This is a genomic window from Klebsiella sp. BIGb0407, from assembly GCF_024807845.1.
GTDB lineage: Bacteria > Pseudomonadota > Gammaproteobacteria > Enterobacterales > Enterobacteriaceae > JGM124.
Genome location: NZ_JANUEQ010000014.1, coordinates 1 through 47,446 on the forward strand (window position 1 = coordinate 1; position 47,446 = coordinate 47,446).

General features: G+C 47.3%; 39 protein-coding genes, 7 tRNA genes and 1 pseudogene. 11 read left to right on the top strand and 36 right to left on the bottom strand.

All coding sequences use genetic code 11. The features are described from left to right. Positions 1-228: 228 nt before the first annotated feature. A complete protein-coding gene (gene lptM, locus M2387_RS24745) occupies positions 229-435 on the bottom strand; it encodes an LPS translocon maturation chaperone LptM (protein WP_259053366.1) in 207 nt (68 codons plus the stop codon). 260 nt (positions 436-695) lie between these two features. Between lptM and cyaY the strand changes: the two genes are divergently transcribed. After that, positions 696-1,016, top strand: coding sequence for an iron donor protein CyaY (cyaY, locus tag M2387_RS24750; RefSeq protein ID WP_259053369.1), 321 nt, complete (start codon positions 696-698; stop codon positions 1,014-1,016). Here the strand turns inward: cyaY and cyaA are convergent, their stop codons facing one another. Then, on the bottom strand, positions 1,017-3,578 hold the full coding sequence (gene cyaA, locus M2387_RS24755) for a class I adenylate cyclase (protein WP_259053372.1): 2,562 nt from the start codon (positions 3,576-3,578) through the stop codon (positions 1,017-1,019). Between the two features lie 286 nt (positions 3,579-3,864). On the opposite strand from cyaA, the gene hemC reads away from it, so the two are divergent. Genes hemC through hemY form a run of 4 tightly spaced genes read left to right on the top strand, consistent with a single transcriptional unit; the run spans position 3,865 to position 8,028 of the window. Then, on the top strand, positions 3,865-4,806 hold the full coding sequence (hemC, locus tag M2387_RS24760) for a hydroxymethylbilane synthase (protein WP_259053374.1): 942 nt from the start codon (positions 3,865-3,867) through the stop codon (positions 4,804-4,806). Continuing rightward, a complete protein-coding gene (gene hemD / locus M2387_RS24765) occupies positions 4,803-5,549 on the top strand; it encodes a uroporphyrinogen-III synthase (RefSeq protein ID WP_259053377.1) in 747 nt (248 codons plus the stop codon). Before hemC ends, hemD begins: the two co-directional genes overlap by 4 nt. A 17-nt stretch (positions 5,550-5,566) precedes the next feature. Beyond that, positions 5,567-6,826 carry a uroporphyrinogen-III C-methyltransferase gene (gene hemX, locus M2387_RS24770; RefSeq protein ID WP_259053379.1) on the top strand — a complete coding sequence of 420 codons (1,260 nt, stop codon included), beginning with the start codon at positions 5,567-5,569 and terminating at the stop codon, positions 6,824-6,826. A gap of 2 nt (positions 6,827-6,828) precedes the next feature. Beyond that, complete coding sequence (gene hemY, locus M2387_RS24775; protein WP_259053382.1) at positions 6,829-8,028, top strand: protoheme IX biogenesis protein HemY; 1,200 nt, start codon at positions 6,829-6,831, stop codon at positions 8,026-8,028. Positions 8,029-8,887: 859 nt separating this feature from the next. Here the strand turns inward: hemY and M2387_RS24780 are convergent. The 18 genes from M2387_RS24780 to trxA form a co-directional block, all read right to left on the bottom strand. Then, positions 8,888-8,964, bottom strand: a tRNA-Pro gene (locus tag M2387_RS24780). 68 nt (positions 8,965-9,032) lie between these two features. Then, positions 9,033-9,109: transfer RNA gene (locus M2387_RS24785), tRNA-Pro, on the bottom strand. Between the two features lie 34 nt (positions 9,110-9,143). Then, a tRNA-Leu gene (locus tag M2387_RS24790) sits at positions 9,144-9,230 on the bottom strand. A gap of 21 nt (positions 9,231-9,251) precedes the next feature. Next, a tRNA-His gene (locus M2387_RS24795) sits at positions 9,252-9,327 on the bottom strand. 56 nt (positions 9,328-9,383) lie between these two features. Further along, positions 9,384-9,460: transfer RNA gene (locus tag M2387_RS24800), tRNA-Arg, on the bottom strand. Between the two features lie 103 nt (positions 9,461-9,563). Further along, the gene (thrP, locus tag M2387_RS24805; protein ID WP_259053385.1) at positions 9,564-10,949 is read right to left on the bottom strand and encodes a bifunctional threonine/serine APC transporter ThrP; all 1,386 of its coding nucleotides are present in this window, start codon (positions 10,947-10,949) and stop codon (positions 9,564-9,566) included. 240 nt (positions 10,950-11,189) lie between these two features. Next, positions 11,190-11,930 carry a lipopolysaccharide N-acetylmannosaminouronosyltransferase gene (gene wecG, locus M2387_RS24810; protein ID WP_259053388.1) on the bottom strand — a complete coding sequence of 247 codons (741 nt, stop codon included), beginning with the start codon at positions 11,928-11,930 and terminating at the stop codon, positions 11,190-11,192. Positions 11,931-11,941: 11 nt separating this feature from the next. After that, positions 11,942-13,297 carry an ECA oligosaccharide polymerase gene (gene wzyE / locus M2387_RS24815; RefSeq protein ID WP_259053390.1) on the bottom strand — a complete coding sequence of 452 codons (1,356 nt, stop codon included), beginning with the start codon at positions 13,295-13,297 and terminating at the stop codon, positions 11,942-11,944. Next, positions 13,294-14,373: a TDP-N-acetylfucosamine:lipid II N-acetylfucosaminyltransferase gene (wecF, locus tag M2387_RS24820; protein WP_259053392.1), complete on the bottom strand. Its 1,080-nt coding sequence runs from the start codon at positions 14,371-14,373 to the stop codon at positions 13,294-13,296. The genes wzyE and wecF overlap by 4 nt, the downstream gene beginning before the upstream one ends. Next, a complete protein-coding gene (gene wzxE / locus M2387_RS24825) occupies positions 14,370-15,620 on the bottom strand; it encodes a lipid III flippase WzxE (protein ID WP_259053394.1) in 1,251 nt (416 codons plus the stop codon). Before wzxE ends, wecF begins: the two co-directional genes overlap by 4 nt. 1 nt (position 15,621) lies before the next feature. Continuing rightward, entirely contained in the window at positions 15,622-16,752 is a 1,131-nt protein-coding gene (gene rffA / locus M2387_RS24830) for a dTDP-4-amino-4,6-dideoxygalactose transaminase (protein ID WP_259053396.1), read from the bottom strand. A gap of 4 nt (positions 16,753-16,756) precedes the next feature. Then, entirely contained in the window at positions 16,757-17,434 is a 678-nt protein-coding gene (rffC, locus tag M2387_RS24835) for a dTDP-4-amino-4,6-dideoxy-D-galactose acyltransferase (protein ID WP_259053398.1), read from the bottom strand. Further along, positions 17,434-18,696: a UDP-N-acetyl-D-mannosamine dehydrogenase gene (wecC, locus tag M2387_RS24840; RefSeq protein WP_259053399.1), complete on the bottom strand. Its 1,263-nt coding sequence runs from the start codon at positions 18,694-18,696 to the stop codon at positions 17,434-17,436. Before wecC ends, rffC begins: the two co-directional genes overlap by 1 nt. After that, complete coding sequence (gene wecB, locus M2387_RS24845) at positions 18,693-19,823, bottom strand: non-hydrolyzing UDP-N-acetylglucosamine 2-epimerase (RefSeq protein ID WP_259053401.1); 1,131 nt, start codon at positions 19,821-19,823, stop codon at positions 18,693-18,695. Before wecB ends, wecC begins: the two co-directional genes overlap by 4 nt. A 184-nt stretch (positions 19,824-20,007) precedes the next feature. Continuing rightward, entirely contained in the window at positions 20,008-21,054 is a 1,047-nt protein-coding gene (gene wzzE, locus M2387_RS24850; protein ID WP_259053402.1) for an ECA polysaccharide chain length modulation protein, read from the bottom strand. A 19-nt stretch (positions 21,055-21,073) separates the two neighbouring features. Beyond that, positions 21,074-22,171 (bottom strand): UDP-N-acetylglucosamine--undecaprenyl-phosphate N-acetylglucosaminephosphotransferase, encoded by a 1,098-nt coding sequence (gene wecA / locus M2387_RS24855; protein ID WP_259053404.1) that lies wholly within the window; start codon positions 22,169-22,171, stop codon positions 21,074-21,076. 355 nt (positions 22,172-22,526) lie between these two features. Beyond that, positions 22,527-23,786 carry a transcription termination factor Rho gene (rho, locus tag M2387_RS24860; RefSeq protein WP_259053407.1) on the bottom strand — a complete coding sequence of 420 codons (1,260 nt, stop codon included), beginning with the start codon at positions 23,784-23,786 and terminating at the stop codon, positions 22,527-22,529. A gap of 360 nt (positions 23,787-24,146) precedes the next feature. Further along, complete coding sequence (trxA, locus tag M2387_RS24865; protein ID WP_259053409.1) at positions 24,147-24,476, bottom strand: thioredoxin TrxA; 330 nt, start codon at positions 24,474-24,476, stop codon at positions 24,147-24,149. 131 nt (positions 24,477-24,607) lie between these two features. On the opposite strand from trxA, the gene rhlB reads away from it, so the two are divergent. Together rhlB and gppA are read left to right on the top strand one after the other, a co-directional pair. Beyond that, complete coding sequence (gene rhlB, locus M2387_RS24870; RefSeq protein WP_259053411.1) at positions 24,608-25,879, top strand: ATP-dependent RNA helicase RhlB; 1,272 nt, start codon at positions 24,608-24,610, stop codon at positions 25,877-25,879. A gap of 6 nt (positions 25,880-25,885) precedes the next feature. Then, a complete protein-coding gene (gppA, locus tag M2387_RS24875; RefSeq protein ID WP_259053413.1) occupies positions 25,886-27,370 on the top strand; it encodes a guanosine-5'-triphosphate,3'-diphosphate diphosphatase in 1,485 nt (494 codons plus the stop codon). A 1-nt stretch (position 27,371) separates the two neighbouring features. Here the strand turns inward: gppA and rep are convergent, their stop codons facing one another. Next, positions 27,372-29,393, bottom strand: coding sequence for a DNA helicase Rep (gene rep, locus M2387_RS24880; protein ID WP_259053415.1), 2,022 nt, complete (start codon positions 29,391-29,393; stop codon positions 27,372-27,374). A gap of 83 nt (positions 29,394-29,476) precedes the next feature. Between rep and ppiC the strand changes: the two genes are divergently transcribed. Continuing rightward, positions 29,477-29,758 (top strand): peptidylprolyl isomerase PpiC, encoded by a 282-nt coding sequence (ppiC, locus tag M2387_RS24885; RefSeq protein ID WP_064541590.1) that lies wholly within the window; start codon positions 29,477-29,479, stop codon positions 29,756-29,758. A gap of 161 nt (positions 29,759-29,919) precedes the next feature. Here ppiC and M2387_RS24890 read toward each other — a convergent pair whose 3' ends face one another. The 6 genes and pseudogenes from M2387_RS24890 to ilvC form a co-directional block, all read right to left on the bottom strand. Further along, positions 29,920-30,375: a GNAT family N-acetyltransferase gene (locus M2387_RS24890; protein ID WP_259053420.1), complete on the bottom strand. Its 456-nt coding sequence runs from the start codon at positions 30,373-30,375 to the stop codon at positions 29,920-29,922. A 1-nt stretch (position 30,376) separates the two neighbouring features. Continuing rightward, positions 30,377-31,627, bottom strand: coding sequence for an aminotransferase class I/II-fold pyridoxal phosphate-dependent enzyme (locus M2387_RS24895; protein ID WP_259053422.1), 1,251 nt, complete (start codon positions 31,625-31,627; stop codon positions 30,377-30,379). 43 nt (positions 31,628-31,670) lie between these two features. Further along, on the bottom strand, positions 31,671-33,266 hold the full coding sequence (locus M2387_RS24900) for an amino acid adenylation domain-containing protein (protein ID WP_259053425.1): 1,596 nt from the start codon (positions 33,264-33,266) through the stop codon (positions 31,671-31,673). Positions 33,267-33,287: 21 nt separating this feature from the next. Beyond that, a complete protein-coding gene (locus tag M2387_RS24905; RefSeq protein ID WP_259053428.1) occupies positions 33,288-33,866 on the bottom strand; it encodes a class I SAM-dependent methyltransferase in 579 nt (192 codons plus the stop codon). 464 nt (positions 33,867-34,330) lie between these two features. Beyond that, positions 34,331-34,822 (bottom strand): annotated as a pseudogene (locus M2387_RS24910) (transposase family protein); the annotation flags it as partial. Between the two features lie 76 nt (positions 34,823-34,898). Next, complete coding sequence (gene ilvC / locus M2387_RS24915) at positions 34,899-36,374, bottom strand: ketol-acid reductoisomerase (RefSeq protein WP_259053430.1); 1,476 nt, start codon at positions 36,372-36,374, stop codon at positions 34,899-34,901. A gap of 162 nt (positions 36,375-36,536) precedes the next feature. Here ilvC and ilvY point away from each other — a divergent pair, with 162 nt between their 5' ends. Beyond that, positions 36,537-37,430 (top strand): HTH-type transcriptional activator IlvY, encoded by an 894-nt coding sequence (gene ilvY / locus M2387_RS24920; RefSeq protein WP_259053433.1) that lies wholly within the window; start codon positions 36,537-36,539, stop codon positions 37,428-37,430. Here ilvY and ilvA read toward each other — a convergent pair. The 6 genes from ilvA to ilvL all read right to left on the bottom strand — a co-directional run bounded on the left by ilvA (position 37,427) and on the right by ilvL (position 43,975). Beyond that, positions 37,427-38,971 carry a threonine ammonia-lyase, biosynthetic gene (ilvA, locus tag M2387_RS24925; protein WP_259053436.1) on the bottom strand — a complete coding sequence of 515 codons (1,545 nt, stop codon included), beginning with the start codon at positions 38,969-38,971 and terminating at the stop codon, positions 37,427-37,429. The two genes, ilvY and ilvA, sit on opposite strands and share 4 nt — an antisense overlap. Before the next feature lie 2 nt (positions 38,972-38,973). Next, positions 38,974-40,824, bottom strand: a complete 1,851-nt coding sequence (gene ilvD, locus M2387_RS24930; protein WP_259053439.1) for a dihydroxy-acid dehydratase — start codon at positions 40,822-40,824, stop codon at positions 38,974-38,976. Between the two features lie 60 nt (positions 40,825-40,884). Further along, on the bottom strand, positions 40,885-41,817 hold the full coding sequence (ilvE, locus tag M2387_RS24935; RefSeq protein WP_259053442.1) for a branched-chain-amino-acid transaminase: 933 nt from the start codon (positions 41,815-41,817) through the stop codon (positions 40,885-40,887). 20 nt (positions 41,818-41,837) lie between these two features. Further along, entirely contained in the window at positions 41,838-42,095 is a 258-nt protein-coding gene (ilvM, locus tag M2387_RS24940) for an acetolactate synthase 2 small subunit (RefSeq protein WP_259053445.1), read from the bottom strand. Continuing rightward, a complete protein-coding gene (ilvG, locus tag M2387_RS24945; RefSeq protein ID WP_259053447.1) occupies positions 42,092-43,738 on the bottom strand; it encodes an acetolactate synthase 2 catalytic subunit in 1,647 nt (548 codons plus the stop codon). Before ilvG ends, ilvM begins: the two co-directional genes overlap by 4 nt. A gap of 138 nt (positions 43,739-43,876) precedes the next feature. Then, positions 43,877-43,975, bottom strand: coding sequence for an ilv operon leader peptide (gene ilvL, locus M2387_RS24950; RefSeq protein WP_211993704.1), 99 nt, complete (start codon positions 43,973-43,975; stop codon positions 43,877-43,879). Between the two features lie 352 nt (positions 43,976-44,327). Between ilvL and M2387_RS24955 the strand changes: the two genes are divergently transcribed. Continuing rightward, entirely contained in the window at positions 44,328-45,848 is a 1,521-nt protein-coding gene (locus tag M2387_RS24955; protein ID WP_259053450.1) for a YifB family Mg chelatase-like AAA ATPase, read from the top strand. Between the two features lie 55 nt (positions 45,849-45,903). Here M2387_RS24955 and M2387_RS24960 read toward each other — a convergent pair whose 3' ends face one another. Beyond that, positions 45,904-46,242, bottom strand: coding sequence for a MaoP family protein (locus tag M2387_RS24960; RefSeq protein ID WP_259053452.1), 339 nt, complete (start codon positions 46,240-46,242; stop codon positions 45,904-45,906). Positions 46,243-46,360: 118 nt separating this feature from the next. Here M2387_RS24960 and hdfR point away from each other — a divergent pair, with 118 nt between their 5' ends. Next, a complete protein-coding gene (hdfR, locus tag M2387_RS24965) occupies positions 46,361-47,185 on the top strand; it encodes an HTH-type transcriptional regulator HdfR (RefSeq protein ID WP_259053454.1) in 825 nt (274 codons plus the stop codon). An 85-nt stretch (positions 47,186-47,270) separates the two neighbouring features. On the opposite strand, the gene M2387_RS24970 is transcribed toward hdfR, so the two are convergent. Together M2387_RS24970 and M2387_RS24975 are read right to left on the bottom strand one after the other, a co-directional pair. Beyond that, positions 47,271-47,346: transfer RNA gene (locus M2387_RS24970), tRNA-Trp, on the bottom strand. Positions 47,347-47,353: 7 nt separating this feature from the next. After that, positions 47,354-47,430 (bottom strand) — tRNA-Asp (locus M2387_RS24975). Positions 47,431-47,446: the final 16 nt, after the last annotated feature.

Sequence of the window (47,446 nt, forward strand, 5' to 3'; positions counted from 1 at the left end):
GGAAGGCGGCAAGAGAACGAATCCCGATGAGCTTACACAAGTAAGTGATTCGGGTGAGTGAGCGCAGCCAACGCACCTGTAGCTTGAAGTATGACAAGTTATATACCCAAAATAATTCAAGTTACAGGAAGGCGGCAAGAGAACGAATCCCGATGAGCTTACACAAGTAAGTGATTCGGGTGAGTGAGCGCAGCCAACGCACCTGTAGCTTGAAGTATGACGGGTATATTAGTAAACAACCTGCGTTGGGCCATCCCCCGTCCCACGATCGTTACGTGAAGGCGCCGATTGAACTGCATCCTCTTTTGTTACGCTCTTAGTCGTTGGTGTTTGTTCTTTATCCGCGGGTGGAAAATACAGAGGCCCTTTCAGGCCACAACCCGTAAGGCCAGCCAGCGTCGTTACGACAACCAGCGTGCAGAAAATCTTCTTCATTATAGTGTTGCCTGTGATTCAAGGATCTTGTGTCTATCATCGCAGGTGAAGTCTGAAAAGCAATACTCTTCGTTGTCCGTTACTGCCAAAAAATCGCCCCTTTTATCTGAATAATGAAAATTATCTCTCTTAAAATAAGCGGGAATTAGCGGATACTGTACGCTCTGAGGGCAAAATAATTCGTCCTCACAGCAGTAACAATCAAGCAACAAGAAGTATGACGAGTATATACTGCCTTAAAAACTAAACAGGAAGCAGATATGAACGACAGTGAATTTCATCAACTGGCTGATGGTCTTTGGCTGACCATAGAAGAACGCCTTGATAACTGGGACGGCGATAGTGATATTGACTGTGAAATAAACGGCGGTGTATTGACGCTCAGTTTTGAAAATGGCAGCAAAATCATCATTAATCGCCAGGAGCCCTTCCATCAGGTATGGCTGGCGACGAAAACCGGCGGCTATCATTTTGATTTGAAAGACGGGACATGGATTTGCGATCGTAGCGGCGCAGAGTTCTGGCAGCTGCTGGAACAAGCCAGCTCAGAACAAGCGGGTGAGGCCGTCAGCTTTCGCTAATTACGACTCATACTGCTGTTGAAGCTGAGGCTGCGCTGTATTGCCATTTTGAGCATTCAGCGCAGCAGATGTGAAAGTGATGGCCTGCGGACGAAAGGGAACTACCTGAACACGCCCGTCAACTTTCACAATCTGATAGAACTGCGGTAAATTGAAGTTGATAAAACTCGAACCGTAGGTAAAACGATCGTGGGAAGAAGAGTAGAAGCGGCTCACATCGCGAATGAGTTCCTCTTTGCTCCCCTCACAATGGTGATAAACCTCAGCCCGGTTACTTTCATCAAGGATGTAGATATTAAAGCCCTGTTCTTCGTGGGTATCTTCAAAGAAAAACTGAATAATCCCCTCACTGGCGTAACCATCAACCACTGGCGGCAATGTCACCTGGTTAGTTTCTACTTGCACCGATAAACCATGCAGTTTGTTATGCGAAATAGCGCCATAAAAATCAACCGCATTCTCGAGTTTCTGTACTGATACGTTCACACGCTCAAAGAACAGTCCCCAAGTCTGCCCGGCGACACGCAGAGCTTTAAAACGGCCCGGTTCCAGCCTGGTGCTGGAAAGACGGAATTCGATACACTCTGAGACCAGTTGCTGAACCCGGGTACGAATCAGTCCGCGCAAATGCTGGCTGTAGCAGAACACCTCAACGCTGTCTGGCGGAGAAGCATCCTGATGCATTTTTCCAAGAATAGTCTTGAGGGCTTCGATCATCGCCTGCTCACCGTTAAAATGCAGGGTTCTGACTTCATTCCATGAATTACGGTACAGCAAATCAATACTGCCAATCAGGCACTGTTGTTCTTCGCCAAAACTGAAAACGTCCAGCTTACGGAAATCGATATGTACTACCTGATCGCGGAATGCTGCCGTCGGGTCATATTCCAGGTTAACAATGATAGCCAGATGGCGAATTTCACATGGGCTGTAGAGTGCTTTTGGCGTCGGAGCGGGTAGTCTTAGCGGGAAGCTATTGGATACGTCAGAAACCATTTCTTGTAGCTTCGGTAAGTCTGCGACTTTATTTCCCTTAATAAACAACTGGGTGCGTGAAGTCAGCAGGCCATTAAAATAGGCCCAGGCAATCAGTTTATTAAGATAACGGTTATATTCCAGCGGCTGATGGCTCACGATGGAGTCCATATTCGGCGCCCGGTTGTAAAGATACCAGCCGGAGCGGTTGGTGCGGCCAGGTGGAACATAGATAAACGTCAGATTCGGTTCACTCAAGTCAGGTGAAATTTGTGGATTCACCAGAGTGACTTTACCCGGTAGTGCTTCAAAGGCAGCATAGAGTTTACGCGTCAGAACCCCGATATCCTGCGGACTGGCAGAGACACTCAGATTATTACGACGCGCAAAACGAATCAGATTGCGGTAACTTTGCATCATCGCATCAAGCAGTTCATTGTGTGCTTCACGTACTTGATCGATTTTCCAGTTAGCCCGGTTGTCCAGCATCACCAGACGCTCGTTATCCCAGCCCCAGCCTTTTACCAGCTGGCCGAGAATTTCACGACGCCAGCCGACACAAGCCCGCTCACGCGATAATTTCTCGCATACTTTCAGATAAAAACAGCGACGAACTAAGTCAAGACGCGTCATATCGTTAAGCTGGATAAGATATTCCGTGACCCGATCCAGCATCATGCAATAAGGATCGAGACCAAAAGAGACGATTTCGCCATCATGCAGGCGCTGCTTAATGTCTTTGGCTAACAGCCTGGTATTCGGATATTCCCAGGAATAGGCTTCCAGCAGCAGAGTTTTCATCACTGCTTTATAAGGGGAATCGATACTTTTGTAGAGCTGCCACAAACTCGCACCAAAGTACTCCTCGGCCGACAGCGAGCTAAGGCCGCCTAAGTCCAGCCATTCGTTTGGCGTCAGTACACCCTGCGCATAGAGCGTCATGACATACTCGTCGTAATGCTCTTCTTCATTGCAAGGCACCATATTCCAAAGAATACGTTTCCCTGCCATGCGTACTGCGGTGCGGTAGAACTCATCCAGCAGCAAAATATGCTGGGTCGAACCACAGTCTTCGCCACCCAGACTACCGCTGGCATTATGACGAAAACGGTTTTCATCAATCAGGAAGAAACTGACCTCAACCCCAAGCGATGCAGCCCAGGTCTCGAGTAATCGGCATTTTCTTTGTAGCAACTGGCGCTCTTCATTGTCCAGCCATGACTGGTGACAGACCCAGATATCGAGATCTGAAGAACAGCTCTGACCGACAGAAGAAGTACTGCCCATGGAGTACAGCCCGGTCAGTGGCAGTTCGCCTGATGGCGTATCCGGCAGCTGAAGACCGTACTGTAGTTCAAGGCCGCTGAGGTAGTGGCGCTGGGTTTCATCAGGCGTGTACAGGCAAACGCCGCGGGGAACATTACCTTCGAGGTAACCCGGCATCAGTGGGTGGTTATAATGTAACAATATTGGCAGTAAACTGTATACCTGCTGGAAAGCAGGGCCCATAGCAGCAAGAGCACGATCTACGCGCAATTGGTTTATGGCATCCAGTCTCTGCTTTAGAGTTTCAATATAGAGGTACAAGACGCATCGCCTGATAGTTTCAGTATCACGAAAAAATCCGATTTCCGGTAATTTTTTTCTGGGCTATAAGTTGCCTGAAAAAAATTGCTGGAAACGTGATCAATTTAACACCTTGCCCGTTGACCGTAAAGCCAGATGCGCGATTAGTGGGGTTATATTCCCATACATCCGCTTTTGTTTTCCTGATTCCAGGTATAAACCTTCCCTGGTTACCAAACCACCAACACTGACAGCCTTCCGTTAACAGTGGTAGGATGGTCAGTAGATGATAAATACGGTAACAAGCATGCTAGACAATATACTAAGAATCGCGACTCGCCAAAGCCCTCTTGCACTCTGGCAAGCACATTTTGTTAAGAAACAGCTGGAATTCTTTCATCCACAGCTCACTGTGGAGTTAGTCCCGATGGTCACTCGCGGTGATATTCTGCTGGATACCCCACTGGCTAAAGTCGGTGGAAAAGGCTTATTCGTCAAAGAGCTGGAACTTGCACTCCTTGATGGTCGTGCCGATATCGCAGTGCATTCCCTGAAAGATGTTCCGGTTGCTTTTCCTGAAGGTCTGGGCCTGGTCACTATTTGTGAACGTGATGATCCCAGAGATGCTTTTGTCTCTAATAATTATGAAAATCTGGAGGCGCTGCCCGTTGGGAGTATTGTCGGCACCTCCAGTTTACGTCGGCAATGTCAGCTCGCTGAGCTGCGTCCGGACCTGATTATCCGTTCACTTCGGGGTAATTTAGGTACGCGGCTGGGTAAACTGGATAACGGTGAATATGATGCCATTATTCTTGCCGTTGCAGGACTGAATCGCCTTGAGATGCAGGCACGCATTCGTTATGCGCTACCGCCAGAGGTATCATTGCCTGCTGTCGGCCAGGGTGCAGTGGGTATCGAATGTCGACTGGATGATGCTCATACTCAAGCCTTACTTGCGCCACTGAACCACCATGAAACCGCTATTCGGGTTAGCGCTGAACGTGCGATGAATATTCGCCTTGAAGGAGGATGTCAGGTTCCGATTGGCAGCTATGCTGAATTCAATGGCGATGAGCTTTGGTTACGGGCGTTGGTCGGTGCACCTGACGGTCAAGTGATGATCCGCGGCGAACGACGCGGCAAATCCGAAGATGCAATAGCCATGGGAATCTCTCTGGCGGAAGAGTTACTGGCGAACGGAGCCAGAGATATCCTCGCCGAAGTATATAATGGAGAAGCACCTGCGTGACCATTCTTGTCACTCGCCCTTCCCCTGCTGGAGAAGAGTTAGTCGGCCGTCTGCTTACACTTGGGAAAATGGCGTATAGTTTTCCCTTAATAGAGTTTTCACCAGGCCGACAATTAGCGCAGTTGCCCAGTCAGTTAGCGGCATTACCGGCAGAGTCTCTGGTTTTTGTCCTGTCGCAAAACGTTATACATTTTGCCGGTCCACTGTTACGTCAGAGCGGTATTGACTGGCCAAAGGAACATACCTGGTTTGCTATCGGACGCACAACAGCACTGACTTTACATGCTGCCAGTCATTTAACGATTCACTACCCTCAAGACAGGGAAACCAGTGAGGTCTTGCTACAATTACCAGAGTTACAGCATATTCAGGGTAAACAAGCACTGATTTTGCGTGGTAATGGTGGTCGAGAGTTATTAGGCGAAACACTGCAAGAACGCGGTGCAAAAGTCACTTTTTGTGAATGTTATCAACGTAATGAAGTAAATTACAATTCACTGGAAGAGGCCTGGCGGTGGTATGAACGCCAGATATCAATCATTGTTGTCACCAGCGGAGAGATGCTGCAACAACTCTATACACTGATCCCAGTCTGGTATCGTGAAAACTGGCTACTTCAATGCCAGCTACTGGTGGTAAGTGAGCGACTGGCAAGCCTTGCCAGACATCTGGGCTGGCATAATATTCTGGTCGCTGATAATGCGGATAATGACGCGCTATTGCGTGCGTTACAATTAACCTAAAAATACGGGACGCCACAATGACGGAACAACAGAACAACTCCGACACTGCTGCCGAAGAAATCAAGTCAGCGGTAGAGACCACACCATCGTCTGAATCCTTGGTTAAGAACAACCGGGCAGCCAGGGTTGGAATTGCTCTCGGGGCTATCGCTATTGCCATTGCCTTAGCAGTGGCTGGCGGGGTTTATCACTACAGCGGCTCTCAGTTTTCTTCACAAACTGCAGCTAATACAGCGCTGGCTAATCAACTACAGGCCCTGCAACAACAGCAAACTGCACAGCAGCATGAATTTAGTGCACAGTTAGCGCAACAAACCACGGCCTTGCAGGACTCATTGAAGCAACAAGCCATTCTGACTCAGCAACTCGAGACGGTTCAGGAGAAAGTCGCCAGTTTTTCGGGTAGCGATGCCAAAGCCTGGCTGCTTGCTCAAGCCGATTTTCTGGTAAAACTTGCGGGGCGTAAGCTCTGGAGCGATCAGGATGTCACTACTGCGGCTGCATTACTGAAAACCGCAGATGCCAGCCTGAGCGATATGAACGATCCGAGTATCATCCCGGTTCGCCGCGCGCTGACTGATGATATTACTCGGCTTGCAAAAATCTCTCAGGTCGATTACGACGGAATTATTCTCAAGCTGAATCAGCTGTCTAATAATATCGATAACCTGCGACTGTCGGATAACTATAGTGATGGTTCTCCGATGGATTCAGACGGTACTGAACTCTCTGGCACTCTGACAGAGTGGCGTCAGAATCTGGCTAAGAGCTGGAACAGCTTTATGGACAGCTTTATCACCATCCGTCGTCGTGATGAAACGGCGATTCCGCTGCTGGCACCTAATCAGGATATCTATTTGCGGGAAAATATCCGCTCTCAGCTTCTGGTTGCTGCCCAGGCGGTGCCTCGTCACCAACAAGAGATCTATAAGCAGGCGCTGGAAACGGTTTCAACCTGGGTTCGTGCTTATTACGATACCGATGATGCTTCTACCAAGACATTCCTGGATGAGCTGGATACGTTAATCGACCAGAATATCAATATGGATGTTCCTGAAGCGCTGCAAAGCCAGGCATTGTTAGAAAAGCTGGTTCAAACCCGGGTACGTAGCTTATTTGCGCAATCCACCACAACAACAGATGACATGCCTCAGTCTGATGTCGCAGCGACAGTATCAGAGCCTGATGTTAAACCAGCCGCAGAGTCTGAGGCTAAACCTGAAACAGCAGCAGAGGCGAAACCAGAATCTGCGCCAGCAACAAGTAAGGGAGAATAATAATGATTAAAGTCTTGTTATTGTTCCTGGTACTGATTGCCGGTGTTGTTCTTGGCCCTATGCTTGCTGGTCATCAAGGCTATGTTCTGATCCGGACAGATAACTATGATATCAACACCAGTGTTACCGGACTGGTAATTATCTATATTCTGTCGGTTATCGTGCTATTTGTGATTGCGTCGATACTACGACGTATCTTCCGTACCGGGGCGCATACCCGCGGTTGGTTTCTGGGACGTAAGCGTCGCCGGGCCAGTCAGCAGACCAAAGCAGCACTGCTTAAACTGGCCGAAGGCGATCACGGTCAGGTTGAAAAATTGATGAGCCGTCATGCTGATCACGCTGAACAACCGATGGTCAATTACCTGATAGCAGCCGAAGCCGCACAACAGCGCGGTGATGAAATACGCGCTAATCAGCATCTGGAACGTGCCGCAGAGCTCGCGGAAAGCGACGATCAGCTACCCGTTGAAATCACTCGCGTTCGTTTGCAGCTGGCACGTAACGAAAATCATGCTGCGCGTCATGGTATCGACAAACTGCTTGAAATCGCACCACGCCATCCTGAAGTATTGCGTCTGGCAGAACAGGCCTACCTGCGCACCAGTGCCTGGAGCTCTTTGCTGGAAATTCTGCCAGCGATGGAGAAAACCAGAATCGCAGATGAAGCCCATATCACTGCACTCCAGCAGCAGGCCTGGATTGGATTGATGGGCCAGGCGATGGCAGACCAGGGTAACGATGGTTTGAAAGCCTGGTGGCGTAGCCAGAGCCGTAAAACTCGCCAGCAAAGGGTACTGCAAGTGGCCATGGCTGAACATCTGATTGAATGTGATGATAATGATGCTGCGCAGGATATCGTTCTGGAAGGGCTTAAGCGCCAGTATGACGATAGTCTGGTGATGCTGATGCCACGCCTTAAATCAGGCGAGCCAGAAAAACTGGAGAAAACATTACGCCAGTTGCTGAAAGCAAACGGCAATAAAGCGCTTATTCATAGTACCCTGGGTCAGTTACTGATGCAGCGCGGTGAATGGCAGCAGGCAGCTGATGCATTCCGTGAGGCTCTGAAGCTACGTCCTGACGCCTTTGATTATGCCTGGCTTGCTGACTCGCTGGACAGATTACATCAGCCTGAAGAAGCAGCGCTGATGCGCCGTGAAGGATTATTGCTTACGCTAAAAAATAATCCCGGAGCCTGATTCAGGTACTCTCTAAAAGGCGACAATTTGTCGCCTTTTTTCTACCTGCTCACTGGATTTAACGGCTTCAGTATTAAAGCCTGTCGCAACACCACTCTTTTTTTGGCAATACGTTTCTGACTTTCGGGGTTCTGTTTTGCCAGTAATTCTTGATAAGTAGACACTCCCTCACAACCCTGACCACAATTCTTTTCCGACATCTGTTGGTTCTATTTTCTATAGTCGAAAGACTGGAATTTGCTCGGCACAAAAAAAAACACCTGCCCAAAAGGGCAGGTGCTAAAACAGGTCGATTTGACAACTGATTGATGCTTCACTCAACGTTGTGCCCATGGTGTTGGATGAGACCCTTGGGAGGCGACATCTACGGGTGGACAATAAGCATCATAATTTTGGCTCTGCATCATTCCTGGATTTATGAGGCCGAAGCGAACATAAGGAGTGGAATGAGCATCTACACCCATATTATTGCACAATACGTGCCAGGATTTCATCTTGCTGGTTATTCATCGATAACTAAGTATTGATCAATACGTTAAATGAGATCTGAGCCTCAAATTTTTCCCTCTCACCTTCTGAACAACCAACGCCTGTCTCCTTATAGAGACACCAATTCGACAAAAACATAAAATAATATAATTATCATATAGTTATAAGTCTCCATCTGGCGACAAGCTACCCTGTCGTTTGTCTCATTCTGGCAACAGGGACGACAACAAATAGGGGTAACTCTTTCTATATCAGCGGGATAAGTCAGACCGACTATAAAATAGTCGTAAAATACAGGCAGAGTATTGATAAGAGGATTTTTCAGAAAGATAAAATGCAAAAACCCCGCCGAAGCGGGGTTTTCTAAATGTGGTCGGCGAGAGAGGATTCGAACCTCCGACCCACTGGTCCCAAACCAGTTGCGCTACCAAGCTGCGCTACTCGCCGATGTACTGCTTTACTGCAAATGCTTTACTTCAAAAGCGAAGTCTCGCCTGAGCGAGAATTTCTGAATGTGGTCGGCGAGAGAGGATTCGAACCTCCGACCCACTGGTCCCAAACCAGTTGCGCTACCAAGCTGCGCTACTCGCCGAAATACTGCTTTCCCAACTATCTTAATTTAGGAGTGGTGCGAAGGGAGGGACTTGAACCCTCACGTCCGTAAGAACACTAACACCTGAAGCTAGCGCGTCTACCAATTCCGCCACCATCGCAATGCTACACTTCTAAATTAATGGGGTGGCTAATGGGACTCGAACCCACGACAACTGGAATCACAATCCAGGGCTCTACCAACTGAGCTATAGCCACCACTGTAAAACTTTCACGCGGTATAAATACCACCGCAGCTCTAGCACCCATATTAATGGTGCGCCCGACAGGATTCGAACCTGAGACCTCTGCCTCCGGAGGGCAGCGCTCTATCCAGCTGAGCTACGGGCGCATAGCGCCGTTGCGGGGTCGGATATTACGGCCTTCGCGCCCAGCTGTCTAGTGATAATTTAAAAGAAAATGCTCATTTGGTTATGCTTTGCGCATCCAACAGCTTATCCGTCTATTTTTTCAGCGAGATGACGTGTTCTGCCAGTAATTAATCGATAGATAACACTCACTACAACTAAAAACACCGCTCCCACCACCAGTGATAAACGCGTAGCTTCATTCAACCCCATACCGACCAGGACGCATACCAGAAACGCCATCGTCAGGTAGTTAACCCAGGGGAACAAGATCGAACGGAAAGGATGGGTCTTCAGAGCTTCGCTGTGTTCACGTCGAAAACGGAGCTGGCTTATCAAAATAACAAACCACGGCACCATACCTGGTAACACGCTCGCGCTATAGACATAAACAAAGACCCGCTGCGGATTAGGAATCAAGTAATTCAGGCATGAACCGACTAACAGAACCACAATCGATATCAGAATGCCGGTAACAGGAACGCCGTTACGTGACACTTTCGCCATTGCCAAAGGTAGCTGACGATTTCTTGCCAGGGCATATAACATACGACCACAGCTATACATCCCGCTGTTACAGCCCGATAGCGCCGCGGTTAATACCACAAAGTTGATAATCCCGGCCGCTGCAGTAATACCAATTTTCGCAAAAGTGAGCACAAAGGGGCTACCACTGCTGTCCATTTGGTTCCAGGGGAAAATAGTGACGATAACAAAAATGGCTCCGACATAAAAAATCAGGATACGCCACAATACTTTGCCTACCGCGCTGCGAAGCGTCACCTGAGGATTTTTGGCTTCGCCCGCCGTCATGCCTATCAGCTCAACGCCTTGATAGGACGCCACGACAATACAGAGCGCCATCAAGAAACCTTTCCAGCCCCCGGCAAAAAATCCGCCATGCTCTGTCAGATTACCAAAACCTGTCGGTTGACCATGATGACCAAATCCGAAGAAGATAATGCCCAGCCCTATGACTATCATGACAATAATCGTCGTCACTTTAATCATTGCAAACCAGAACTCTATCTCACCATACAGACGTACCGCAGCGAGGTTAGCCAGAGCCACCAGCCCGACGGCTATCAGGGCAGGTATCCATTGTGGCAGCTCCGGGAACCAGAACTGCACATACACACCAATGGCGGTTATCTCTGAAATACCGACAGCCATCCACATAAACCAGTATGACCAGGCCGTGAGATAACCAAAGAAGGGATTCATGTAACGATGCGCATAGACGGCAAATGAACCGGTTACTGGCTCAAGAAACAGCATCTCCCCCATCGATCGCATAATGAAAAAGACAAACAGGCCGGCGATAATATAAGCCAGTAATACCGAAGGGCCTGCCCACTGCAATGTACTGGCTGACCCCATAAACAGCCCGACTCCGATAGTGCCACCTAATGCAATCAGCTCGATATGTCTGGCTTCGAGCCCTCTTTGCAATTCGGCTTTTTTTTCTGCCATAAATTTTCTGTCCTGGTGTTGTATCCCGGTTGCTACCGAGTGTTGTTATATTTTAAAACGTTGACCCGATAGCCGAAAAAATCACCACCAGGCTCAAAATTAGGGGGCAATAGTTTCGTATTTTTATGTAAATTACAAATAATGGCTGTACCAGTAGTGAAAAATGAAAATTAGCGTTCAGCTGGAGCCCATACGCAAAAACGCGCCAAAAGGCGCGTTTTATAGTCATCCAGGGGGATATCAGAGCTTACCGCTGTAATGCCATCCCAAATAGCGTAATAGCTTAAGCTGACGTTTAATCCTGCTTGGCTGAGACAACAGACGATACAGCCACTCCAGCCCGAGATTCTGCCAGACCTTAGGTGCACGTTTAACATGTCCGGTGAATACGTCATAGGTACCGCCAACCCCCATATACAGAGCATCAGGTTGTACTTCCCGACAATCACGCATAAACACTTCCTGACGTGGTGAACCCATGGCAACCGTTACTATCACCGCCCCACTGTCACGAATGCGTTCAAACAGCGCTGGGCGTTGCTCTTCACTGAAGTAACCGTCCTGGCTACCGACAATATTCACCTGCCAGAGCCGACGCAGCTTCTCTTCGGTTTGGGCGAGAATTTCTGCTTTGCCTCCTATCAGGAATACCGGAGTCCCTTCAGCGCCAGCCCGTTGCATCAACGCTTCCCAGAGATCGGCGCCCGCGACGCGGCTGACTTCAGCTCCGGGATATTTTTTGCGAATAGAGCGAACGACGCTTATCCCGTCCGCATATTTATATTCAGCAGCAGCAATCAGCGCCCCCATCTCAGGCGTACTCTCTGCGGTGAGAATTTTTTCCGCATTGATCGCCACAAGCGTGCCAGACCTCAGCTGGTTATCAGCATAGAGATAGTCCAGAGCATGTTGCATATTGCGCCAGCCTAACAAGTTAAGCCCACGGATACTGTATTTTGGCGCATCAGTCAGGTTGTTCATATTTATCCTTATCACGCGTTTTGATTATCACGAACCGTACCCGCCGTCCGACGATGATAAATAAGCCCTGCCACACTGAATAGCCAGTAAAGTAGTTTTGCCATCAGCAAGCAAAGACCAAATATCACACTGAAAAACACCACACGCGAAACAAATGAATCCAGCCCCTCACGAGCCAGTACTATCATATTAAAAATAGCACCAAAGCAAAATGCATAGGTCACCGCCGCTTGATAGCGATTGGTATCCTGATTTGCTCTCTCATACAGCCAGTCAAACCACTTGATAATCAAACCAACCACAATCGCGCCTAACGGAATAAACGCAATTCCGCCCATCACAACCAGGGAGCCTATCAGGGTCGGTGAAATCGCAAGGCCGGAATGGTTATTCAAAACTTCCCAGGTAAAATAGTTGGCCGAATTTAATACCGCATTCGGTCGGTCAGGCCACATCCAGCCGGGAATAAAGACATAGAAGTCACGTATAATCGGGGCCAGACCCTGGAAGGATATTTTGTCGTAGTTTTGCAGCAGCAATGCTAAGTTTTCCCACGGAGAGAAGGTATCACGCGTCAGGTATAAGAAAGTATAGAACGCCTCATCACCACTGACATTCAGACCGTAGCGTTTCAACGCCAGCCAGAACATACCAACTATGGCAAACACCCCCGCCGCGACCAGCATCCACAGCGAAATCCAGCCGCGAATAATGCCGATAAATAAGAAAATAGCGAAAGCGATAATAATATTGGCGCGCGTGCCACCGACAATCATATAGGTCAGTAAGCCAAAGGCTACAGTACTGACCAAGAAGAATAGCCAGGCACGTCCATCCTGCTTGAGGAAATAAACCACCAGCATGGCGGGAATAAAGAAGTAGAAGAAACGCTTAAGGGCAACGCCTGAGACCTGACTTGAGAATATCTGGCTGTATGAGTTGAGCTTAAACAACAGGAAACCATTATTCATAAAAAAGATTGAAACACTGGCCAAAGCTACTGCTGCCAGCAAGATCCACAGTAAATGGGTTTCAACCCGGCTCATGGTAAATAGCGGTCGCTGGGTTGAGGTCGTCTGTTTACGGGCCAGCCTGGTTTTATAGGCTACATAGTAGATACCATAGAAACAGCTCGCTGCTAATTGCGCCTGTAATAGTACCTCAGCCGGTACCACCTCGACGCCAAAACGAAAAGCCAGTACACAGGTAAATGGGAAACCGAAGAAAAAAGTCAGCAGATAAAGAAACGAGAAAAAGACGTTGAAGTTGAACCGCACCCGGCGGAACTCCTGGTAGGTCAGCAGACCAATAAATACCACGCTTATCAACCAGACGATAAACAAACCACCGAACTGCAGTAAACTCATACACCCTCTCCTGCTGCAAGAGCGAGCGCTTTACGCCAGCCATCCACATAACCTGGATTGAAAAAAGCGATATGCTGCTTGTCTACTGCGCTTAATGCCTGCCGGGCAGCACGTATTATCGGCTCATTCAGAGGGTCATCGGTAAATAAGAACGGAATCATCTGTTCCTGCAAATCCTGCCAGAACGGGTTTTTACGGCTCAGAACGCAAGGAATACCCGCCTGAATCAACAGGCAAAGCGTACCTATCCCCTGCTGGCGTTCAAAAATAAAATAGCCCAAATCACATTGCTGCAATAGCGCCAGATAAGCAGAGAACTCCATATTCTCCGTTAACAGCTGGATATGCTCCGGGCTGAACAACTGCTCTGCAGTTTTGCGAACCTCAGCAATATAAGCGTCATTATTATTCGGATAGCCCATCGGAATAACGACCCGCACGGTATCGCCAAATTTGGTCGCAATGGCGCGTAAAGCGGCAATATGCTGATTACTTCGGTCACCGGAGTTACCCACCAATATCGTCAGCTTGTCATCGGGTGTATGGTCCGCTGCCAGGCTATTGAGCGTAGGATCCATTCGGGTCGGAAAATAGAGCAACTCACCAGGTACTTTGGGGTTATGTTTATGAAAGTAACTCAAGTCTCCCCGGGTTGCGAACACCTGCCCGACCTTCTTCTGTGCTCTTCTGCGCAGTAAATAAAACAGCCGAAACTTCCATGCCCGTGAGGCCTCATATAAATCTGCACCCCAGATATGCCAGCTAACCTGTTTGCGCTTCAGCCCTCCGGTAAGCAACGCCAGCCATAACCGCGCATTAAACTGACCATGGAAGAAAAAGTGCTGGGCCCGCCGGGCTCGTGCTTTCGCCAGCACCGCAGCTGTCATTGCCTGTTTTGTAGGATACAGCGTGATAGTGAGCTCAGGAAAAGCAGAGGGTAATGCAGGGTCCTGAGAGACCACCCAAAATTCACGGGTGTGCGGGCTGATAGTGACGAGAACGTCATTAAAAAAACGCAGTACCGTCTGATTATGATGCGGGAGATCGGCTCCCAAAACGTGAATCAGTGTTGTCATTCTCGCCTACGATAAACAAAGAAAACGCTACAACAGAGCGTAAAATAGACAATATAGGTTGCCATATATGCCTGAGCAGCGCCGGCGGCGCCATGAGCTGGGATCAACCAATGAGAAAAACCGGTTAACAAAATAAACTGGCTGACTTCCGCCAGAATATAAAAACGCAGTGCCGCTTTAGCAATAATCAAATAGCCAAAAACATAGGAGCCAACTTTCAGGACATCGCCCACCAGTTGCCAGGCAAATAAGTCGCGCATCGCAATAAATTGGCTGGAGAATAGCAACCAGATAGCAAAATCACGTAGCAGCCATACCAGCAGGCTGGCACATGCCACCGCAGGCAGAACAAACTTCAGAGCCTTTGTCACTTCACTGATGAGCTGTTGTTTTTCATTCAGACGCGCCAGAGTCGGTAAGAGCCAGACACTGAATGAAGCGGTGATAAACTGGAGATAAGCATCAGAAATACTGCTGACACCCTGCCAGAGTCCGACTTCGTCCCAGCTGTAATATTTTGCCAGCAGGTTTCGCATCATCACATAAGCAACGGGTAAGGTAACGGATGTTATCAAAGCCATTAAGGTAAACTTACCTAAATGGCTGGCCAGTACGCTATCCCAGCTGGGTCGCAGATAATGCAGGGGGAAATAACCCCGTTTAATCAGTACCACTACTGCTGGTATCATTATCAGTGCGGGTACTAGCGCAAGTCCGAATAAGGCCCCTGAATAGCCCCCCAGGCGATAGCACAGATAATAAGCTACGACCCCAATCGCGCTACCCGCAATCAGTGCCAGCGCATTTCCAGCCGCATCGCGGAAGCCTTTGAGAATAGCCAGCGAGAGATTTGCCCAGGCAATGCCCATTTGGACCAGCGCAACTAAACGCACCAGCCCCTGGTAATCGGCGCTGTCAAATAACACTTCACTGACAGGCCGGGCTGCCACCACAAAAATAATCGCCAGTAACGATGAAAAGCCAAGCACCATTGCAGATGAGGTACCCACGACACGTTCAAGCTGTTTTGGGTCATCGTGATGCTGAGCAATGTACTTGGTGACACCGTTAAAAATACCGGCTCCCGCCAGTACGCCGAGAACCGTAACCAGTTGACGAAAGTTTCCTGCAAGCCCGACACCCGCGGGGCCGAAAGAAACCGCCAGCATCTTAATAATAATCAACCCCGCACCAATCTTTACCAGTGTCGAGGCAGCGGTCCATACTGACGCTTTAGCCAGAGACATATCAGGCGAAGTAACTAAGTAAGGTATTGATAACAGTGCGCTGATTTACCAGCGATAGGTTATAAAACAGCGGTAACCGAAGCAGGCGTTCACTTTCTCTGGTGGTGAAGCGGTCTTCACCATGGAAAGTGGTAAATTTCTCGCCTGCCGGTGAACTATGCAGTGGAATATAATGGAAAACAGCCATAATTTCGGCTTCGCGCAGCCAGGCAATCAACGCACTACGATCGTCAATATCGCGTAGTTTGAGATAGAACATATGCGCATTCTGTACGCAGCCTTCAGGAATAACAGGCAGCTCAATACGCCCCGTTTTTGCCAGCGGAGCCAGTGCCTGGTAGTAGTTATTCCACAAAGCCAGACGCTGTTCATTAATCGTGGTTGCAGCTTCCAGTTGTGCCCAAAGGAAAGCGGCCTGAAGGTCTGCCATCAGATAGCTTGAACCAATATCCCGCCAGGTGTATTTATCCACCAGACCACGGAAAAACTGACTACGGTTGGTACCCTTCTCGCGGATAACCTCTGCTCTTTCCACCAGTGCGGGGTCATTAATCAGCGTCGCGCCACCTTCACCACCCGCGGTGTAATTCTTGGTTTCATGGAAGCTAAAGCAGCCAATATGGCCGATCGTCCCCAGAGCCTGACCTTTATAGGTCGACATCACGCCCTGGGCGGCATCCTCGACAACAAACAGGTTATGCTGCTTAGCTATCGCCATGATTGTGTCCATTTCACAGGCCACACCGGCGTAATGCACAGGGACAATCGCACGGGTTTTATCGGTAATCGCTGCGGCGATTTTAGTTTCATCGATATTCATGGTGTCCGGGCGAATATCGACAAAAACAATATGTGCACCACGTAATACAAAGGCATTGGCAGTGGACACAAAGGTGTAGCTTGGCATGATAACTTCATCGCCAGGCTGGATATCCAGCAAAATAGCGGCCATTTCCAGCGAGGCAGTACAAGAGGGCGTCAGCAGTACTTTTTTACTATGAAACCGCTGCTCCATCCATTGCTGACAGCGACGCGTAAATCCGCCGTCACCGCAGAGTTTGCCGCTGCTCATCGCCGACTGCATATATTCGCTTTCAGTACCAACAACCGGAGGAGCATTAAATGGGATCATGTTTTCACCTGTATAGCCAAAAAGAAGTACTGTCTATCGTGGCACCACGTTGAATGTAGAGCCGCAAAGCCGCCCGATTACTGACCTGTGTAGCAATACGTAAGGTATTCAAGCCACGCTGCTGGCACCAGCTCTGAGCGGCTGACATAAGCGCACTTCCCATACCCCGCCCGGCGAGTAAACCGACTCGCGCTTCTTGCGCGTTAAGCTGTCGGAGTGTCACAAACCCTTGAATAACATCCTGTTGAGTGAGTAATAAACATTGGTTATCAAAGGTACCATGGACCGCATTTTCCACCCACTGAGCATAGAAGCGTCCACTGTCACCAGGCTGATACCAGGGAGTGCGAAACCGGCTTTGCTGAAAAGCGAGAGCGGCTTGTTCTCTGAGAACATCAATATGCTCAGCCCGGGCAACCTCAAAATTAGCAGCCGTCGGGTGCTGCTCCACAGGCAGACAGAGATCGACCTCCCCTTCCACGAACTGGAAACCTAATATCTGCAAGCTATCCAGCAAATCCGTGCGATGCGCAGGAATTTTAGCCTGTACGCGTGACCAGCTATCCAGCTGACCTTGCGTTAAGGGTTTGGCATCATCACTGATACGCACCAGGCTGCTGTTAACGCCAAAAAACTGATTTTCCCAGTTGAGTGGCTCAAGCGTTGCGTGAATAGCCTGCATTATCGCCAGACGCCTTTAGTATCAACAATCCAGGATTGTGTGACCTGCTCGCCCTTGATGGCTTTAAATTCGTTATGGTCAACCAGCAACACTAAGACGTCCGCTTGCTGTAATGCTTGCTCCAGCGATACCAGCTCACTGGTAGCGGCAAGCTTTTCAGGGAGTGTATGAATATTCGGTTCGACGATCAGTGTTTTGCCGCTATGCCAGGTAGCCAGAGTGGCAGCAATATTCATTGCCGGACTTTCACGTAAATCATCAATATTCGGTTTAAATGACAAACCAAAGCAGGCCAGAGTGACTTCACTGGCACGACGCCCGGTCTCAGACAGGCAATCAGCTATCGCCGCTTTTGCACGATCGATAACCCACAGCGGTTTACTGTCATTAACTTCACGAGCCGTACGAATCAGACGCGCATGTTCCGGACTTTGCGCCACGATAAACCACGGATCGACCGCAATACAGTGCCCGCCAACGCCTGGACCTGGCTGTAAAATATTAACCCGTGGATGACGATTAGCGAGGCTAATCAGTTCCCAGACATTAATACCGTTGTTCGCACAGATAAGCGAAAGCTCATTGGCGAAGGCAATGTTCACATCACGGAAGCTATTTTCCGTCAGCTTACACATTTCTGCAGTGCGTGAATGGGTGACGACACACTCACCTTCAAGGAAAATATTGTATAGGTCACAGGCTCTGGCAGAGCAGGCTGCCGTCATACCGCCAATAACACGATCGTTTTTAATCAGCTCAACCATCACCTGGCCGGGGAGCACGCGCTCCGGGCAGTAGGCAATATTGATATCAGCCTGTTCCCCAGCGTGCTGTGGGAAGCTGAGGTCCGGGCGCAATGCCGCCAGCCAGTCAGCCATCTGCTCGGTGGTACCGACCGGCGAGGTTGACTCCAGAACCACCAGAGCGCCTTTTTTTAACACCGGCGCAATAGACTCGGCAGCCGCTTTAACGTAGACCAGGTCTGGCTCATGGGAGCCTTTAAAGGGTGTCGGAACGGCAATCAGATAGGCATCAGCAGCGAGCGGACTTGTGACCGCACGTAAAAAACCGTTCTCAACGGCTGTTTTCACGACGATATCTAAATCAGGTTCGACAATATGTATTTCACCACGATTAATGGTGTCTACAGCATGCTGATTAACATCAACCCCGATAACCTGACACTGACGAGAAGCAAAGGCTGCCGCGGTAGGTAAACCGATATAGCCCAGGCCAACAACGGATATAGTTGTAAAACTCATGATGCTACCTGACTCTGTTTCAATGCATTCAAAATGCGGTGACAGGCCTGACCGTCACCATAAGGGTTGTACGCCCGACTCATAGTTTGATAACTCTGGTCATCGCGTAGCAGTTCATTCACAGCGGTAATAATAGCCTCTTCATTAGTACCGACTAAGCGTACCGTTCCTGCCTCAACGGCTTCTGGCCGTTCAGTGGTTTCTCGCATCACCAGTACTGGCTTACCTAAAGATGGCGCTTCTTCCTGAATACCCCCTGAGTCCGTCAGAATCAGCCAGGCTTTATCCATCAGATAAACAAAGGGGAGATACTCTTGTGGCTCAATCAGAATCACGTTATCAACATGACCCAGAATTCGCCCTACGGGCTCTCTGACATTAGGGTTCAGATGAACCGGATAGACTATCTGCACATCACTATTTTGTGTGGCAATCGTCGCGAGAGCATGACAGATATGTTCAAACCCACTGCCAAAACTTTCCCTGCGGTGTCCGGTAACCAGAATCATTTTTTTGCTGCTATCAAGAAACCCTAGCTGCTGTTCAAGACTCTGACGTAAAGGACCTGCTGATAACATGCTGTCACGCACAGTCATCAGGGCATCAATCACCGTATTTCCGGTAACATGAATTTGCGTATCAGCCACATTTTCTCGTAACAGATTTTGCCGTGAATTTTCTGTCGGCGCAAAGTGCCAGGTCGCGAGATGTCCTGCAAGGATGCGATTAGCCTCTTCAGGCCAGGGGGAGTAAATATCGCCCGTACGCAGCCCGGCCTCAACATGTCCGACATGAATACGCTGATAAAATGCGGCAAGACTGGCAGCAAAGGTCGTGGTGGTATCACCGTGAACCAGGACAATATCAGGCTTAAATGACTCAAGGATAGGCTTCAGCCCCTCAAGGATCCGACAGGTTATCTCGGTCAGCCCTTGCCCTGGTTTCATGATATCTAAATCGTAATCTGGTTTAATGGAGAACAGGTTTAACACCTGATCCAGCATTTCCCGATGCTGTGCAGTCACACAGACTCTCGCATCAAAAAATGCGTCACGCGCCAATGCATCAACCAAAGGCGCCATTTTTATGGCCTCAGGTCGTGTGCCAAAAACAGTTAACACTTTCACAGCGATTCTCTTCTATTAAAAGATGGGAGTCATCCGTCATTTCCCACCTGGGAAGGCATCTATACCCGTAATAGATCAAGTGACCTGGACGCTACTTTAGTTTAGACAGCCGAATCATATAGTACCCTATACTCATCGGCTTTCTTTACGTGAAGCCACCAGCACAACTCACATTATTTTGGGTCTACAGCGCTTTTTTACGGCGGGCTAATGCTACGCCGGCGCCAATAAGTGCCCCTACTGCCCCCCACATAATCATCAAGAATGCACGACGAGGACTATCACGTTTAACCGGTTCTTCTGGCGTGCGTAAATAGCGGTAAGTTTGAAACTTATTATCGATGGCAGGACCAGCATTTAATGTACTTAACAGTGCGATATTCTGGTCATAATCAAGGCTGGAGGCAGGTCCCATTGCCTGGAGGCTTTCCAGGCGGGCCTGTAACATAGGACGTCCCAGCATGAACATCTCTGAGTCAGGTATTTCATCAGCAGGAATGCCCGTCATACTGCGAGTGATATTCTGCTGTTGTGCAATTTTCAAAGCCTCTTCAACGCTTTTCAGTTTGCGATCATAGATAGCTTTAGCGACGGCTTCTTCTCGCTTAACCTGGGCATTCAGCTGTGTGGTTTTTGCCGCCCAGCGACCTGAAAGTTCACCATTAAGATGTCCTGCGGCACGCTGGCTTGCGAAAGCAACATACTGACGCAATAGATTATTAGCTTCAGGTGCCGTTTCCGCCACTAATCTGACACTGTCGTTGATGCTCTTGAGAGAATCACCGGGAGTAAACTGAATATCATTAATCAGCTCGTCCAGCAATGCAGCATCAGGGCGGCTATCGCCAACCTGACGTTGCTTGTAATAATCGCTCTGCAGCCAAAATTCACGCCGGGTATCATAGGCAGCAAGTTGTCGGACAAACTCTTTATACGCACCTTCCAGCACCGATGGCTGATCAACCGGAATTAAACTCGGCTGCATATCCTGATTACGCAGAAACTGCTGTTGAGTATAGTAGGGTCCCAGCATCGTTACCGTAGGATTGTCGGTAATGGCAGTTGCACTCCACTCTTGCCGGGCAAAAAAGGTATACAGCAGCGCTATTAATGAAAAAGTAATAGCGATACCTGCTATCCAGAGTTTTCCTTGCCACAGTGAGCGAAACAGACCTCGAATATCCAGTTCGTTGTCTATTATCGCCTGCCTGCCTGGTCTGTGCTCTTGCATTACGTCCCCTGTTGTCAGGTTAAACTTTTACGCCATTAGGTCCACTTTTACGAACTCGACGTTTATGTCTTCTAATAAACCGTGCCACTTTCCAGGCATGTTTAATGCAGTAGTCGTACAGTACAAATGCAAGCAAGAATAATGCCAACATTACCCACTCAGGAATAAATTTCAGCTGTTCGCCGATCACGCCAATAGCCGCCAGTACTATCGCCGCAAGAGTAATCAATACAAAGGCCTGACGAGAAGTAAAACCGGAACGCATAATTAAATGGTGGATATGCTGACGGTCTGGAGAAAAAGGACTCATCCCTTTTCTTAGACGACGATACATAATCGCCACCATATCCATCAGCGGGATAGCAATAATCCACAGGGCGGTAACAGGACTGATCGCGTGCGTATCACCCTGGGTGGCTTCGAGTAAAATCCAGATAACGGTAAAGCCAATCAAGGTGCTTCCTGCATCCCCCATAAAGACTTTAAAACGTCGCCCCAGAACACCTAAATTTAATAGAATATAAGGAAGAATTGCAGCAATCATCGCAAAACATAACATTGCCAGACTATGTTGCCCTGACATTAATAAGATTATTCCCATTGCAGCGAAGGATACTGAGGATAATCCCCCCAGCAAACCGTCAATACCATCGACCATATTAAAGGCATTGATTGCTGCCCATACGGCAAATAACGTCAGGAAATAACCAAACGGCCCAAGCGCCATATCAAAGTTGCCAAAAATATAACCGAGGCTCGCAAGATGTAAATCTGCAAAGACCATCATAATAATGCCGACAACAGCCTGAATAGACGCGCGAATTTTCACACTAATATCAAAGCGATCGTCCAGAGCACCGATAAATACGAGCACACCAGCACAAAGGATATAAAGGGAGGAGTGCGGAATATAATACTGTGCAATGAGGAGTGCAAAGCATATTCCAGCGTAAACAGAAATACCTCCGACCAATGGAATCAATCCCTGATGCCGTTTACGGAAATTAGGTTTATCAACCAGACCGATTCTTTTAGCCACTCTTCTTGCGAAGAATATAAATACGCTAGTGAATAAAAAAATCAGGGTTAAATCAGTTGCGGCATTAATTAGATTCACAATGCAGACTCTCTGAAAAATACGTTGTCATGGGTTAACACAGTCGAAAATCATTCTTCCCTAAGGGAGTATAAGCTTACTCTCGTTGGGCAAGATATTTGATTACTCTCAATCAAATGATGTAATTTGTGTTTACAGTAGCTTCATCCGTTGAACAGAGCCATCTGCTTATCGTATCGGGGAAGCAACAAAAACGCCACGACTAAGCGTGGCGTTTTTTGCATATTTATACATAACCTAAATTATTTTGTTACAAAAGGGTAAAAATCCACCAATCCTGGAGAGCGTGTAGCAACCAGCAACCAGGATCAGTGAATAAAACACACATTCCGCAACTCAAAATATGACAGGTGTATTACGAACGCTTCATCATATCGAAGAAATCATCGTTCGTTTTGGTCATTGCCAGCTTGTTGATCAGGAACTCCATCGCATCAATCTCACCCATTGGATGAATAATTCTGCGTAGAATCCACATTTTCTGTAGCTCTTCTTGTGAAGTCAGCAACTCTTCTTTACGGGTACCGGAGCGGTTGTAGTCAATCGCCGGGAAGACGCGTTTTTCAGCAATCTTACGTGAGAGATGCAGTTCCATGTTGCCGGTACCTTTAAACTCTTCATAGATAACTTCATCCATTTTAGAGCCAGTATCAACAAGCGCGGTAGCAATGATAGTCAGACTACCACCCTCTTCGACATTACGTGCAGCACCAAAGAAACGCTTAGGGCGATGCAGGGCGTTAGCATCAACACCACCGGTCAGGACTTTACCTGAAGCAGGTACTACGGTGTTATAGGCACGTGCCAGACGGGTAATAGAATCAAGCAGGATGATAACGTCTTTTTTATGCTCAACTAGACGTTTCGCTTTCTCGATAACCATTTCAGCAACCTGAACGTGGCGAGAGGCCGGCTCATCAAAGGTGGAAGCAATAACTTCACCTTTTACCAGACGTTGCATCTCGGTAACTTCTTCCGGACGCTCATCGATAAGCAGAACCATCAGCACACAGTCTGGATGGTTGTAAGCGATGCTCTGGGCAATATTCTGCAGCAGCATGGTTTTACCGGCTTTCGGCGGTGCAACAATCAAACCACGCTGACCACGACCAATCGGTGATGCCAAGTCAAGAACACGCGCGGTTAAATCTTCTGTTGAACCGTTACCACGCTCCATACGCAAACGTGAATTTGCATGCAGTGGGGTTAAGTTTTCAAACAGGATTTTATTACGGGCGTTTTCAGGTTTATCGTAGTTAACTTCATTGACCTTCAACAGCGCGAAATAACGCTCACCTTCTTTTGGTGGACGAATCTTACCAGAAATGGTGTCTCCGGTGCGGAGGTTGAAACGACGGATTTGACTGGGAGAAACGTAGATATCATCGGGGCCGGCAAGGTAGGAACTGTCTCCAGAGCGGAGGAATCCAAATCCATCCTGCAATATTTCCAGCACACCATCACCAAAGATGTCTTCACCACTCTTAGCATGTTGCTTCAGGATGGCAAAAATAATGTCCTGCTTACGCATACGGGCCAGGTTTTCCAGCCCCATATTTTCGCCGAGAGTAATCAGCTCAGAAACCGGCGTATTCTTTAATTCGGTAAGATTCATAATGGTGGGTTCTTAAACTCGGGGGAAATCTCAAACTTAGTTTCGTGTAAGGAATGGTTGAATTATCCATGCCTGTTAAGTGGTCACCACGCATGTCTGATCTCCGCCTGGTCGTATGAAAAACACAGAACTGAAACGACGGAATGAGTGATAAACCCGGAATCGGTTATGCATCCTTTATTATTTGCTGACAAAGAAAATATATTAAACAGCATATAGATAGGAGGCATTGGGTATTGCTAAAGATTTAAACTACAAGACAAGTTCAAAACGCAGTAAAGATAACTTAGCATGACTAAAGCCGGGCGTCCAGCGGCTGACAAAAAAAGTCAACCCTGTACGCGCCGGAACAAAATTTCATTACGCCAGGTTAGCGTCCAGAAACTCTTTTAACTGACCTTTAGATAACGCACCTACTTTAGTCGCAGCCACTTCGCCGTTTTTAAACAACAGCAACGTAGGGATACCACGAATACCGTATTTAGGCGCAGTACCTGGATTCTGGTCGATATTCAGCTTAGCCACGGTCAACTGCCCCTGATACTCATCTGCTATTTCATCAAGGATTGGGGCAATCATTTTGCAAGGACCACACCACTCAGCCCAGAAGTCAACCAGGGTTACACCATCAGCTTTTAGAACGTCTGTCTCGAAACTGTCATCTGTCAGGTGAATAATTTTATCGCTCATGTTCTACTCCACAGGATTATGTCTACCTTGTTGGTGTAGTATTAACCAACACAGGGGCACTTTATTTCACCCCGTTTATTTCAACGGATGTGCTTTCGTAAAGCAATAGTAAACTGATATTCTACCACACTATGAGCAAAACACATTTGACCGACAAGAAGTTTTCCGACTTCGCCCTGCACCCTAAAGTAGTTGAAGCCCTTGAATCTAAAGGATTTCATAACTGCACTCCTATCCAGGCATTAGCGCTTCCGCTAACGCTTGAGAATCGTGATGTGGCAGGGCAGGCGCAAACCGGTACAGGCAAAACGATGGCGTTTCTGACGTCAACGTTCCATTATTTACTTTCTCACCCGGTTCCTGAGAACCGTCAGGTGAATCAACCTCGCGCATTAATCATGGCCCCGACCCGTGAATTAGCGGTGCAGATTCACTCAGATGCAGAGCCTCTGGCTGAGGCTACGGGTCTAAAATTAGGGCTCGCTTACGGCGGTGATGGCTACGATAAGCAGCTTAAAGTGCTGGAAAGCGGTGTCGATATTCTGATTGGCACTACCGGTCGTTTAATCGACTATGCCAAACAAAACCATATTAATCTGGGTGCAATCCAGGTCGTGGTTCTCGATGAAGCAGATCGTATGTACGATCTTGGCTTTATTAAAGACATTCGCTGGTTATTCCGCCGTATGCCAGCAGCTAATCAACGTCTGAATATGCTGTTCTCTGCCACTCTCTCTTATCGCGTACGTGAGCTGGCGTTTGAACAAATGAATAACGCGGAATATGTCGAAGTTGAACCGGAACAAAAAACGGGACACCGCATAAAAGAAGAGTTGTTCTACCCATCCAACGAAGAAAAAATGCGTTTATTACAAACGCTAATTGAAGAAGAGTGGCCAGATCGCGCCATTATTTTTGCTAATACTAAACATCGTTGTGAAAGTATCTGGGGTCATCTGGCTGCGGATGGTCATCGTGTAGGTCTCCTGACCGGTGACGTGGCGCAGAAAAAACGCCTGCGAATTCTTGAAGCATTCACCCGTGGCGATATAGACATTTTAGTCGCAACCGATGTAGCAGCACGCGGCCTACATATTCCAGCCGTAACTCACGTGTTTAACTATGATCTTCCGGATGATTGTGAAGACTATGTGCACCGTATTGGCCGTACTGGTCGTGCCGGAGCCAGTGGTCACTCAATAAGTTTAGCATGTGAAGAATATGCGCTGAATGTTCCTGCGATTGAAACCTATATTGGTCACTCAATCCCCGTCAGCAAATATAATCCCGATGCGTTGTTAAATGAACTGCCAGCACCAAAACGTCTGTCTCGTAGCCGTCCAGGCAACACACAGCGTCGTGGTAGCTCTGCACCCCGTAGTCATCGTCGACGCGCAGGTTAAATAGTTATGACAGGTTCGGCCTCACTGTATGCAGCAATCGATTTAGGTTCTAACAGCTTTCATATGCTTGTAGTACGTGAGGTTGCGGGAAGCATACAAACCCTCTCCCGCATAAAAAGGAAAGTACGTCTTGCCGCGGGTTTGAATCGTGATAACGTCCTTTCTCCCGAGGCGATGGAACGTGGCTGGCAATGTTTGCGGTTATTCGCAGAACGATTGCAGGATATACCTCAGGGCCAGATTCGGGTTGTGGCAACGGCAACATTACGCCTTGCCGTTAATGCCAATGAGTTTCTGGCCAAAGCAGAAGAGATCCTCTCCTGCCCGGTACAGGTTATTCGTGGCGAAGAAGAAGCACGTTTAATTTATCAGGGTGTGGCACATACCACTGGCGGAGCCGACCAACGGCTGGTTGTCGATATTGGTGGAGCCAGTACTGAGCTGGTAGCTGGAACCGGAGCCCAGGCAACTTCACTGTTTAGTTTATCGATGGGTTGTGTCACCTGGCTTGATCGTTTCTTTAATGACCGCAATCTGACACAAGAAAACTTTACTGCCGCTGAGGCGGCTGCCAGTAATATCCTGGAACCTGTTCTTGCAGAGCTAAAACACAACAGCTGGAAAGTTTGCGTGGGTGCATCAGGCACTGTACAGGCACTGCAAGAAATTATGATGGCTCAAGGTATGGATGAGCGGATCACGCTGCCAAAACTACAGCAGCTCAAGCAACGCGCTATTCAGTGCGGTCGTCTTGAAGAGCTGGAAATTGAAGGTCTGACGCTGGAACGCGCCCTGGTTTTCCCCAGCGGTCTCGCCATTCTGATTGCAATATTCAAACGTCTGGATATCGAGTGTATGACGCTCGCAGGCGGGGCTTTGCGTGAAGGCCTGGTTTATGGCATGTTACATCTGGCCGTTAACCAGGATATCTGCCAGAGAACCGTACAGACCATCCAGCGCCGTTTTATGGTGGATATCCATCAGGCAAAACGAGTTGCCCAGTTGGCAGAGCATTTTGCAGCCCAGGTCGAAGCATCATGGAAACTGGACGCATTAAGCCAGCAGTTACTTACCAGCAGTGCGTTATTACATGAAATCGGTCTGAGTGTCGATTTCAAACGAGCCCCGCAACATGCCGCTTATCTGGTCAGTAATCTCGATTTACCTGGCTTTACGCCTTCACAGAAAAAACTGTTGTCTACTCTGTTACTGAACCAGACCAATGCCATCGATCTTTCCTCCTTGCATCAGCAAAATGCGGTACCACCCCGTATCGCAGAGCGTCTTTGCCGTTTGCTGCGACTGGCTATTATTTTTGCCAGCCGCCGCCGGGATGACACTCTGCCGAGTATCACGTTAGAAGCAGAGGGTGAAGTATTGCAACTTTCGTTACCGGATGGCTGGCTAACGAGGCACCCTCTGGGAACAGAATTGCTGGAACAGGAAACCTTGTGGCAGAGCTATGTTCACTGGCCACTGATGGTAAACTGAGTTATTTTTTCTTCGCTTTTGCCAGCATTTCCCGAATGCTGGCAACATTATTCTGCCCTTTTTGCATCCGTTCCTCTGGGGAAACCACTTTACGCTCGGTTTCCCACAACAGGTCATCCTGAGGTAGTTCCAGTAAAAAACGGCTGGGCTCAGGACGGATCAGTTCTCCATACTGGCGTCGTTCTTTGCATAATGTAAAAGTGAGTTCTTTCTGGGCACGGGTAATACCGACATAGGCTAACCGACGTTCTTCATCAACATTATCTTCATCGATACTGCTTTGATGTGGCAGCAGACCTTCTTCCATTCCGACCAGGTAAACATAGGGAAACTCCAGACCTTTGGAAGCATGTAAGGTCATCAGCTGGACTTGATCAACCTCTTCATCGCTCTCACCCCGCTCCATCATATCCCGTAAGGTAAACCGCGTTACTACCTGGGTTAATGTCATCGGCTCATCAAGATCGGTGCCCTCAAGCATCTCTGTCATCCAGCCAAACAGCTGATTGACGTTTTTCATGCGCATTTCTGCCGCTTTCTGCCCGGGCGATGTTTCATAGAGCCAGCTTTCATAGTCAATGCCATGAATTAAGTCCCGCACAGCGGCTATCGGTTCACGTTCAGAGAGGCGGGTAATTTCCGCAATCCAGTGGGTAAAACGCTGCAATGACTCTAATCCACGCCCCGTCAGAGTCTGACCCAGTCCCAGATCGAAACTGGCATTGAATAAACTTTTATTACGTCCCGTCGCCCAGTCACCCAGTTTTTGTAAAGTTGCCGGGCCAATTTCACGCCGGGGGGTATTCACTATGCGCAAAAAGGCGCTGTCATCATCAGGATTAGTCAGTACACGCAGATAGGCAAGCAGGTCTTTAATTTCAGGGCGAGAGAAGAAAGATGTTCCGCCCGAAATACGGTAGGGGATGCGGTTTTGCATCAGCATCTTTTCAAAGACCCGTGACTGGTGGTTACCACGATATAAAATGGCATAATCACCGTAGCTAGTCTTATTGATAAAATGATGGGCAATCAGCTCGCCAACCACTCTTTCCGCTTCATGTTCTTCATGATTCGCACTGACGACCTTCAGTTCACAGCCATAACCTAATTCTGAGAACAGGCGTTTTTCAAACACATGGGGATTATTGGCAATCAGGATATTTGCCGCTTTTAAAATACGTCCGGAAGAACGGTAATTTTGTTCAAGTTTAATCACTTTGAGTGCAGGAAAGTCCTGGTTCAGCAGCACCAGGTTTTGCGGTCGAGCCCCACGCCAGGAATAGATAGACTGATCGTCATCCCCAACCACGGTAAAACGCGCCCGGGTGCCTGCCAGCAGCTTCACCAGCTCATACTGACTGGTATTGGTATCCTGATACTCATCCACCAGCAAATAGCGAATACGATTTTGCCAGCGTTCCCTGACCTCTTCATTGCGTTGTAACAGAAGTGTTGGCAGCAAGATTAAGTCATCAAAATCCAGCACATTGCAGGATTTGAGATGGCTATCGTATAACCCATAGCAATGAGCGAAGATACGGTCTCGTTCACCCTGTGCCCGGGCAGCCGCCCCGGCAGGTGTCAGTAAATCATTCTTCCAGTTCGAGATCGTTGAAATAAGCTGTTTTAATACGACTTTATCGTCTTCAATTAACCCTTCCGTCAGTTCTTTAAGCAATGCGGTCTGGTCGGTGTCATCAAACAGTGAGAAGTTGGCTTTAATGCCAAGCGCCGCATGTTCTCGTTTGATGATTTCTAACCCCAGGGTATGAAAGGTGGCAATCATCAGCCCGCGCGCTTCTTTACGCCCCAGGGTTTTCGACACACGCTCTTTCATTTCACGCGCGGCTTTATTAGTAAAGGTCACCGCTGCAATATGACGAGCCTGATAGCCACACTCATGGATCAGATGCGCTATTTTATTGGTGATCACGCGCGTTTTACCTGAGCCAGCACCGGCTAAAACCAGGCATGGCCCGGTGACAAATTCGACCGCTTGTTGTTGTCCGGGGTTTAGACGCATAAAATCACTCAATGAAAGTCAGGAGGGAAGAAAGTCAGCATGGTAGTATAGCGAGCGTAATCCACATGACTCAAGGTAACATCATGGCAAAAACTGCTGCAGCACTACATATCCTTGTTAAAGAAGAGAAACTTGCTCAAGAGATCCTCGCCCAGCTACAAAATGGCGGCGATTTTGAAAAGCTGGCGAAAAAACACTCTACCTGTCCTTCAGGGAAAAAAGGCGGCCATTTAGGTGAGTTCCGTCAGGGGCAGATGGTACCGGCATTTGATAAAGTGGTCTTCTCTTGCCCGTTGCTTGAACCTTATGGTCCACTGCACACGCAATTTGGTTACCATATTATTAAAGTGTTATACCGTAATTAATAGAACTACTGAAATAGCTCGATTAATTTGACGGGCATAGTATTTTAAAATCTACTGTTGATACAATAAATCCATTAGATAAATACTATGCCTGAACATATGCTATATTTATAGCATCAGTCTATTATACTTACTTCAGATAAAAAAACTTCATACAATATTTACTTACTGAGCCAGGAATTTATTTCCATCGACTGCAGTATTTCATAAGGTAAAATCATACCCGCACCTAACTGAGATGTCGGTCGTTTAATAAAACCCAAATTAGTATAAAAACCTTCACGATTCTTTGCAGACATACAATAAATATCTGCCTTTTCATTAGCATTATTTTTAATATAGTTAAGTAATCTATACATTATTTTCTTACCGATACCGAAACGCCCCTGATACTCAGGCAATACCATAACATCCTGAATATAAAAAGCTAATGCAGCATCACCAATAACTCGTCCACTACCAATCGCAGAACCATGACAATAAGCAGAGCAAATATATAATGAGTTATCAATGGCCTTATGAGAGGATATCTCATCAGGTACCGACCAGCCAACTGACTGTCTTAGGTCATTGTATTCTCTGGGAGATAAATTATTATCATAGTATTCAATTTTCATACTATGATTTCTCTTCACAAAGTAACACATCTCGGTAATCTAAAAATGCCTGGATGACTTTATTAATATGTGATGATTCATGTATTGCAGTCACCGTCATTCGGATACATTCATGCCCTCTTGGCATTGTGGGATAGGGACAAGACGTCACATACAGACCATACTTTTTATATAATATCTTTGAGAAATCAACTAACATTTCTGTATTGGGAATGCGAACAGAGACAATAGGAAATCCATTATTATTATACGTTTCAAATCCTACGTTCTCCAGTCCAGTAATAAGCTCATTCGTCAGTTTGTGAACATGATTTTTGATAATATCACCTTCTTTTTCCAGTATATCCAAACCCGCATTTAAGACACCAAATGCAAATGGGATAGGCTGCTGAGAATAGTCAAGTGGCCTGGAGAAAGCGAGAAGCGTCCGCTTCATTTCACGCGAAACACCGGCAAAAGCCATGGCGGCACCCATATTTTTTGCTGTGCCAGCAATATAAAAAATGTTCTCATATGAGAGATCAAGATGTTTAACAATCCCCGCACCATTACCGTATGGGTTATGACTTGATGAACCAACCATGCCGAAACCATGTGCATCATCAATAAAAAGAATCGCATTATATTTAACGGCTAAAGACTGGAGTTCCGCAAGACAGAGATAATGCCCGGTAATACTATAAACACCATCGAGACAAATCAACTTATGTCGTGCATTTTGATATTTCTTTAGGATATCTTCGAGTTGATTTAAATCATTCTGTTCATAGCTCTGTAGAATGGCTCCTTTATCGCGAGCTAATTGTGCACCATGAAACATAATGGCATGTGCAGATTTATCCATAATAACAAGATCATTGTGTTCAATCAAAGCAGGAATTATTCCAATACATCCAAGAAATGTATTAGTTGTAATCAGTGCATCCTCGGCACCAATAACATCAGCCAGTCGTTCTTCGAGTTCACGACAAATTTGATAATGTCCCGTCAACCTTGCTCTACCGGTATGTAAGCCATAATCCATAGTGGCTTTAATAGCCTGCGGCAAAAGATCTTCCTGGCGTTTATCAAAACCAAGATAGTTTCCTGATGCAAAGTCAATAATTTCATTACCATTAATATCTAAAAAAACTCTATTTTTTGATTTCGAAATACTGACATCATACTGATCGCTTTCATTAAGCAATCGATATAAGTCCTTACGAATGCCAGACTGAATATTACTGCCCATTTGATTAAGAACTGAATACATATTTAATGACCTCAATTTTGTGAATCATGATATATAAAAAAATCTATTTAATTTTCTGTAGAAATGTACGATCGATTTTACCTGAAGATGTTTTTGGTAGTTCTGTATGGAAAATAAATTGATGGGGTATTTTAAATGACTGGAGATGAGTATTAAGTATTTCTTTAGCTTCCGTTAAGTCAAAATGGGCACCGTCATTTAAAGAGTAGTGACATATAATGATGTTGTGCTCTTGCTCTTTTTTTACCACAATACAGGACTCATGGAGAAAAGGGATTTTCGCTGTTACCTCTTCGATTTCACCAAGCTCAATACGATAGCCATTAACTTTATAGATATGATCACGTCTGCCTTTATAGTGAAGCACTCCCTGCGCATCGCGAAAAGCGAAATCACCTGTGCGCCAAAAAAGGGCCGGATAAGGATGAAATGGACTTTTAACAAGACACCTGGCTGTCAATTCAGGTTGATTCAAATATCCTAATGTTACTGTTCCTCCGCGACACCAAATCTCACCTGTCTGATCGGGTTTACAAATCTCTTGCCCGTTATCCGCAACAACAATAATCTCCGTATCATCGACGACGTTACCTAAGGGAATACTATTACTCGCTAAATCATTCTGATTTACCCAGTGATAAGTAATAATATTTGTCTCTGTTGGTCCATATATATTGGCAATTTTTATTGTAGGAGCCAAAGTGGTAAGTTTTTTTAATTTTTCTACTGGAAATGGCTCACCTGCATACATAATTGTACGAAGACTATTTTCATTAATAAATAAATTACCTTTTGCCATTAATGTCATCAAAGTTGATGGTGTAGTATATATAACAGTCGCTCGTTCACTCTCAAGTAACTTGACATAATCCTTATGCTTATCATTTTTTAATCTACCCAGGTCCCAGTCAAAACATATCAGTGTGGCACCAGCGCTAAGAGTATTAAATATATCAAAAACCGATAAATCAAATTTGAATGGAGCTCTTGAAATAACACGGTCTTGCGTTGTAATTTGAAATTCTTTTTGCATCCAGCGAACAAATGTCAGCGCATTTCTGTGACTGAGCATAATACCTTTTGGTCTGCCTGTAGAGCCAGAAGTATGCAGGACATAGGCCAGACTGTCAGATGGCTGATTAATTATTTCCAGACTGTCAGGATCATATGGAATGTCCTCCTGGCTACATATAAGATCGCCTCGATCTAATGAATATATTATTGGGGTATTATCATCGCCAAGAGTAATAATATTCTTCAGCTGACTGCCGGTTAATACATCGAAATAATTTTCCAGTATAAACTTGTCGGTAATCAATACAGTTATATCTGTCTCTTTCAGCATATTCTCTAACTGAAGTTCTGAGTAAAGTGTATCAATTGGTACGTAAGCCTTACCCGCTTTAAGAATACCAAATAAAGCAGCAATACTGTCAGGATTAACATTCGCTAAAATACCAATTAATGTTTGCTCATTTTCATTGCCGGATGTGACTTTTTTAATCGCACCGCAAAATGCATTTGCTTTATTATTAAGTTCTCTATAGGTAATAATTCCTCGCCCCTCAAAAATAATGGCTGGTGCTGAGGGTTGCTTTAAAACATTTTGATGAAAATTATGGTGCAATAAGTATTCCATTGTATACATTGGCCTTTTATATCAAACATATGCTACTTCAAATAGGTTTGGCGAGTGATAGAAATTATTCATTGATTTAAAAGATATACCTATATCATTTAATGAGTGTGATGCTTTAGCAGTCTCTAATACAGTTTGATACTGAATTGATTTATCATCAAAGGTTGAATAATATTTATTTCTGGCATCAATATCTGATTTTTCTTTACCCCATAAAGAGTTAATTATTATGTCACCATCAATAAAACAATGCGTTATTGATTCAATATTAATATGGCTTAATACATTAAACCAGAAGATAAAAATACTCTTATCTTTATTGATTGCATGTCGTTGTTTGGCATATGACTCAAATGACATCATGAGGATGTTTGGCATGCTCTTATTATTAACATAAGGATCAATCCCTATATAATTAAAACAGTGTTTTTTGATACTTTCATAATACATACCATCATAGCACCCTACTACTATGACATTCATAGCCTCTTTAATCTCAGAGAGAGTGCTCTCTATAAATCTCAGTTCATTTTTCAGAAATAAAGATGCAGCCTTCTTGCTTTTATCTTTAAGCATATTCATATAAATGCTTTTTGTCATATTTTAAAACCCATCTGGAATAGTTATAAAGTTATGTTTCCAAAACCTCTAAATGCCACTCCTGAATAATGAACGATACATAGAAATATTTCCTGCAAAAAACAATTCAAATAAAAAATTAATATTTTCAGAATAATATTAATATCACGATTATTCAGGCCCTCATCAGAGCTCTATATCAATGAGTTTTTGAATAAATGAAAAGTGACTGAGCCACGAAATGGGGCTGCTGTAGCCGGAGGAAATGAGCCAAGTTCACTGAATTCTCCTCGGTATGAGGATTAAATGTATCAATATGTAGTGGGCAACTAAAACTGGCCACCGTTTTAGAGTTTTTTCAGTATAGGTTTTCCGATTCGTTTGGTGATAAACAATCGTTATATTCCTGTAGTCCGGGCGTACTGTAATATCCGACGATATAAGTCTTTTATTGCCAGGATAGCATCACTGAAGCTTGTTTAACCACGTTTACCTGTCCAGATATATATCACGCCGCCGCACCACACCTGATTAGGCTCTGTCATAGCAAGCTGCGATCAAGATTATTTGGTGTAGTGATGTGTTCATGGGTACCACGCTAGTATCGATGTGTGGGCTGCTAACAACTGACCGGCAAGGTTTTTCCAGTATTTGTAACTGCTACGATGAACCCTGAACACGTGGCAGAGTGTGGCCACAGGATAATACGCTCTGGGCTTCCAGATTATCGAGAGCTGTTCAAGGAGTCTGACATTAAAATCGTGGTGGGTTTTTAATATTTATCTATTATTTCAATAAGTTGAAATTTATTCTCAAACTCACGCATTTAAATTTGCTCTGGAGAAATGAGAGAGACTTTAGGTGTTTTCCCTGCCGTTGCCGTTCATCACGCAACTGTTTCACCCATCGTGTCATGGTGGAAAGGATGACATCATCGTACTGGCTGCTTCTGCCGCAGTGTCGTTCCGGGAAAACAAGAAGGGGAAACAATGAATGTTTCCCCTTCTTCAATAAATTAAAGAGACGATTTTCTCTTTAAATGACAGCAATAGATTACTCTGCTACTGCAATACGTTTCATATCGGTCATGTAGCCACGCAGTTTTTTACCGACTTTTTCGATTTCATGGCTGCGAATCGCTTCGTTCACATCACGCAGTTGCGCGTTATCAACGGCAGTTTCAGTACCCGCTTTACCTAAGTCACCCGCTTGCAGCGTGGTCATGAACTCTTTCAGCAGTGGTACCGCTGCGTAAGAGAACAGGTAGTTACCGTATTCAGCAGTATCAGAGATAACTACGTTCATTTCATACAGACGCTTACGCGCGATGGTGTTAGCAATCAGTGGCAGCTCGTGCAGTGATTCATAGTAAGCAGATTCTTCGATGATACCTGCATCAACCATGGTTTCGAATGCCAGCTCAACGCCTGCTTTAACCATGGCAATCATCACAACGCCCTGATCAAAGTAAGCTTGCTCAGCGATTTTACCTTCGAACTGTGGTGCAGTTTCGAACGCGGTTTTACCGGTCTCTTCACGCCAGGTCAGCAGGTTCTTATCGTCATTTGCCCAGTCAGCCATCATTCCTGAAGAGAATTCACCGGAGATAATGTCATCCATGTGTTTCTGGAACAGTGGAGCCATGATGGTTTTCAGTTGCTCAGACAGCGCATAAGCACGGATTTTCGCTGGATTAGACAGACGATCCATCATCAGCGTGATACCGCCTTGTTTCAGTGCTTCGGTAATGGTTTCCCAGCCGAACTGAATCAGTTTTTCTGCATAAGCTGCGTCAGTACCTTCAGAAACTAACTTGTCGAAGCACAGCAGAGAACCCGCCTGCAGCATACCGCACAGGATAGTTTGCTCACCCATCAGGTCAGACTTAACTTCGGCAACGAAAGAAGATTCCAGAACACCAGCGCGGTGACCACCGGTTGCAGCAGCCCAGGCTTTAGCAATCGCCATACCTTCGCCTTTCGGGTCATTTTCCGGGTGAACAGCAATCAGCGTTGGAACACCGAAACCACGTTTGTATTCTTCACGAACTTCAGTACCCGGACATTTAGGCGCAACCATCACTACAGTGATGTCTTTACGAATCTGCTCACCCACTTCAATCACGTTAAAGCCATGAGAGTAGCCCAGGGTAGCGCCCTCTTTCATCAGCGGCTGTACAGCCTGAACAACAACTGAGTGCTGTTTGTCTGGAGTCAGGTTAACAACCAAGTCCGCCTGCGGGATCAGTTCTTCATAAGTACCAACGGTGAAACCGTTTTCGGTCGCTTTACGCCATGATGCACGTTTCTCAGCAATCGCTTCAGCACGCAGGGTGTAAGAAACATCCAGGCCAGAGTCGCGCATATTCAGACCCTGGTTAAGGCCCTGTGCTCCACAGCCGACAATAACTACTTTTTTGCCTTTGAGGTAGTTGGCTTCATCAGCGAATTCGTCACGCCCCATAAAGCGACATTTACCCAACTGCGCTAACTGCTGACGCAGGTTCAAAGTGTTGAAATAATTAGCCATTGTCGAACTCCGTGATTATCGTTTAGTACTGTTTGTCTCGGTAAGCAGCGTATTTGCGCTGCCTGAATAAGCTTACTATATGACAGGAAAAGCGTTGCTTAAATTGATATATTAACAACGCCACATTGCAATTTATGCAATGCCAGATAATGAGGTATGACCGTGGACTTACGTGATCTGAAAATGTTTCTGCATTTAGCCGACAGTCGTCATTTTGGGCGTAGTGCGCGAGCCATGCATGTCAGCCCCTCAACGCTTTCCCGTCAGATACAACGGCTGGAAGAACACCTGAACCAGCCGCTGTTTGTACGCGATAATCGTACCGTAACCTTAACCGAAGCGGGTGAGCAGTTACGTCAGTTTGCCCAGCAAACCATGCTGCAATATCAGCAAATGCGCCACACCCTCGGCCAGCAAGGGCCTTCTCTGAGTGGCGAGCTGCATCTCTTTTGTTCAGTGACGGCGGCTTACAGCCATTTACCGCCGATTCTCGATCGCTTCCGGGCAGAACATCCTTCGGTCGAAATCAAACTGACCACCGGGGATGCCTCAGATGCAGTCGAAAAAGTAGACTCCAATGAGGCCGATATCGCTATCGCCGGTAAGCCCGAAACCCTACCACCCGGCGTCGCTTTCTCTATCCTGGAAGATTTAGCCGTTGTCTTAATCGCTCCCGCCTTACCTTGCCCGGTTCGCACTCAAGTACAGCAACCGGTACCTGACTGGACTAAAGTTCCCTTTATCTTGCCGGAACAAGGGCCTGTGCGACGACGTATCGAGCTGTGGTTTCGCAGTAAAAAAATCACGAATCCGTTTATCTATGCAACCGTTGCCGGGCATGAAGCGATGGTCTCGATGGTCGCTCTGGGCTGTGGTATCGCCCTGATCCCCGAAATCGTTCTGGAAAATAGCCCGGAGCCGGTTCGTAATCGTGTGCTGATTATGGATCGTAATGATGAAAATACCCCGTTCGAGCTCGGTGTTTGTGCACAAAAAAAGCGACTCAATGAGCCGCTTATCAGTGCGTTCTGGAAGCTATTACCGGGTAACCATTAACCGGCAAGGAAGAATCGGAATGCCGGGTTCTGGGTTTCTTCATGACATTCGTAACCCAGTTCATTAAGACGGATTTCAAAGTCAGGCTCGTTCTCACCCAGTTCAAAGGCTGCCAGCACACGACCATAATCAGTGCCATGGCTACGATAATGGAACAGTGAAATATTCCAGTGGGTTCCTAGGGTTGTTAAGAACTTAAGTAACGCCCCCGGTGACTCTGGAAATTCAAAGCTGTATAACCGCTCATGCAGCGGTTTGGACGGACGTCCTCCCACCATATAGCGGACGTGTAGCTTTGCCATTTCATCGTCAGACAGATCGACAACGCCATAACCACCGGCATTGAGTAGCTCAATTATCTCATGACGCTCTTCAAGACCGCGGGTCAGACGCACCCCGACAAAAATGCAGGCATTGTCAGAACTGGCATAGCGATAGTTAAACTCAGTGACCGAGCGCCCACCCAGCAGATGACAAAATTGCAGAAAACTGCCTTTTTTCTCCGGGATAGTGACGGCAAGTAAAGCTTCGCGCTGCTCGCCCAGCTCACAACGCTCTGAGACATAACGCAGACCGTGGAAATTAACATTCGCACCTGACAGAACGTGGGCCAAACGCTCACCGCGGATCTGATGCTGCTGAATGTATTTTTTCATCCCGGCCAGCGCTAACGCCCCGGAAGGTTCTGCCACCGCACGAACATCTTCAAACAAGTCTTTCATTGCCGCGCAGATAGCATCGCTGTCGACGGTAATGATGTCATCGAGATATTCCTGACACAGACGGAAAGTTTCATCCCCGATACGCTTAACCGCAACGCCTTCGGCAAATAAGCCTACTCGTGCCAGCTCGACCGGTTTACCGGCATCCAGTGCCGCTTTCAGGCAAGCAGAGTCTTCCGCCTCAACCGCTATCACTTTGATTTGTGGCATCAGTTGCTTGATCAGCACAGCCACACCCGCAGCCAGTCCGCCGCCACCGACCGGGACAAAAATCCGGTCGATATGCGCATCCTGCTGCAATAATTCCAGTGCCAGCGTGGCTTGCCCGGCAATCACTAATGGGTGATCAAACGGCGGTACATAGGTAAAGCCCTGGTCCTGTGACAGCTCAATGGCTTTAACTTTTGCCTCGTCAAAATTGGCACCGTGCAGTAAAACTTCACCGCCAAACGCACGCACCGCATCCACTTTAATATCTGCGGTTGCCACAGGCATCACGATCAGCGATTTAATGCCAAGACGTGATGCCGACAGTGCCACGCCCTGGGCATGATTACCGGCTGATGCCGTAATCACACCGCAGGCCTTCTGTTCATGCGTCAGCCCAGCCATCATGTTATAAGCGCCGCGCAGCTTAAAACTGTGTACTGGATGGCGGTCTTCCCGCTTCACCAGAATCACGTTTTCCAGCCGTGACGAGAGCTTATCCATCTTTTGCAGTGGCGTTATCTGGGTGACTTCATATACCGGCGCGCGCAAGGCTGCACGCAGATATTCTGCCCCACTTGGGGTATCGGATAGCGGTTGTGCCTCAGCCATGATTAACCCCCAAGTTTACTTTTATCTCTTACTGCACCTTTATCTGCGCTGGTTGCCAACATAGCGTACGCACGCAGAGCAAAGGAAACTTCGCGCTCACGTGCACGCGGGGTCCAGGCTTCAGAGCCACGAGCTTCTTGTGCGGCACGGCGCTCAGCCAGTAACGCATCCGAGGCTTCAAGTTGAATGCTACGTGAAGGGATATCAATGGCAATCATATCGCCATCTTCAATCAGACCGATATTACCGCCACTGCCCGCTTCTGGTGAGACGTGACCAATCGACAGACCTGAAGTTCCGCCAGAGAAGCGACCATCGGTTATCAGGGCGCAGGCTTTACCCAAACCCATTGATTTCAGATAGGTTGTTGGGTAGAGCATTTCCTGCATGCCCGGCCCGCCTTTTGGCCCTTCATAACGAATAACCACGACATCACCAGCAACCACTTTACCGCCGAGGATGGCAGAAACCGCGTCATCCTGGCTTTCGTACACTTTCGCCGGGCCGCGGAAAATTAAACTGCCATCGTCAACACCCGCGGTTTTTACGATACAGCCATTTTCTGCGAAGTTACCGTACAGCACCGCAAGGCCGCCGTCCTGGCTATAAGCGTGCTCTTTAGAGCGAATACAGCCTTCTTTACGGTCAACATCCAGAGTGTCCCAGCGGCAGGATTGTGAGAATGCTTTGGTAGTACGAATACCGGCAGGACCGGCAGAGAACATGCTTTTCACCGAGTCATCGGAGGTGACCATCACGTCATACTGAGCAAGGGTTTCTGGCAGTGTCAGACCCAGAACGTTACTGACATTACGGTTAAGCAGGCCGGCACGGTCTAATTCCCCGAGAATACCGAGAACGCCACCCGCACGGTGAACATCTTCCATATGGTATTTTGGCGTACTCGGTGCCACTTTACATAGCTGAGGGACTCTGCGGGATAACTGATCAATGTCAGTCATAGTGAAGTCAATTTCAGCTTCCTGTGCCGCGGCCAGTAAGTGCAATACGGTGTTAGTTGAACCGCCCATTGCAACATCCAGAGTCATGGCGTTCTCAAATGCTTCTTTGCAGGCAATATTACGTGGCAGAGCAGATTCATCATCTTTTTCGTAATAACGCTTAGTCAGCTCAACAATACGTTTACCCGCACTGAGGAACAGCTCTTTACGATCCGAGTGGGTCGCCAGCAGCGAACCATTACCTGGCTGTGACAAACCTAAGGCTTCGGTCAGACAGTTCATCGAGTTGGCAGTAAACATACCGGAACAAGAACCACAAGTAGGACAAGCGGAGCGTTCAATCTGCTCGCTGTCCTCGTCGCTGACATTCGGGTTAGCGCCCTGAATCATGGCATCAACCAAGTCCAGTTTGATAATCTGATCGGACAGTTTGGTTTTACCGGCCTCCATCGGGCCACCGGAGACAAAAATAACCGGAATATTCAGGCGCAGAGACGCCATTAACATTCCCGGGGTGATCTTGTCACAGTTGGAGATACATACCATCGCATCGGCACAGTGCGCATTGACCATATACTCAACCGAGTCGGCAATCAGTTCACGTGACGGTAAGGAATAGAGCATACCGCCATGACCCATGGCGATCCCGTCATCCACTGCAATGGTATTAAATTCTTTTGCTACGCCACCAGAAGCTTCAATTTGTTCAGCGACCAGCTTACCCAAATCACGTAGATGTACGTGCCCTGGTACAAATTGGGTAAATGAGTTCACGACCGCAATGATAGGTTTGCCAAAATCGGCATCGGTCATTCCGGTTGCGCGCCACAGCGCACGGGCACCAGCCATATTACGGCCATGAGTTGTGGTAGCGGAACGATACTTAGGCATTCTTAGTTACTCCAGTCTGTCGAATAGCAGGCGGTCCATGCCGCCCGTCTGGTGTTGTGCTTATTTCGCGTTAATAGGGTCTAACCAGCCCCATTTATCTTCAGTTTCACCGGTAAATAAGCCGAAGAACGCATCTTGAATACGTTTGGTGACCGGGCCACGACGGCCTTCACCGACCTGGATACCATCCACGCTGCGTACTGGCGTGATTTCTGCTGCGGTTCCGGACATAAAGACTTCATCAGCAAGATACAGTGATTCACGGGACAACACTTGCTCACGCACTTCAATACCCAAATCTTTAGCCAGTTTAATGATGGCATCACGGGTAATACCCGGTAAGGCAGAAGAAGTAAACGGCGGAGTAAAGACTACACCATCTTTAACTTCAAACAGGTTCTCACCCGCCCCTTCAGAGATATAGCCATGAACATCCAGAGCAATCCCTTCCTGGTAACCATGGCGGCGAGCTTCGCTACCAACCAGTAATGAGGAGAGATAGTTACCCCCAGCTTTTGCTGCGGTAGGGATAGTATTTGGTGCCGCACGGTTCCAGGAAGAAACCATCGCATCAATACCCTGCTCCAGCGCCTCGGCACCCAGATAAGCGCCCCACGGGAAAGCGGCAATAATAACATCTGTGGTGTAGTCAGCCGGAGGGTTAACCCCCATACCGACATCGCCCACAAAGACCAGCGGGCGAATATAAGCGCTGGTCAGGTTGTTTTTACGTAGTACAGCACGACAAGCTTCCATCAACTCGTCGACGCTTTGTGATACCGGGAAGCGATAGATTTTGGCTGAGTCGCGCAGGCGCTGCATATGTTCGCGATGACGGAAGACTACCGGTCCTTTGTGAGAGTTGTAGCAACGGATACCTTCAAATACGGATGTTCCGTAATGCAAGGCATGTGACATAACGTGGACTTTTGCGTTTTCCCACGGCGTCATTTCACCGTTGAACCAGATGTAGTCAGCTTTTTTAGTTGTCATGCTTCTCTATCCTTTTACGCTCAGGCGCGAATTTGTTGTGATGTAAGTTGCTGAACTTCGATACAGGCAACATCAACCAGTTTGCTTAACTGGCTGAACAGCAGTTCTATCGAACGCGGGCTGGCAACAGTGAGCTCAATATTGATATTTTCAGGATTGGTGTCGGTCACCATATTCATGGAACAGATCTGAAAACCGCGGTGACGTACTACACGTAATATGCGTTCTAACGTTTCCGGACGGAAGCGAGCCTGCAAGGCAAGTTGATGTTGCATCATGATTCTTTCTCCATCATTTGTGCGTTACTGGCACCTGGCGGTACCAACGGCCAGACATTCTCATACTCATCAATTGAGACATGAAGTAAGTACGGGCCGTCACTATTGAGCAGAGTATCAAGCGCGGCTTCTACCTGGTCTTTACGAGTAATACGCTGGCCTGGAATATCAAAAGCGCTGGCCAGCGTAAGGAAATCAGGGTTATCAGAAAGATTAGTTTCGCTATAGCGTTCAGCAAAAAACAGCTGTTGCCACTGTCGAACCATACCTAAACGCTGGTTATCCAGTAACAAAATTTTCACAGGCAGCTTTTTACGCTTTACGGTTCCCAGCTCCTGAATATTCATCATGAATGAACCATCTCCGGAGACACAAATCACCGTATCCTCAGGCCTGGCAACTTGAGCCCCGACTGCCGCAGGTAAACCAAAACCCATCGTGCCCAGACCACTTGAAGTGATAAAGTTTTCCGGACGGGTAAAGGTCATATGCTGCGCGGTCCACATTTGATGCTGGCCGACATCGGTGGTGATAACACATTCCTGAGGTTTACGTTCAGAAAGTTGTTTGAGCAATAAAGGGGCATAGATAGGTTCACCGGGGTGATCATAACGCCATTCATTTTCTGCTTTCAGGGTGGCCACTTGTTGCTGCCAGTCAGCAATCTGTAACGGCTGTTGCAGTGCAGGTAATAACTGATTCAGCGGACCTTGTAGCGCCACGTGAGCCTGACGTAACTTACTCAGTTCAGCAGGGTCGATATCCATATGGATAACTTTCGCGTGGGGAGCAAAAGTATTCAGTTTGCCGGTAACACGATCGTCAAAACGCGCGCCAACCGCTATCAGTAAATCGCACTCCTGTACCGCCAGGTTTGCAGCTTTAGTACCGTGCATGCCTAACATACCGGTATAGAAAGGGTGCTCAGGCGGAACCGCCCCCAGCCCTTTAAGGGTCACCGTGGAAGGTATATTGGTCACAGCAATAAATTCACGCAGGGCCGGAACCGCTTGAGCCATACCGACGCCACCGCCGATATACAGCATCGGTTTTTGTGCGCTCGCTAATAGGCCTCGCGCTTGCTCAATCTCTGCTTCAGGCAAAAACTCATCATCAGCGACAGTGGATAACCAGGCTTCAAAATCACCGTTAGCAAGTTGGATATCTTTAGGAATATCAATCAGAACAGGACCAGGACGACCGCTACTGGCAATTTCAAAAGCTTCTGCGATAACCCGCGGTAGCTCTTCAATCGACTCAACCAGGAAGCTGTGTTTAGTACAGGCTAAAGAGAGGCCTAAAACATCCACCTCCTGAAAAGCATCGGTGCCCATCAGTGGCGCGGCTACCTGGCCTGTCAGTGCGACGACCGGAACGGAATCTAACATTGCATCAGCCAGGCCGGTTATCAGGTTGGTGGCACCAGGCCCGGATGTCGCAATACATACTCCTGTTTTACCGGTGGCACGCGCATAACCTATCGCTGCGATAACGGCGCCTTGCTCATGGCGACACAGTAGATGTTCCACACCACCGTCATACAATGCATCGTATACCGGCATGATTGCGCCGCCTGGATAACCGAAAACTGTTTCAACACCCTGCGCTCGCAACGCATGTACCACCCATTGCGCACCATTCATAGTTAGTTCCCCGTCTCATTACCAGAGAAACAGAATTTTATGCTACTGAACATAATCTGCCCTCATATTAAATTCTTTGTCCAAAAAAAAAACCCCGGACCTTTCGGTGCGGGGTTCTTTTCGATTAAGACTTGATTTTTAAGCCTTTCTTTCTCCAAGTGCAGCCCCGCACGGTGGGATAATAATCACCACAATGCTAATCACGACTAGGCTAATCACTCGTAGTAGGGCTGTCATTTTTTGTACTTTCTATCATCTTGCTCGAAGTAATACCTACAGAGTTATCACAGAATCAGATATGAACACAAGATTTTTTTATAAAAAAACTGAGCGAAAGAAAGCAAATTTACGAAAAACACGTTGAATTTAAAAACAAAAAATGACGATGCAGAAAATTTATCAAATCAATCAATAAACGAATTTTTACTCAGCATCAGATAAAAAAATTATTACCTCTGAACATCGCTCTCAAAAAAAAGATAACAAAAGATCAGGCTGTAAAATTTATTAGCACTCTGTTCAGTTATATAAAATGTATGATTTTTAATCGCCCTGGAATACGCCATGATAAATTTTTCATGGAGGAGATATGTCTCTGTCAGTTATTCATACCCGGGCAGCATTAGGTGTCAGTGCCCCCTTAGTTACAGTAGAAGTCCATATCAGCCGCGGATTACCCGGCCTGACCCTGGTGGGACTGCCAGAAACAACGGTCAGAGAAGCCCGTGACCGGGTACGTAGTGCCATTATAAACAGTGGCTATACCTTTCCTGCCCGTAAGATAACCATTAACCTGGCACCGGCAGATCTCCCGAAAGAAGGGGGGCGTTACGATCTCCCTATTGCGATTGCGCTCCTCGCAGCTTCTGAGCAGCTCAGCACAACGATGCTGGCACAATATGAGTTCGTGGGTGAGCTAGCGTTAACAGGCGCGTTACGTGGCGTATCAGGAGCAATATCAGCAGCCCTTGAAGCCCTGAAGGCGGGTCGAAGTATTGTCACAGCCACAGATAATGCCGCCGAGTTAGGTTTGATAGAACAACCCGGCTGTTTAGTAGCGCAACATTTGACGGAAGTCTGTAGCTGGCTTGAAGGCAAAAGTCAGTTAACCCGCCCGATAGCGCCGCTCTATTCTCACCCTCCTTCAGAAAGTGACCTGAACGAAATCATTGGCCAGAGTCAGGGAAAGCGTGCACTAGAGATAACGGCCAGTGGAGGGCACAATTTACTGCTGATAGGCCCCCCCGGAACCGGGAAAACAATGCTAGCCAGCCGGCTTAATACTCTTCTTCCACCGTTAAGCAACACGGAAGCGTTACAGAGCGCGGCGATTCTTAGCCTGGTACAACCTTCACTTTCCTGGCGTCAGTGGCGTCAGCGTCCATTCAGAGCCCCTCACCACAGTGCTTCATTAAACTCCATGGTAGGGGGTGGCAGTATTCCCCAGCCAGGTGAAATTTCTTTAGCGCACAACGGTGTACTGTTCCTCGATGAACTTCCAGAATTTGAACGCAGAGTTCTGGACTCATTACGCGAGCCCATAGAGTCGGGAGAGATCCATATCTCCCGAACGCGTGCAAAGATAACTTACCCCGCCAGCTTTCAGCTAATTGCAGCTATGAACCCAGGACCCACCGGTCACTATGAAGGGCTTCATAATAGGGCAACGCCGCAACAGACCCTGCGTTATCTGGGCCGCCTGTCAGGGCCCTTCCTTGATCGTTTTGATTTATCTGTTGAGGTTCCATTGCTGTCGGTCGGTACACTGAGTCAGTCTCAGCACCGCAGTGAATCCAGCCATGAAGTAAGAGACAGGGTCATTGCCTGCAGAAACCATCAGCTAGCAAGGCAGCATAAGCTTAATGCGTTACTCAGTAATCATGAGGTTCGTGAATTCTGTCAGCTTGAGCAGAATGATGCGCTCTGGCTAGAGGAGACTCTGGCAACACTGGGCTTGTCAGTGAGAGCCTGGCAGCGGTTGTTGAAAGTGGCACGAACGATTGCGGATATGCAGCAGGAAAAAGATATTCTCAGGGTGCATTTACAAGAGGCGCTTGGGTATCGGGCAATAGACCGGTTGCTTTTGCACTTGCAGCGTCTGGCAGGATAAAGCAATGATGTGACTTGTCGATGAATACGATAAAGGGGGCTATCGCCCCCTTTATTTAGTCGTCGCTGTCGGTATAGTCTTCAACAGCATCCATCTGCGGCTTGCCGCCAGAAAGAGTGTGAAAACGCTTTGGACGTTTGATACGCGACATATATTTGCTCCAGACGCGCTCTGCTTCTGTCACAGGTTCACGCTGACCACGACACACTGCAACAAACAGAGTTTCCTCTTCTGTTCCAGGTTCGCGTTTGCCAAGATCCAGCTCATTAAACGCAACACCATGACGCTCTAATAACTGAGCTTCTTTGATGGTGAAATCGCCATGTCGGGAGAATCCACGCGGATAATGTTTATTATCGAAAAACCGATTAGTTGTCGTAAAGCTCTCCGCCATCCTGCACGCTCCTAATTCTTTTGGTCTGGCTGTTTATGGCGCGGAGTATTAGTTACGCTTGACAGAGTGTAAAACAAAATATTTAAATCATAACGACAAATTTTTTTTGGAGAGGGTCATGGATAGCGAGCTACTGAAAACATTCCTTGAAGTGAGCAGAACACGACATTTTGGTCGTGCGGCTGAAACACTGTATTTGACGCAGTCTGCCGTTAGTTTTCGTATTCGACAGCTCGAAAATCAGCTCGGTGTAAATCTGTTTACGCGCCATCGTAATAATATACGACTGACCACTGCTGGGGAGAGGTTATTACCTTACGCCGAAAATTTAATGAATACCTGGCTTGCTGCTAAGAGGGAAGTCTCTCTGACCTCACAGCATAATCAGCTCAGCATCGGAGCCAGTTCCGCGCTGTGGGAATGTATGCTAACGCCCTGGATTTCTGTTCTTTATCAACAACATAAAGACTTTCAATTTGAAGCCCGCATTGCATCACGTCAGTCGTTAGTTAAGCAGCTTCATGACCGCAGACTTGACTTATTATTGACCACTGAAGCGCCGAAAATGGATGAATTTACCAGCCAGTTATTGGGGAATTTTAATCTTGCTCTTTATGCTGGCAGCCCAAAATGTGACCGGGATCAGCTGGCCTATGTACGCATAGAGTGGGGGGCTGACTTCCAACAATATGAGTCTGAATTTATTCAGAACGATGAAATCCCCATCTTAACGACCAGTTCTGCAACTCAGGCATGCCAGTTGATTCCGGCGTTAAACGGCTATGCTTTCCTGCCTGTTGAGTGGGCACAGCTGCAAGAAACTGTTTATCCGCTGGCTAATTCTGGCCTGCTTTCCAGGCCTCTGTACGCTATCTGGCTGCAAAATACCGATAAGCAAAGCATCATTAAATCGTTACTGAAGACACCATTATTAGCGCAGTAATGCGCTTTTTTTCAGCAAATAATCGGCAGGAGGTGGTTTATGACAGACGAAAAAAAACCTTTGCTTTCGCAAAGGTTTTTTAATCTGGCAGGGGCGGAGAGACTCGAACTCCCAACACCCGGTTTTGGAGACCGGTGCTCTACCAATTGAACTACGCCCCTAAAAGGGTGGCGGAACGGACGGGACTCGAACCCGCGACCCCCTGCGTGACAGGCAGGTATTCTAACCGACTGAACTACCGCTCCACCGAATTACTTTACA

Coding starts and splice junctions, on each gene's coding strand:
- lptM (WP_259053366.1), bottom strand. CDS start 435: ATGAAGAAGATTTTCTGCACGCTGGTTGTCGTAACGACGCTGGCTGGC.
- cyaY (WP_259053369.1), top strand. CDS start 696: ATGAACGACAGTGAATTTCATCAACTGGCTGATGGTCTTTGGCTGACC.
- hemC (WP_259053374.1), top strand. CDS start 3,865: ATGCTAGACAATATACTAAGAATCGCGACTCGCCAAAGCCCTCTTGCA.
- hemX (WP_259053379.1), top strand. CDS start 5,567: ATGACGGAACAACAGAACAACTCCGACACTGCTGCCGAAGAAATCAAG.
- hemY (WP_259053382.1), top strand. CDS start 6,829: ATGATTAAAGTCTTGTTATTGTTCCTGGTACTGATTGCCGGTGTTGTT.
- thrP (WP_259053385.1), bottom strand. CDS start 10,949: ATGGCAGAAAAAAAAGCCGAATTGCAAAGAGGGCTCGAAGCCAGACAT.
- wecG (WP_259053388.1), bottom strand. CDS start 11,930: ATGAACAACCTGACTGATGCGCCAAAATACAGTATCCGTGGGCTTAAC.
- wzyE (WP_259053390.1), bottom strand. CDS start 13,297: ATGAGTTTACTGCAGTTCGGTGGTTTGTTTATCGTCTGGTTGATAAGC.
- wecF (WP_259053392.1), bottom strand. CDS start 14,373: ATGACAACACTGATTCACGTTTTGGGAGCCGATCTCCCGCATCATAAT.
- wzxE (WP_259053394.1), bottom strand. CDS start 15,620: ATGTCTCTGGCTAAAGCGTCAGTATGGACCGCTGCCTCGACACTGGTA.
- rffA (WP_259053396.1), bottom strand. CDS start 16,752: ATGATCCCATTTAATGCTCCTCCGGTTGTTGGTACTGAAAGCGAATAT.
- rffC (WP_259053398.1), bottom strand. CDS start 17,434: ATGCAGGCTATTCACGCAACGCTTGAGCCACTCAACTGGGAAAATCAG.
- wecC (WP_259053399.1), bottom strand. CDS start 18,696: ATGAGTTTTACAACTATATCCGTTGTTGGCCTGGGCTATATCGGTTTA.
- wzzE (WP_259053402.1), bottom strand. CDS start 21,054: ATGCAAGAGCACAGACCAGGCAGGCAGGCGATAATAGACAACGAACTG.
- rho (WP_259053407.1), bottom strand. CDS start 23,786: ATGAATCTTACCGAATTAAAGAATACGCCGGTTTCTGAGCTGATTACT.
- trxA (WP_259053409.1), bottom strand. CDS start 24,476: ATGAGCGATAAAATTATTCACCTGACAGATGACAGTTTCGAGACAGAC.
- rhlB (WP_259053411.1), top strand. CDS start 24,608: ATGAGCAAAACACATTTGACCGACAAGAAGTTTTCCGACTTCGCCCTG.
- gppA (WP_259053413.1), top strand. CDS start 25,886: ATGACAGGTTCGGCCTCACTGTATGCAGCAATCGATTTAGGTTCTAAC.
- rep (WP_259053415.1), bottom strand. CDS start 29,393: ATGCGTCTAAACCCCGGACAACAACAAGCGGTCGAATTTGTCACCGGG.
- ppiC (WP_064541590.1), top strand. CDS start 29,477: ATGGCAAAAACTGCTGCAGCACTACATATCCTTGTTAAAGAAGAGAAA.
- M2387_RS24890 (WP_259053420.1), bottom strand. CDS start 30,375: ATGAAAATTGAATACTATGATAATAATTTATCTCCCAGAGAATACAAT.
- M2387_RS24895 (WP_259053422.1), bottom strand. CDS start 31,627: ATGTATTCAGTTCTTAATCAAATGGGCAGTAATATTCAGTCTGGCATT.
- M2387_RS24900 (WP_259053425.1), bottom strand. CDS start 33,266: ATGGAATACTTATTGCACCATAATTTTCATCAAAATGTTTTAAAGCAA.
- M2387_RS24905 (WP_259053428.1), bottom strand. CDS start 33,866: ATGACAAAAAGCATTTATATGAATATGCTTAAAGATAAAAGCAAGAAG.
- ilvC (WP_259053430.1), bottom strand. CDS start 36,374: ATGGCTAATTATTTCAACACTTTGAACCTGCGTCAGCAGTTAGCGCAG.
- ilvA (WP_259053436.1), bottom strand. CDS start 38,971: ATGGCTGAGGCACAACCGCTATCCGATACCCCAAGTGGGGCAGAATAT.
- ilvD (WP_259053439.1), bottom strand. CDS start 40,824: ATGCCTAAGTATCGTTCCGCTACCACAACTCATGGCCGTAATATGGCT.
- ilvE (WP_259053442.1), bottom strand. CDS start 41,817: ATGACAACTAAAAAAGCTGACTACATCTGGTTCAACGGTGAAATGACG.
- ilvM (WP_259053445.1), bottom strand. CDS start 42,095: ATGATGCAACATCAACTTGCCTTGCAGGCTCGCTTCCGTCCGGAAACG.
- ilvG (WP_259053447.1), bottom strand. CDS start 43,738: ATGAATGGTGCGCAATGGGTGGTACATGCGTTGCGAGCGCAGGGTGTT.
- ilvL (WP_211993704.1), bottom strand. CDS start 43,975: ATGACAGCCCTACTACGAGTGATTAGCCTAGTCGTGATTAGCATTGTG.
- M2387_RS24955 (WP_259053450.1), top strand. CDS start 44,328: ATGTCTCTGTCAGTTATTCATACCCGGGCAGCATTAGGTGTCAGTGCC.
- M2387_RS24960 (WP_259053452.1), bottom strand. CDS start 46,242: ATGGCGGAGAGCTTTACGACAACTAATCGGTTTTTCGATAATAAACAT.
- hdfR (WP_259053454.1), top strand. CDS start 46,361: ATGGATAGCGAGCTACTGAAAACATTCCTTGAAGTGAGCAGAACACGA.